53 protein-coding genes and 1 pseudogene (1 of these 54 cut by a window edge) are annotated in these 56,473 nt (G+C 73.5%); 37 read left to right on the top strand and 17 right to left on the bottom strand.

Annotated features, from left to right (window positions below; translation table 11 throughout):
• The 3 genes in view from FH609_RS16255 to FH609_RS16245 are tightly spaced (at most 27 nt apart) and all read left to right on the top strand, a layout consistent with a single transcriptional unit that may run on beyond the window.
• Positions 1-89: the final stretch of an ABC transporter permease gene (locus FH609_RS16255; RefSeq protein ID WP_139668193.1), read on the top strand. It extends 901 nt beyond the left edge of the window; 89 of the gene's 990 nt are visible here — the last part of the coding sequence; the start codon falls outside the window, past its left edge; it ends in the stop codon at positions 87-89.
• 27 nt (positions 90-116) lie between these two features.
• Positions 117-1,139, top strand: a complete 1,023-nt coding sequence (locus tag FH609_RS16250) for an ABC transporter ATP-binding protein (protein WP_139668530.1) — start codon at positions 117-119, stop codon at positions 1,137-1,139.
• Entirely contained in the window at positions 1,132-2,163 is a 1,032-nt protein-coding gene (locus FH609_RS16245; RefSeq protein WP_139668191.1) for an ABC transporter ATP-binding protein, read from the top strand. Before FH609_RS16250 ends, FH609_RS16245 begins: the two co-directional genes overlap by 8 nt.
• A 24-nt stretch (positions 2,164-2,187) precedes the next feature.
• Here FH609_RS16245 and FH609_RS16240 read toward each other — a convergent pair whose 3' ends face one another.
• Positions 2,188-3,393: a WD40/YVTN/BNR-like repeat-containing protein gene (locus FH609_RS16240; protein WP_139668188.1), complete on the bottom strand. Its 1,206-nt coding sequence runs from the start codon at positions 3,391-3,393 to the stop codon at positions 2,188-2,190.
• A 240-nt stretch (positions 3,394-3,633) separates the two neighbouring features.
• On the opposite strand from FH609_RS16240, the gene FH609_RS16235 reads away from it, so the two are divergent.
• The 14 genes from FH609_RS16235 (at position 3,634) to FH609_RS16170 (ending at position 19,601) form a co-directional block, all read left to right on the top strand.
• The gene (locus FH609_RS16235) at positions 3,634-5,274 is read left to right on the top strand and encodes a peptide ABC transporter substrate-binding protein (RefSeq protein WP_139668186.1); all 1,641 of its coding nucleotides are present in this window, start codon (positions 3,634-3,636) and stop codon (positions 5,272-5,274) included.
• A gap of 42 nt (positions 5,275-5,316) precedes the next feature.
• The gene (locus FH609_RS16230; protein ID WP_122184609.1) at positions 5,317-6,240 is read left to right on the top strand and encodes an ABC transporter permease; all 924 of its coding nucleotides are present in this window, start codon (positions 5,317-5,319) and stop codon (positions 6,238-6,240) included.
• Positions 6,233-7,186, top strand: a complete 954-nt coding sequence (locus FH609_RS16225) for an ABC transporter permease (protein WP_139668184.1) — start codon at positions 6,233-6,235, stop codon at positions 7,184-7,186. Before FH609_RS16230 ends, FH609_RS16225 begins: the two co-directional genes overlap by 8 nt.
• Positions 7,187-7,208: 22 nt before the next feature.
• Positions 7,209-8,186: an ABC transporter ATP-binding protein gene (locus FH609_RS16220; RefSeq protein WP_139668182.1), complete on the top strand. Its 978-nt coding sequence runs from the start codon at positions 7,209-7,211 to the stop codon at positions 8,184-8,186.
• Positions 8,179-9,219 (top strand): ABC transporter ATP-binding protein, encoded by a 1,041-nt coding sequence (locus tag FH609_RS16215; protein ID WP_139668180.1) that lies wholly within the window; start codon positions 8,179-8,181, stop codon positions 9,217-9,219. The genes FH609_RS16220 and FH609_RS16215 overlap by 8 nt, the downstream gene beginning before the upstream one ends.
• 375 nt (positions 9,220-9,594) lie before the next feature.
• Complete coding sequence (locus FH609_RS16210) at positions 9,595-10,563, top strand: ABC transporter permease (RefSeq protein ID WP_226961715.1); 969 nt, start codon at positions 9,595-9,597, stop codon at positions 10,561-10,563.
• 28 nt (positions 10,564-10,591) lie between these two features.
• Positions 10,592-12,409 carry an ABC transporter substrate-binding protein gene (locus FH609_RS16205; protein WP_139668177.1) on the top strand — a complete coding sequence of 606 codons (1,818 nt, stop codon included), beginning with the start codon at positions 10,592-10,594 and terminating at the stop codon, positions 12,407-12,409.
• A 91-nt stretch (positions 12,410-12,500) separates the two neighbouring features.
• A complete protein-coding gene (locus FH609_RS16200; RefSeq protein WP_139668175.1) occupies positions 12,501-13,478 on the top strand; it encodes an ABC transporter permease in 978 nt (325 codons plus the stop codon).
• Between the two features lie 15 nt (positions 13,479-13,493).
• Positions 13,494-14,519, top strand: coding sequence for an ABC transporter ATP-binding protein (locus FH609_RS16195; protein ID WP_139668174.1), 1,026 nt, complete (start codon positions 13,494-13,496; stop codon positions 14,517-14,519).
• Between the two features lie 169 nt (positions 14,520-14,688).
• Positions 14,689-15,783, top strand: a complete 1,095-nt coding sequence (locus FH609_RS16190; RefSeq protein ID WP_226961752.1) for an ABC transporter ATP-binding protein — start codon at positions 14,689-14,691, stop codon at positions 15,781-15,783.
• Between the two features lie 158 nt (positions 15,784-15,941).
• The gene (locus FH609_RS16185) at positions 15,942-16,136 is read left to right on the top strand and encodes a hypothetical protein (protein WP_139668526.1); all 195 of its coding nucleotides are present in this window, start codon (positions 15,942-15,944) and stop codon (positions 16,134-16,136) included.
• 47 nt (positions 16,137-16,183) lie between these two features.
• Positions 16,184-17,071 (top strand): N-acetyl-1-D-myo-inositol-2-amino-2-deoxy-alpha-D-glucopyranoside deacetylase, encoded by an 888-nt coding sequence (mshB, locus tag FH609_RS16180; protein ID WP_139668169.1) that lies wholly within the window; start codon positions 16,184-16,186, stop codon positions 17,069-17,071.
• On the top strand, positions 17,068-17,430 hold the full coding sequence (locus tag FH609_RS16175) for a DUF6113 family protein (protein WP_139668165.1): 363 nt from the start codon (positions 17,068-17,070) through the stop codon (positions 17,428-17,430). The genes mshB and FH609_RS16175 overlap by 4 nt, the downstream gene beginning before the upstream one ends.
• A 278-nt stretch (positions 17,431-17,708) precedes the next feature.
• A complete protein-coding gene (locus FH609_RS16170) occupies positions 17,709-19,601 on the top strand; it encodes a hypothetical protein (protein WP_139668162.1) in 1,893 nt (630 codons plus the stop codon).
• A 48-nt stretch (positions 19,602-19,649) separates the two neighbouring features.
• Here the strand turns inward: FH609_RS16170 and FH609_RS16165 are convergent, their stop codons facing one another.
• Positions 19,650-20,642: a GNAT family N-acetyltransferase gene (locus FH609_RS16165; RefSeq protein WP_139668160.1), complete on the bottom strand. Its 993-nt coding sequence runs from the start codon at positions 20,640-20,642 to the stop codon at positions 19,650-19,652.
• Between the two features lie 127 nt (positions 20,643-20,769).
• Here FH609_RS16165 and fdxA point away from each other — a divergent pair, with 127 nt between their 5' ends.
• Both fdxA and dapC read left to right on the top strand, forming a co-directional pair.
• Positions 20,770-21,096, top strand: a complete 327-nt coding sequence (gene fdxA / locus FH609_RS16160) for a ferredoxin (RefSeq protein ID WP_122399184.1) — start codon at positions 20,770-20,772, stop codon at positions 21,094-21,096.
• Between the two features lie 196 nt (positions 21,097-21,292).
• Positions 21,293-22,393, top strand: a complete 1,101-nt coding sequence (gene dapC / locus FH609_RS16155) for a succinyldiaminopimelate transaminase (RefSeq protein ID WP_139668158.1) — start codon at positions 21,293-21,295, stop codon at positions 22,391-22,393.
• A 34-nt stretch (positions 22,394-22,427) separates the two neighbouring features.
• Here the strand turns inward: dapC and FH609_RS16150 are convergent, their stop codons facing one another.
• Positions 22,428-22,703 carry a hypothetical protein gene (locus FH609_RS16150; RefSeq protein WP_139668156.1) on the bottom strand — a complete coding sequence of 92 codons (276 nt, stop codon included), beginning with the start codon at positions 22,701-22,703 and terminating at the stop codon, positions 22,428-22,430.
• A 304-nt stretch (positions 22,704-23,007) separates the two neighbouring features.
• Positions 23,008-23,967 carry a heavy metal transporter gene (locus FH609_RS16145; RefSeq protein WP_139668154.1) on the bottom strand — a complete coding sequence of 320 codons (960 nt, stop codon included), beginning with the start codon at positions 23,965-23,967 and terminating at the stop codon, positions 23,008-23,010.
• Between the two features lie 56 nt (positions 23,968-24,023).
• Between FH609_RS16145 and dapE the strand changes: the two genes are divergently transcribed.
• Together dapE and FH609_RS16135 are read left to right on the top strand one after the other, a co-directional pair.
• On the top strand, positions 24,024-25,130 hold the full coding sequence (dapE, locus tag FH609_RS16140; protein WP_139668152.1) for a succinyl-diaminopimelate desuccinylase: 1,107 nt from the start codon (positions 24,024-24,026) through the stop codon (positions 25,128-25,130).
• A gap of 129 nt (positions 25,131-25,259) precedes the next feature.
• Positions 25,260-26,039 (top strand): TIGR00730 family Rossman fold protein, encoded by a 780-nt coding sequence (locus FH609_RS16135; protein ID WP_139668150.1) that lies wholly within the window; start codon positions 25,260-25,262, stop codon positions 26,037-26,039.
• Between the two features lie 47 nt (positions 26,040-26,086).
• Here FH609_RS16135 and folP read toward each other — a convergent pair whose 3' ends face one another.
• Complete coding sequence (folP, locus tag FH609_RS16130; RefSeq protein WP_139668148.1) at positions 26,087-26,947, bottom strand: dihydropteroate synthase; 861 nt, start codon at positions 26,945-26,947, stop codon at positions 26,087-26,089.
• Between the two features lie 153 nt (positions 26,948-27,100).
• On the opposite strand from folP, the gene FH609_RS16125 reads away from it, so the two are divergent.
• Together FH609_RS16125 and FH609_RS16120 are read left to right on the top strand one after the other, a co-directional pair.
• Positions 27,101-27,448: a DivIVA domain-containing protein gene (locus FH609_RS16125; RefSeq protein ID WP_139668146.1), complete on the top strand. Its 348-nt coding sequence runs from the start codon at positions 27,101-27,103 to the stop codon at positions 27,446-27,448.
• A 356-nt stretch (positions 27,449-27,804) separates the two neighbouring features.
• The gene (locus FH609_RS16120) at positions 27,805-27,972 is read left to right on the top strand and encodes a DUF3117 domain-containing protein (RefSeq protein WP_019434894.1); all 168 of its coding nucleotides are present in this window, start codon (positions 27,805-27,807) and stop codon (positions 27,970-27,972) included.
• A gap of 106 nt (positions 27,973-28,078) precedes the next feature.
• Here the strand turns inward: FH609_RS16120 and FH609_RS16115 are convergent, their stop codons facing one another.
• Positions 28,079-28,873, bottom strand: a complete 795-nt coding sequence (locus FH609_RS16115; RefSeq protein WP_139668144.1) for an O-methyltransferase — start codon at positions 28,871-28,873, stop codon at positions 28,079-28,081.
• A 45-nt stretch (positions 28,874-28,918) separates the two neighbouring features.
• On the opposite strand from FH609_RS16115, the gene sigE reads away from it, so the two are divergent.
• From sigE to FH609_RS16090, 5 genes are all read left to right on the top strand, one after another.
• Entirely contained in the window at positions 28,919-29,758 is an 840-nt protein-coding gene (gene sigE, locus FH609_RS16110) for an RNA polymerase sigma factor SigE (RefSeq protein ID WP_139668142.1), read from the top strand.
• Entirely contained in the window at positions 29,755-30,636 is an 882-nt protein-coding gene (locus FH609_RS32150; RefSeq protein ID WP_139668140.1) for an anti-sigma factor family protein, read from the top strand. The genes sigE and FH609_RS32150 overlap by 4 nt, the downstream gene beginning before the upstream one ends.
• Before the next feature lie 68 nt (positions 30,637-30,704).
• Positions 30,705-32,249: a S1C family serine protease gene (locus FH609_RS16100; RefSeq protein WP_226961714.1), complete on the top strand. Its 1,545-nt coding sequence runs from the start codon at positions 30,705-30,707 to the stop codon at positions 32,247-32,249.
• Between the two features lie 158 nt (positions 32,250-32,407).
• Positions 32,408-32,977: a sec-independent translocase gene (locus tag FH609_RS16095; RefSeq protein WP_139668137.1), complete on the top strand. Its 570-nt coding sequence runs from the start codon at positions 32,408-32,410 to the stop codon at positions 32,975-32,977.
• A 131-nt stretch (positions 32,978-33,108) separates the two neighbouring features.
• Positions 33,109-33,789 (top strand): hypothetical protein, encoded by a 681-nt coding sequence (locus FH609_RS16090; protein ID WP_139668135.1) that lies wholly within the window; start codon positions 33,109-33,111, stop codon positions 33,787-33,789.
• Positions 33,790-33,832: 43 nt separating this feature from the next.
• Here the strand turns inward: FH609_RS16090 and FH609_RS16085 are convergent, their stop codons facing one another.
• The gene (locus tag FH609_RS16085) at positions 33,833-35,008 is read right to left on the bottom strand and encodes an Mrp/NBP35 family ATP-binding protein (protein ID WP_139668133.1); all 1,176 of its coding nucleotides are present in this window, start codon (positions 35,006-35,008) and stop codon (positions 33,833-33,835) included.
• 114 nt (positions 35,009-35,122) lie between these two features.
• On the opposite strand from FH609_RS16085, the gene FH609_RS16080 reads away from it, so the two are divergent.
• Positions 35,123-35,884 (top strand): hypothetical protein, encoded by a 762-nt coding sequence (locus FH609_RS16080; RefSeq protein ID WP_226961713.1) that lies wholly within the window; start codon positions 35,123-35,125, stop codon positions 35,882-35,884.
• A 28-nt stretch (positions 35,885-35,912) separates the two neighbouring features.
• Here FH609_RS16080 and FH609_RS16075 read toward each other — a convergent pair whose 3' ends face one another.
• Together FH609_RS16075 and FH609_RS16070 are read right to left on the bottom strand one after the other, a co-directional pair.
• Positions 35,913-36,464, bottom strand: a complete 552-nt coding sequence (locus tag FH609_RS16075) for a hypothetical protein (protein ID WP_139668131.1) — start codon at positions 36,462-36,464, stop codon at positions 35,913-35,915.
• 732 nt (positions 36,465-37,196) lie between these two features.
• Entirely contained in the window at positions 37,197-37,955 is a 759-nt protein-coding gene (locus tag FH609_RS16070; RefSeq protein ID WP_139668129.1) for a ferritin-like fold-containing protein, read from the bottom strand.
• Between the two features lie 313 nt (positions 37,956-38,268).
• Here FH609_RS16070 and FH609_RS16065 point away from each other — a divergent pair.
• Positions 38,269-40,006 (top strand): annotated as a pseudogene (locus FH609_RS16065) (DEAD/DEAH box helicase).
• A gap of 42 nt (positions 40,007-40,048) precedes the next feature.
• Here the strand turns inward: FH609_RS16065 and FH609_RS16060 are convergent.
• Positions 40,049-41,863 carry a bifunctional metallophosphatase/5'-nucleotidase gene (locus FH609_RS16060; protein WP_139668521.1) on the bottom strand — a complete coding sequence of 605 codons (1,815 nt, stop codon included), beginning with the start codon at positions 41,861-41,863 and terminating at the stop codon, positions 40,049-40,051.
• Positions 41,864-42,078: 215 nt separating this feature from the next.
• On the opposite strand from FH609_RS16060, the gene FH609_RS16055 reads away from it, so the two are divergent.
• On the top strand, positions 42,079-42,924 hold the full coding sequence (locus FH609_RS16055; RefSeq protein WP_139668124.1) for an alpha/beta fold hydrolase: 846 nt from the start codon (positions 42,079-42,081) through the stop codon (positions 42,922-42,924).
• Between the two features lie 1,086 nt (positions 42,925-44,010).
• Here the strand turns inward: FH609_RS16055 and FH609_RS16050 are convergent.
• The 7 genes from FH609_RS16050 to FH609_RS16020 all read right to left on the bottom strand — a co-directional run bounded on the left by FH609_RS16050 (position 44,011) and on the right by FH609_RS16020 (position 48,640).
• Positions 44,011-44,853 carry a PHP domain-containing protein gene (locus FH609_RS16050; protein ID WP_139668122.1) on the bottom strand — a complete coding sequence of 281 codons (843 nt, stop codon included), beginning with the start codon at positions 44,851-44,853 and terminating at the stop codon, positions 44,011-44,013.
• 58 nt (positions 44,854-44,911) lie between these two features.
• Entirely contained in the window at positions 44,912-45,550 is a 639-nt protein-coding gene (locus FH609_RS16045) for a DUF6758 family protein (RefSeq protein WP_139668120.1), read from the bottom strand.
• 43 nt (positions 45,551-45,593) lie between these two features.
• Positions 45,594-46,202 (bottom strand): suppressor of fused domain protein, encoded by a 609-nt coding sequence (locus FH609_RS16040; protein WP_139668118.1) that lies wholly within the window; start codon positions 46,200-46,202, stop codon positions 45,594-45,596.
• Positions 46,203-46,210: 8 nt separating this feature from the next.
• Entirely contained in the window at positions 46,211-47,179 is a 969-nt protein-coding gene (locus tag FH609_RS16035) for a DMT family transporter (protein ID WP_139668116.1), read from the bottom strand.
• Positions 47,180-47,266: 87 nt separating this feature from the next.
• Positions 47,267-47,494, bottom strand: coding sequence for a DUF3107 domain-containing protein (locus FH609_RS16030; RefSeq protein ID WP_139668114.1), 228 nt, complete (start codon positions 47,492-47,494; stop codon positions 47,267-47,269).
• Between the two features lie 139 nt (positions 47,495-47,633).
• The gene (locus FH609_RS16025; RefSeq protein ID WP_122399308.1) at positions 47,634-48,260 is read right to left on the bottom strand and encodes a TetR/AcrR family transcriptional regulator; all 627 of its coding nucleotides are present in this window, start codon (positions 48,258-48,260) and stop codon (positions 47,634-47,636) included.
• A 131-nt stretch (positions 48,261-48,391) separates the two neighbouring features.
• Complete coding sequence (locus FH609_RS16020; protein ID WP_139668112.1) at positions 48,392-48,640, bottom strand: hypothetical protein; 249 nt, start codon at positions 48,638-48,640, stop codon at positions 48,392-48,394.
• 204 nt (positions 48,641-48,844) lie between these two features.
• Between FH609_RS16020 and FH609_RS16015 the strand changes: the two genes are divergently transcribed.
• From FH609_RS16015 to moeZ, 6 genes are all read left to right on the top strand, one after another.
• Positions 48,845-49,804, top strand: coding sequence for an alpha/beta fold hydrolase (locus FH609_RS16015; protein ID WP_139668111.1), 960 nt, complete (start codon positions 48,845-48,847; stop codon positions 49,802-49,804).
• 9 nt (positions 49,805-49,813) lie between these two features.
• Positions 49,814-50,938 carry a DUF3152 domain-containing protein gene (locus tag FH609_RS16010; protein ID WP_139668108.1) on the top strand — a complete coding sequence of 375 codons (1,125 nt, stop codon included), beginning with the start codon at positions 49,814-49,816 and terminating at the stop codon, positions 50,936-50,938.
• Positions 50,939-51,114: 176 nt separating this feature from the next.
• Positions 51,115-52,704, top strand: a complete 1,590-nt coding sequence (locus FH609_RS16005) for a DUF3492 domain-containing protein (RefSeq protein WP_139668106.1) — start codon at positions 51,115-51,117, stop codon at positions 52,702-52,704.
• Complete coding sequence (locus FH609_RS16000) at positions 52,701-53,921, top strand: hypothetical protein (protein ID WP_139668104.1); 1,221 nt, start codon at positions 52,701-52,703, stop codon at positions 53,919-53,921. The genes FH609_RS16005 and FH609_RS16000 overlap by 4 nt, the downstream gene beginning before the upstream one ends.
• A gap of 64 nt (positions 53,922-53,985) precedes the next feature.
• Positions 53,986-54,936 carry an NAD-dependent epimerase/dehydratase family protein gene (locus FH609_RS15995; protein WP_139668102.1) on the top strand — a complete coding sequence of 317 codons (951 nt, stop codon included), beginning with the start codon at positions 53,986-53,988 and terminating at the stop codon, positions 54,934-54,936.
• A gap of 188 nt (positions 54,937-55,124) precedes the next feature.
• Entirely contained in the window at positions 55,125-56,303 is a 1,179-nt protein-coding gene (gene moeZ, locus FH609_RS15990) for an adenylyltransferase/sulfurtransferase MoeZ (protein WP_139668100.1), read from the top strand.
• Positions 56,304-56,473 lie beyond the last annotated feature (170 nt).

The following is a 56,473-nucleotide window of genomic DNA, read 5'->3' as shown; positions in this document are numbered from 1 at the left end:
ACCCGTCGATCCTGTTGAGCATCACCATCCTGTCCTTCCTGATGCTGGGTGACGCCGTGCGTGACGCCCTGGACCCCAAGCTGCGCTGAGTTGGAGATACGCGCGTGTCGATAGAGATGACCAAGGCGGAGGTCCCCGGCGTTCCGCTGCTCGAAGTCCGGGACCTGCACGTGGAGTTCCGCACCAGGGACGGCGCGGCCAAGGCGGTCAACGGCGTCAGCTACACCGTGGACGCCGGCGAGACCCTGGCGGTGCTGGGCGAGTCCGGCTCCGGCAAGTCGGTGACCGCGCAGACCATCATGGGCATCCTGGACATGCCCCCCGGCCGGATCACCGGCGGCGAGATCCTGTTCCGTGGCGAGGACATGCTCAAGATGTCCGAGGACCAGCGGCAGCGGATCAGGGGCGACAAGATCGCGATGATCTTCCAGGACGCGCTCTCGGCGTTGAACCCGGTGCTGAGCGTCGGCTTCCAGCTGGGTGAGATGTTCCGGGTGCACCGGGGGCTCAGCCGCAAGGAGGCGAAGGCCAGGGCGATCGACCTGATGGACCGGGTGCGCATCCCGGCGGCGAAGGAGCGGGTCAACGACTATCCGCACCAGTTCTCCGGCGGTATGCGGCAGCGGATCATGATCGCGATGGCGCTCGCCCTGGAGCCGGACGTGATCATCGCGGACGAGCCGACGACGGCGCTGGACGTGACCGTTCAGGCCCAGGTGATGGACCTGCTCGCCGAGTTGCAGCGGGACTTCCAGATGGGACTGATCCTGATCACCCACGACCTGGGCGTGGTCGCGGACGTCGCCGACAAGATCGCGGTGATGTACGCGGGCCGGATCGTGGAGAACGCGCCGGTGCACGAGCTGTACAAGCGGCCCGCGCACCCGTACACCAAGGGCCTGTTGGAGTCGATCCCGCGCCTGGACCACAAGGGCAAGGACCTCTACGCGATCCAGGGGATGCCGCCCAGCCTCACCGCCATCCCGAAGGGCTGCGCGTTCAACCCCCGCTGCCCGATGGCGCAGGACGTGTGCCGCACCGACATCCCGCCGCTGGCCGAGGTGCTGGAGAACGACGGCGGCCCGATCGGCGGCCGGAGCAGCGCCTGCCACTTCTGGAAGGAGACGATCCATGGCTGACCGGGAGCCCATTCTGGAGGTGTCCCACCTGGTCAAGCACTTCCCGCTGACCCAGGGCATCCTCTTCAAGCGGCAGATCGGCGCGGTCAAGGCCGTGGACGACGTCTCGTTCGAGCTGTACCAGGGCGAGACGCTGGGCATCGTGGGGGAGTCGGGCTGTGGCAAGTCGACGGTGGCCAAGCTGCTGATGAACCTGGAACGGCCCACCTCGGGCACGATCCGGTACAAGGGTGAGGACATCTCGCGGCTGTCGGGGCGGGCGTTGAAGGCGGTGCGGCGGAACATCCAGATGGTGTTCCAGGACCCGTACACCTCGCTCAACCCGAGGATGACGGTGGGCGACATCATCGGGGAGCCGTTCGAGATCCACCCGGAGGTGGCGCCGAAGGGTGACCGGCGGAAGAAGGTCCAGGAGCTGCTGGACGTGGTCGGGCTCAACCCCGAGTACATCAACCGCTATCCGCACCAGTTCTCCGGCGGCCAGCGCCAACGCATCGGCATCGCGCGGGGCTTGGCGCTCAACCCCGAGATCATCATCTGCGACGAGCCGGTCTCGGCGCTGGACGTTTCGGTGCAGGCCCAGGTCATCAACCTGATGGAGCGGTTGCAGAACGAGTTCGACCTCTCCTATGTGTTCATCGCCCACGACCTGTCGATCGTGCGTCATATCTCCGACCGGGTCGGCGTGATGTACCTGGGCAAGCTGGCCGAGGTCGGCACCGACAGCCAGATCTACGACCACCCGACCCACCCGTACACCCAGGCGCTGCTGTCGGCCGTGCCGCAGCCCGACCCCGAGGTGCGGGAGAGCCGGGAGCGGATCATCCTCTCCGGCGACGTGCCCTCGCCGGCCAACCCGCCGTCGGGCTGCCGCTTCCGCACCCGCTGCTGGAAGGCGCAGGACCGGTGCGCCCAGGAGGTGCCGCTGCTGGCGGTGCCCGAGCGGTTCGCCAAGGCGGAGACCGGGGTGGCGCACCCCTCGGCCTGCCACTTCGCCGAGGAGCGGGACGTCGTCCACGTGTGACGGGCGCGCCGGGCTGCCCCGGACCTATGTCGGGTCCGTCTCGTAGGGGCGGCCCAGCACGATGGTGCGCCAGGTGAAGCCGTCGGCCGAGATCCGGTAGTGGCCCGGCTGGCTCAGGTCGGTCAGCAGATAGCCGGCCGGGGTCAGCTCGGGCAGCTCCGGCGGTGCGCCCGGGCGGGTCACCTCGAAGGTCTCGCCCCGGTCGGCGCTGGTGTAGATCGCGTCGAAGGAGTAGACGGTGAGGCTGCCGTCGGCGGCCGCGATCGGCGTGCCCACCAGCGAGTGCGGCCCTGGCCCCGAGGACGGTGACCAGACGCGCTCCCAGCGCGCGCCCTCGTCGGCGCTGCGGTAGACGGCGAGCAGCGTGGTGGCCAGCGCCGAACTCCCGGGCTCCAGCGCGGCGTTGCCGCTGGCCAGCACATACCAGTCAGCGGGGCCGGCCGCGAGGACCAGCGAGTTGACCGCGTCCCGGTCGGCCGGCGCGGCCTGGTCCAGCAGCCGCAGCCGCCGCCACTCACGGCCGGCGTCCAGGGTGACCGCCACATCGGGTCTGCCGGTCTCGGGGTCGAGCCCCGCCACCCACCAGCCGCCCTCGGGCAGCCGGCCGGGGCGGCCCAGTTCGGTCAGCTCCGGCTGCGCGGCCAGCCGGCGCGGCCCGGCGTCCTGCGGGGAGACCACCTCAAGGCCCCGCTCGTCGGCGTCCTGGCCGGCCGGCCTGGGCACGGCGCCCTCGGGGATGACCTCGGCCGCCTCCCCCTCGGGGCCGGCGCTCTCGGCGCTGTCGGTCCAGCGGAGGCCGCCGTCGGTGGAGACCCAGTCCTCCTCGCCGGTGGAGACCCGCACCCCGCGTTCGCCCACGGCCTCCACCGTGAACAGGCTGTTGGCTGCGGTGGTGGTGGGCAGCGGGGTGTCGCGGGTCTGCCAGCGATCGCCGTCCAGCACGGCCACCCGGTAGGCGCAGTTGCCCTGCTGGCGGGTGGCGCCGTGCCGACACTCGACGAGCAGCGCGGCCGCGTGCTCGGGGCCGGCGAAGCTCAACTGGACGACCTGGCCGGAGAGTTGCGGTTCGGAGGGGATCGGCGGGGGGTCGGCCGACGGCGCGGGCGCCGGGGTGGCGCTCGGCGGTGGGGAGGCGGCCGGGTCGTCGGCGGCCTGGTCGGTCGCGGTGCAGCTCAGCAGTGTCAGGGCGGTGAGGAGGAGGACCTGCGGGAGGAGGGACCTGCGAGGCATAACAAAACCATAACGCAGGCGTTCGGCGCGGCGTATGGCCCTCTTCGGCCGAAGTTGCCGCCGGGCCGCCGGGGCCGGAACGGGGGCCATCTGGGGGTTTTCGGGCAACACCCCGGGGCGACAAGCGTCCGATTTCCAGTAAATAGGGATACAAGGGTCGGGTAGCTCCTTTCACCGCCAGTGGTCCCCTCCTCTGGCGCCAGCCCCGCTCGTTCCGCTCCCGCTTTTCAGGAGGCGCCCATGCCCGCCGGCACCCGTCTGTGCTCGACCCTGGTCGGGATCACCGCCATGGCGCTGCTCGCCTCGGGCTGCGGCGGGGGCGACTCGGGAGGCGACGGCGGTGGGGGCTCCGGGATGATCCGGGCCTCCTGGGGCGACCCGCAGCACCCGCTGGAGCCGGCCAACACCAACGAGGTGCAGGGCGGCAAGGTGCTCGACATGATCTTCCGGGGCCTGAAGCGCTACAACCCGGAGACCGGCCAGGCCGAGGACATGATGGCCGAGTCGATCGAGACCGACGACCAGCAGAACTTCACGGTGAAGATCAAGGAGGGCTGGACCTTCCAGGACGGCACCGAGGTCACCGCCGACTCCTACGTCGATGCCTGGAACTACGGCGCGCACCTGGACAACGCCCAGATCGCCAGCTACTTCTTCCAGTTCATCGAGGGCTACGACGAGGTGCACCCGGAGGAGGAGAACGCGCAGGCCACCGCCGACACCCTCAGCGGCCTTGAGGTCACCGACACGTACACCTTCACCGTCCGGCTGACCGAGCCGTTCGCGCTCTGGCCCGAGACCCTCGGCTACGCCGCCTACGCGCCGCTGCCCCAGGCGTTCTTCGACGACCACGACGCCTGGCTGGAGAAGCCCGTCGGCAACGGCCCGTACCAGATCGACACCTACCGCCGCAGCCAGTCCATGCGGCTGGTGCGCTACGAGGACTACTCCGGACCCGACGCGGCCAAGAACGACGGCGTCGACCTGCGCGTCTACACCGACAACAACACCGCCTACACCGACCTCCAGGCCGGCAACCTCGACCTGATCGACGACGTGCCCGCCTCCCAGCTGAAGAACGCCGAGGCCGACCTCGGCGACCGCTACCTCAACGAGCCGGCCGGCATCATCCAGACCGTCACCTTCCCGCTCTACGACGACGCCTGGTCCGGCGAGGACGGGATCAGACTCCGTCAGGGCCTGTCGATGGCGATCAACCGGGAGGAGATCACCGACCGGATCTTCTCCGGCACCCGCACCCCGGCCAGCGACTTCACCTCGCCGGTGCTGGGCGAGGCCGGCGGCTTCCAGGAGGGGCTCTGCGGGGAGGTCTGCACCTACGACCCGGACCGCGCACGGGAGTTGATCGAGGAGGCCGGCGGGCTGCCCGGCGGCCGGGTCACCCTCTCCTCCAACGTGGACACCGGCTCCCACCGCCAGTGGCTCGACGCCGTCTGCAACAGCGTCAACAACGCGCTGGAGGACGAGAACGCCTGCACCGTCAACCCGGTGCCGACCTTCGCCGACTTCCGCAACCAGATCACCAACCGCGAGATGTCCGGCATGTTCCGGACCGGCTGGCAGATGGACTACCCGCTGATCCAGAACTTCCTCCAGCCGCTCTACTACACCGACGCCTCCTCCAACGACGGCGACTACAGCAGCGAGGAGTTCGACGACCTCGTCGACCAGGCCAACTCCGCCGACAACGAGGAGGACTCCGTGCGGCTCTTCAAGGAGGCCGAGCAGGTGCTCGTCGACGACATGCCGGCGATCCCGCTCTGGTACCAGAACGGCACCGCCGGCTTCTCCGAGCGGTTGAACGACGTGAAGCTCAACCCGTTCTCCGTCCCGGTCTTCACCGACATCACCGTCTCCTGACCCCGGCCGACCTCCGCCCGCGCCGCTCCCCCCGGAGGACCCATGGGACGCTACGTCATCCGGCGCCTGCTCCAGATGATCCCGGTCTTCGTCGGCGCCACCTTCCTGATCTTCCTGATGGTCTACGCCCTGGGCGACCCGGTCACCGCGCTCTTCGGCGACCGGGGGCCCGACCCGGCGACGGCGGCGGCGCTGCGCGCCGAGTTCAACCTCGACAAGCCGGTGTGGCAGCAGTACCTGCTCTACATGGGCAAGATCTTCACCGGCGACTTCGGGACCGCGTTCAACGGGGAGCCGGTGACCGACCTGATGGGGCGGGCCTTCCCGATCAGCGCCCGGCTGATGCTGGTGGCGATCGTCTTCGAGATCCTGCTGGGCATCACCCTCGGCGTCATCACCGGGCTGCGGCGCGGCCGTTCGCTGGACACCTCGGTGCTGGTGCTGACCCTGGTGGTGATCGCCATCCCGACGTTCGTCCTGGGCACCACGCTCCAGTACTTCCTGGGCGTCGAGTTCGGCTGGATCGACCCGGCCGTCAGTCCCGAGGGGCGGTTCCGCGAGCTGATCGTGCCCGGGCTGATCCTCTCGCTGGTCTCGCTCGCCTACGTCACGCGGCTGACGCGGACCTCCGTGGCCGAGAACGTCCGCGCCGACTACGTCCGCACCGCCGTCGCCAAGGGCCTGCCCCGGCGGCGGGTGACCGTGCGGCACCTGCTGCGCAACTCGCTGATCCCGGTGGTCACCTACCTCGGCGCCGACATCGGCAACCTGATGGCCGGCGCCATCGTGACCGAGCGGATCTTCAACATCCAGGGCGTGGGCTACCAGCTCTTCCAGGGCATCCTGCGGCAGAACTCGCCCACGGTGGTCGGCTTCGTGGTGGTGCTCGTGCTGATCTTCCTCCTCGCCAACCTGCTGGTTGACCTGCTCTACGCCGTGCTCGACCCGAGGATTCGCTATGCCTGACCGCAACTCGGAGCCCCTGGGGGCACAGGAGGAAGCGAGCGCCAAGGCCCTCACCGTGGGCACCGCCACGGCCGCCGCCACCGAGGCGGAGGGCGCGCCGCGCAGCCTGTGGTCGGACGCCTGGCACGATCTGCGTCGCAACCCGATCTTCGTGCTGTCGGCGCTGCTCATCCTCTTTCTGGTGCTGATCTCGCTGTGGCCGTCGCTGATCGCCTCGCGCAGCCCGGTCCACTGCGAGCTGGGCCGTTCCCTCGAAGGGCCCAGCGCCGGGCACTGGTTCGGCTTCGACACCCAGGGCTGCGACGTCTACACCCGCACCGTCTACGGGGCCCGCGCCTCGATCGCGGTCGGCGTCTGCGCGACGCTGGGCGTGGCGCTGCTGGGCGCGCTGGTCGGCAGCCTCGCCGGGTTCTTCGGCGGGTTCTGGGACACCCTGCTCTCCCGGGCCACCGACGTCTTCTTCGGTATCCCGATGGTGTTGGGCGCCATCGTCTTCCTGAGCATGATCACGCTGCGCGGCATCTGGCCCGTGGTGCTGGTGATCGCGGCGCTCGGCTGGCCGCCGATCGCCAGGATCGCGCGCGGCGCGGTGATCACCGCCAAGCAGAACGACTATGTGCAGGCCGCCCGGGCGCTGGGCGCGAGCAACACCCGGCTGCTGCTGCGGCACATCATGCCCAACGCGATCGCCCCGGTGATCGTGATGGCCACCATCGTGCTGGGCACCTTCATCGCGCTGGAGGCGACGCTCAGCTATCTGGGCGTGGGGCTGCGGCCGCCCACCGTCTCCTGGGGCGTGGACATCTCGGCGGCCTCGGACGGGATGCAGTTCCGCAACGCGCCGCACATCCTGCTCTATCCGGCCGCCGCGCTGAGCATCACCGTGCTGGCCTTCATCATGCTGGGCGACGCGGTCCGCGATGCCCTCGATCCCAGGTTGCGCTGAGGGGCGAAGGGAAGGAGACGCGATGCTGCTCGAAGTGCGCGATCTGCGCGTGGAGTTCCAGACCCGGGACGGGCTGGTCCAGGCGGTCAACGGGGTCAGCTACACGGTGGAGGCCGGCGAGACGCTCGCGGTGCTGGGCGAGTCGGGCTCGGGCAAGTCGGTGACCGCGCAGGCCGTGATGGGCATCATCGACTCCCCGCCCGGGCGGATCGCCGGCGGCGAGGTCCGCTTCCAGGGGCGGGACCTGCTGACCATGCGGGCCGAGGAGCGCCGCCGGGTGCGGGGCGACAAGATCGCGATGATCTTCCAGGACGCGCTCTCGGCGCTGAACCCGGTGCTGACCGTGGGCTTCCAGCTGGGCGAGATGTTCCGGGTGCACCGGGGCGCGAGCCGGGCGGAGGCGAAGGCGAAGGCGATCGACCTGATGGAGCGGGTGCGCATCCCGGCGGCGAAGGAGCGGGTCAACGACTACCCGCACCAGTTCTCGGGCGGGATGCGGCAGCGGATCATGATCGCGATGGCGCTCGCCCTGGAGCCGGAGTTGATCATCGCGGACGAGCCGACGACGGCGCTGGACGTGACCGTTCAGGCCCAGGTGATGGACCTGCTCGACGAGTTGCAGCGCGAGTATCGGATGGGACTGATCCTGATCACCCACGACCTGGGCGTGGTCGCCGGGGTCGCGGACCAGATCGCGGTGATGTACGCGGGCCGGATCGTCGAGACGGCGCCGGTGCACGAGCTGTACAAGCGGCCCGCGCACCCGTACACCAAGGGCCTGTTGGAGTCGATCCCGCGCCTGGACCACAAGGGCGGCGAGCTGCGCGCGATCCGGGGCCTGCCGCCCAACCTGGCGCGGATTCCGGCCGGTTGCCCCTACCATCCGCGCTGCCCGCTGGCCAGGGACGTGTGCCGCGAGGACCCCAGGCCGCCGCTGTACGAGGTCGGCCCCGGGCGGGCCAGCGCCTGTCACTTCTGGAAGGAGACGATGGGTGAGTGACCAGCGGGGTGAGCCGATCCTCGAAGTGGTCGACCTGGTCAAGCACTTCCCGTTGACCCAGGGCATCATCTTCCGGCGGCAGATCGGCGCCGTGAAGGCCGTGGACGGGGTCTCGCTGCGCCTCTATCCAGGCGAGACGCTGGGCATCGTGGGGGAGTCGGGCTGTGGCAAGTCGACGGTGGCCAAGCTGCTGATGAACCTGGAACGGCCCACCTCGGGCACGATCCGGTACAAGGGTGAGGACATCTCGCGGCTGTCGGGGCGGGCGTTGAAGGCGGTGCGGCGGAACATCCAGATGGTGTTCCAGGACCCGTACACCTCGCTCAACCCGAGGATGACGGTGGGCGACATCATCGGGGAGCCGTATCTGATCCACCCGGAGGTGGCGCCGAAGGGCGACCGGCGGAAGAAGGTCCGCGAACTGCTGGACGTGGTCGGGCTCAACCCCGAGTACATCAACCGCTATCCGCACCAGTTCTCCGGCGGCCAGCGCCAACGCATCGGCATCGCCAGAGGTCTGGCCCTCAACCCCGAGATCATCGTGGCCGACGAGCCCGTCTCGGCGCTGGACGTCTCGGTGCAGGCCCAGGTCATCAACCTGATGGAACGACTCCAGGCGGAGTTCGGGCTGTCGTATATGTTTATCGCGCACGATCTCTCGATTGTCCGCCATATTTCCGACCGGGTCGGCGTGATGTATCTGGGGCGGATTGTGGAGATCGGGAGCGATCAGGAGATCTACCAGTATCCGACCCACCCCTACACCCAGGCGCTGCTGTCGGCCGTTCCGGTGCCGGACCCGGTGGCCAGTGGGCGTCGGGAACGCATCATTCTGGCCGGAGATGTGCCATCACCGGCCAATCCGCCCTCCGGATGCCATTTTCGGACCCGCTGTTGGAAGGCGCAGCCGCTGTGCGCCGAGGTCGATCCCCCGCTGACCGTGCCGGGTCATCTGAAGGACGCCGGGCCGCCGGTCGCGCACCCGTCCGCCTGTCACTTCGCGGGCGAGAAACCCGAGGTCACGGCCGACTAGCGGGGCCCAACCGCCGTCCGTGGCCGCCGAGTCGGGGTACCGGGGCGGTGCGGTCCCATGGCCGCTCCGCCCCGGTTCTACGGCACCCGCACGGCCGTACCGCCTCAGTCTGGGGTGCCCGGATATCCGTGTAGGGTCGAGGGCGTTGCCGCCTTGTTAACAGGGTCCATCCCCCGCGCTTCCCCCCTTGTCGGTACATTTCTGATCGCCCGTGATCGGGTCAAGCGCGAAGCGGTGTCAGTTCACCAAATCTTCGCTTACTAATCGCCTTTCAAAGGTGTGTACCTCTGTTAAGCCTTGACGGGAAACTCCCCGCCTTGCGAAAGTCGCGATCTACACGCATCGAACGCGACAGCGCCACCGGGGGGCCATCCGATGTCCAGCGATACCCAGGTCGCCGCCGAACTGGTGGGCCGTTCCCCCGGGCAGCTGATGTGGCGTCGTTTCCGCCGTGACCGGGTGGGCGTGATATCCGCGTTTGTCGTGCTGTTCTTCTTCGCGGTGGGACTGCTCGCGCCGGTCATCTCCTGGCTGTACGGAAAGGACCCGTACACCAGCTACGGCCTGAACGAGCCGGGGCTGCTCAACGAGTTCGGCTACCCGGTCAAGCCCAACGGCGGGATCGACGGCGAGTTCTGGTTCGGCCTCGAACCGTTCATGGGCCGCGACGTGCTCACCCAACTCGTCTACGGCATCCGCACCTCGCTGCTCATCGCGCTGGCCGTGACCGTGCTGGCCACCCTGACCGCGATCCTGCTGGGCATCACCGCCGGCTACCTCGGCGGCAAGGCGGACTTCCTGATCAGCCGGTTCATCGACCTGCTGATGGCCTTCCCCAACCAGCTGTTCCTCGTGGCGTTCCTGCCCATCGTGGCCACCCTCTTCGTCGACCCACGGCAGGAGACCCCGACCACGGTCCGGGTGGTCTCCGTGGTGGTGGTGCTCTGGATGCTCGGCTGGATGACCCTGGGCCGCATCCTGCGCGGCGCGACCCTGGCCCTGCGCGAACGGGAGTTCGTGGAGGCGGCCAAGGTGAGCGGCGCCTCGCCCTGGCGGATCATCCGCAAGGAGCTGCTGCCCAACGTGGTCTCGCCGATCCTGGTGCAGGCCACCTACATGTTGCCCAACTTCGTGACCACGGCCGCCGCGCTGTCCTTCCTGGGCGTCGGCCTGGTGGAACCGACCCCCGACTGGGGCCGGATGTTCGCGATCGGCGCCGATGTCTACCGCGCCGACCTGACCTACATGTTCTTCCCCGGCGTGGCGTTGGTGATCTTCGTGGTCGCCTTCAACCTGCTCGGGGACTCGGTGCGCGACGCGTTCGACCCGAAGACCAACCGCTGACACAACGAACGGGCAGGTGCCTACAACCATGAGCAAGAGGACAACGCGAAGGGCGCGCCTGGCGGGCGCGGCCGTCGCGCTCACCGGCGCGCTGCTGCTGAGCGCGTGTAGCAGCGGCGGCGGAGGAGGCGGCGAGGAGAACGGCTCCGGCGGGGGAGGGACCGAGGCGGAGACCCTGGAGGCCATATCCTTCGCCGACGCCGAGGCGTCCACCGGGCCGGCCGAGGAGGTCCCCGGCGCCACCCCCGGCGGCACCGTCCGCGTGCTCCAGGAGGTCTCGCCCGCGCACCTGGACCCCGGCCAGGTCTATGTCTCGGCCGAGTCGAACATAGCCAAGCTGATGCACCGCGGCCTGACCGCCGTGCGGATGGACAACGAGGGCAACTACTCGATCGTCGGCGACCTGGCGACCGACTCCGGCACCGTCTCCGAGGACGGCCGCAGCTGGACCTACACCCTCAAGGACGACATCTACTTCAGCGACGGCACCCCGATCACCTCGGCGGACGTCCGGCACACCATCGAGCGCACCTTCGCGCCGTTCATCACCAACGGCCCGACGTTCGTCCAGCAGTGGCTGGCCAACACCGGCGGCGCCGACTACCGCGAGCTGCTGCCCGACGGCCCCTACGAAGGCGACCACCTGCCGGACTCGATCCTGGAGACCCCGGACGACAGGACCGTGGTCTTCCACTTCGAGGAGCCGCAGACCGACCTGCCCTACGCGCTGGCGATGGTCGGCTACGCGATGGTCTCCGAGGAGGGCGACACCCGGGAGGCGTACGACCAGGAGCCCCTGGCCACCGGCCCCTACGTGATCGAGAGCTTCCGCCCGGACCGCTCGATGACGCTGGTCCGCAACGAGCACTGGGACCCGGCCACCGACCCGGCGCGCAACGCCTACCCGGACCGGTTCGAGATCACCTTCGGGCACACCACCGACGACTCCACCCAGCGGCTGATGGCCGACAACGGGGACGACCGCTACGCCATCACGTTCAACAACGGCGTGGACCCGGGCAACGCGCCCGAGGTGGCCTCCAACCCGGACTACCAGGAGCGCCTCGTCCAGGGCTACCAGCCCTATGTCGCCACCCTGGCGATCAACGCCGAACGGGTCACCGACCTCAGGGTGCGTCAGGCCATCGCCTACGCGCTCCCGCTCAACGGCGTGCTCAACGCCTACGGCGGTGCGTTCGGCGGCGAGTACGCCGGCGGCCTCATCAGCCCGCTGCTGCCGGGCTACGAGGAGGGCTACGACCCCTACGGCAAGCTGGCCAACCCGCAGGGCGACCCGGAGCGGGCGCGGGAGCTGCTGGAGGAGGCCGACGCGGTCGGCTACGAGCTGAACTACGTGCACCACACCGGGACCGAGGACGCCAGGGCCGCCGTGACCGTCGAGGACGCGCTGGAGGAGGCCGGATTCGTCGTCAACCGCAGCGACGTGCCGCAGACCACCTACTACGACACCATCGGCGTGGTCGACAACGGCTACGACCTCTACCGCAGCAACTGGGGCCACGACTGGCTCTCCAGCGCCACGGTGATCCCGCCGCAGTTCGACGGGCGGCAGATCCAGGACGGGGCCAACAACTACAGCCACGTCAACGACGAGCGGATCAACTCGGAGATCGACCGCATCCGGCAGATCACCGACCCGGCCGAGGCGGCCACCGAGTGGTTCGAGCTGAACAAGTACATCGTCGAGGACGTGCTCACCCAGGTCCCGCTCTACTACTACAAGATGAACATCCTGCATGGCTCGTTGATCGGCGGCGCCGAGTTCAACGACGACATCGGCAGCGTCGACATGCATCGGATCTACGTCATCCAGGACGAGGGCTGACGGTCGCTTCCGACGAGGGGCGCCCGCCGATCGCGGCGGGCGCCCGGCGTCGAGGGCCCGGCCGTCCGCTCTTTCAGAAGGCTGCTATCCGATGTTCCGATTCCTGCTGCGGCGATCGCTCGGCGCCGTCGCCATCCTGCTGATCATCAGCGCCGTCACGTTCTTCCTGTTCTACGCGATTCCGCGCAACCCGGCCCTGCTGGCCTGCGGCAAGACCTGCACGCCCGACCAACTGGCCATCGTGGAGCGGAACCTGGGCATCGACAAGCCGGTGCCCGTGCAGTACTGGGAGTACATGGTCGGCATCTTCTTCGGCCGCGACTACCCCGTGGGCCACTGCCCGGCGCCGTGCCTCGGGTACTCGTTCACCGACAACCGCCCGGTGCTGGAGACCATCCTGGACCGGCTGCCCACCACCTTCTCGCTGGCCGTCGGCGGCGCCGTGGTCTTCCTGGTGGTCGGGCTGAGCATGGGGATGCTGGCCGCCTGGAAGCGCGGCACGCTGCTGGACAAGTCGCTCAGCTCCGCCTCGCTGGTGCTGGGCTCGATGCAGATCTACTTCCTGGGCCCGCTCGCCCTGGCGCTCCTGGTGCACAACACCCAGATCCTCACCCAACCCGAGTACGTCCCGCTCACCCAGGACCCGTTGGGCTGGTTCAACGGGCTGCTGCTGCCCTGGCTGGTGCTCTCCACCATCTTCACCGCCAACTACACCAGGATGGCCAGGGCCACCCTGATCGAGCAGCTGCGCGAGGACCATGTGCGCACCGCGAGAGCCAAGGGGATGTCGCGGTCCACGGTCTTCTTCCGGTACGCCTGGCGCGGCTCGTTGATCCCGATCGTCACCATCTTCGGCATCGACCTGGGCTCGCTCTTCGGCGGCGCGATGATCACCGAGTTCACCTTCAACCTGCCCGGCCTGGGCCGGCTCGCCGTCGACTCGGTCACCAAGTCCAACCTGCCCATGCTCATGGGCGTGATGCTCTTCGCCGCGCTGATCATCGTGCTGTTCAACATCCTCGTTGACGCCTGCTACGCGCTGATCGACCCGCGTGTGCGGCTGGCCTAGGAGCGCTGACAGAAGATGACCACCACCAGCCCCTTTCTGACCGTTGACGATCTGCGGGTGCACTTCGCCACCGAGGACGGCGTGGTCAAGGCCGTCGACGGCCTCTCCTTCGCGGTGGAGCGCGGCCGCACCCTGGGCATCGTCGGGGAGTCGGGCTCGGGCAAGTCCGTCGCCACCCAGACCATCCTGGGCCTGCACAGCCGGGAGACGGCCACCGTCTCGGGCCACATCACCCTGGAGGGGCAGGAGTTGACGACCGCCCCCGAGCGCGCCCTGGAGCGGCTGCGCGGCAACACCGCGGCGATGATCTTCCAGGACCCGCTGACCGCGCTCTCCCCCTACTACACTGTCGGCCGCCAGATAGCCGAGCCCTACCGCAGGCACCGGGGCGCCTCCCGCCGCGAGGCCAGGGAACGCGCCATCGAGATGCTCGGCAAGGTCGGCATCCCGCAGCCCGCCCAGCGGGTGGACGACTACCCGCACCAGTTCTCCGGCGGGATGCGGCAGCGGGTGATGATCGCCATGGCCCTGGTCTGCGACCCGGACCTGCTGATCGCGGACGAGCCGACCACCGCGCTGGACGTCACCGTCCAGGCCCAGATCCTCGACCTGCTGATGGAACTCCAGGACGAGTTCGGCTCCGCCATCATCATGATCACCCACGACCTCGGCGTGATCGCCAGCGTCGCCGACGACGTGCTGGTGATGTACGCGGGCCGCGCCGTGGAGCGCGGCACCGTGCACGAGGTGCTGGCCGCGCCCCAACACCCTTACACCTGGGGGCTGTTGACCTCGATGCCCCGGCTGACCGCCGATGTGGACAAGGAGTTGGTGCCCATCGCCGGCTCCCCGCCCAGCCTGCTCTCCCCGCCGCCCGGCTGCCCGTTCGAGCCGCGCTGCACGTTCGTCGAGGAGGTGGGCCGGGGGCGGTGCGTCGGCGAACGCCCCGCGCTGCCCGAGGGGCGCGGCGCCGCCTGCCACCTCACCGACGACCAGCGGCGGACGTTCTACGGCGAGCGGATCAGGCCCCGGCTGGCCTGACCGCCCGGGCCGGGGCGCCGACCCCGCCCGGCGGCAACCCCGAGAGCAACGCAGCACCGTTCGGCACGTGAGGTAAAGGAACCCGATGAGCATCGCCAACACAGAGAACGACGGGCCGACCGCCCCCGAGGAGCCGACGGCACCCGAGGGCCGGACCCCGGGGGCCCTGATGACCGTCGAGGGCCTGACCAAGCACTTCCCGATCAAGGGCGGCTTCCCGATCAAGCGGACCGTAGGCGCGGTGAAGGCGGTGGACGGGCTCGACCTCACCATCAGGGAGGGCGAGAGCTTCGGCCTGGTCGGCGAGTCCGGCTGCGGCAAGTCCACCACCGGGCGGCTGCTGGCCCGCCTCCTGGAGCCGACCGCCGGGCGCATCACCTACCGCGACCGGGACATCACCCGCGCCAGCCGCCGCGAGCTGGCGCCCGTGCGGTCCGAGATCCAGATGATCTTCCAGGACCCCTACTCCTCGCTCAACCCCCGGCAGACCGTGGGCACCATCGTCGGCTCCCCCCTGGAGATCAACAACGTCGACCCGCCCGGCGGGCGCGAGGCCAGGGTGCGCGAGCTGCTGGACACCGTCGGCCTCAACCCGGAGCACTACAACCGGTTCCCACACGAGTTCTCCGGCGGCCAGCGGCAGCGCATCGGCGTCGCCCGCGCGCTGGCCCTCGAACCGCGCCTGATCATCGCCGACGAGCCCGTCTCGGCGCTCGACGTCTCCATCCAGGCCCAGGTCATCAACCTGCTCCGCCGGGTGCAGCGGGAGCGCGGCATCGCGTTCCTCTTCATCGCCCACGACCTGGCCGTGGTGCGGCACTTCTCCCAGCGGATCGCGGTCATGTACCTCGGCAAGATCGTCGAGGTCGGCGACCGCACCGCCATCTACGAGCGCCCCCGCCACCCCTACACCCACGCGCTGCTCTCCGCCGTCCCCGAGGCCGAGCTCGAGCTGGCCGCCAGCCGCGCCCCCGCCGGGGAGGGCGACGGCGCCCTCGCCAAGCCGTCCGCCGAGCCGTCCGCCAAGCCGTCCGCCGAGGCATCCCCGAAGGAACGACCCCCGCGCCGCGAGCGCATCCGCCTTGAGGGGGACGTTCCCTCGCCGAGCAACCCGCCCTCCGGCTGCCGGTTCCGCACCCGCTGCTGGAAGGCCCAGGACCGCTGCGCCACCGAGGAGCCCCCGCTGGTCCGCGTCGAGGGCAACGCCGAGGGCCACCTGACCGCCTGTCATTTTCCGGAGGCAGGTACCGTTCTGGTCGAGTGAGCGGGGGGCGTGCGCCCCTGATCTGCTCCTGTGCACCGCGCCGTGCGGGGGCCACGGAACGTTATGATCCGTGACGCATGGCGGGAAGGCGCGTCCAACGTGGGGTGGGTCGTCTCACCGTGCCCTTGAACAGGCGCGAGTCCATGGAGGTGATCCGGGTGGGCCTCACCATCTCAGCTTCACTGCTGCTGCTGGTCATTGTCATCCTGCTGGTCAGGAAGGCAGGGCTGAAGGTGTTGCACGCCATCGTCTGCGTGCTGCTCGGCTTCTATCTGGCCGGCTCCAACATGGCCCCCACGATCGACAACTTCAGCAGCAGCCTCGGCGAGATGATCAACTCCCTGAGCTTCTGACCGAGCTGCGAGAGCCCGTCCGGGCCGGGGATCAGTAGGCTGCCTCCATGAGTTCCGGCCCGTCCGGCGTGCTGCTGGTGCACGCGCATCCCGACGACGAATCGATCAACAACGGCGTGACCATGGCCGCCTGCGCCGCCGCCGGCACCAGGGTCACGCTGGTCACCTGCACGCTGGGCGAGGAGGGCGAGGTCATCCCCGACTCGCTCACCCACCTCGCCGCCGACCGCGAGGACGCCCTGGGGCCCTACCGCGCCGACGAGTTGGCCACCGCGATGGCCGCGCTCGGCGTCACCGACCACCGGCTGCTCGGCGGCCCCGGACGCTACCGCGACTCCGGAATGCTGGGCCTGCCCAGCAACGACCACCCCGACGCCTTCTGCCGCGCCGACCTCGACGAGGCCGCCGGGCTGCTCGCCGAGATCGTCGTCGAGACCCGCCCCCGCGTCGTGATCACCTACGACCCCGACGGCGGCTACGGCCACCCCGACCACATCAAGGCGCACCGGGTCGCGATGCGCGCCGTCGAACTGGCCGCCGCCCGGCACCGGGTGGACCGGGTGCTGTGGAACTGCCTCCCGCTGAGCGAGGTGGAGCGCCACCTCACCCGGCTCCGGCAGGACGGGCCCGGCCGGTTCCCCGACGTGGTCACGGTCGGTGACCTGCCCGGGGTGGTGCCGGACGCGGAGGTGGCGCTCGCGGTGACCGGCACCGCCGAGGCATATGCCGCCAAGCAGGCCGCGTTGGGCGCCCACGTCACCCAGATCGAGGTCGCCGGCGAGACCTTCGCGCTCTCCAACGGGCTGGCCCAACCCCTGTGGCGCACCGAGTACTTCCGGCTCGGCCTCGGCGAGCCGGTCCCGCCCGGCTCGACCGACGACGTGTCCGGGATCTTCGCCGGGCTGGCCGCGCCGGGCGCCGGGGAGGAGCGATGAGGATCGCCGGCCATCTCGGCCTCGGCGTGCTGGGCTTCGTCGCCGGGGTCGCCGGCTCCCTGGTCCAGGGCGGCTGGTTCCCGCTGGGCGTGCTGCTGGCGCTCGGCGGCTGCGCCGGCCTCTTCTGGGGCGGCGCGCTGCTCACCCGCACCCGGGTCGGCGCCGCCGCGCCGGCCGGCGGCTGGCTGCTGTCCGTGCTGGCGCTCACCGTGACCAGGCCACAGGGCGACTTCGTCTACGCGGCGGGCGCCGGGAGTTACGTCTATCTCCTGGGCGGGATGACGGTGGCCGTGGTGTGCGCCACGTTGGCGCCGACCGAACGCCCGCTGTTCGCCCTGGACCAGCGGACCGCACGGTAACGCCCCTGCTGAGAGCGGGTGTCGGGGTGGGGCACTGATGTGCTGATCCTGTGCTGAGGGCGTGGCGGCTCGCGGACCCCAGTATCGTGGGGCCAGCCGCCGCCCCCGGACAGCGTTCCGGGCCGGCCGGTGAAGCCCAACCGGGAGATCCAGCCTTGAGTCGTGAAACTGACAATTCGCCCAACCCCCGGGGGTGGGGTGACCCCCAGCGCAACGAGGGGGAAGCAGCGGCCCGTCCGGGTCCTCCGCCGGCGGAGGAGAAGAAGACCGAGACCACGATGACGACCCGCGCGCGGATCAACATCCCCGGGTCCCGGCCCATTCCACCGATCGTCGTCCGGGAGACCGTGGACGAGGAGGCCGCGCGCTCCGCCGCCCCGCCGCCGCTGCCCACCCGGAACAAGCCGGCGCCCGGCGCCAGGCCCGACGGCCGGGGCACCGCGGGCCGGCCGGCCGACGGCGCGAGCGGCGGCGCGGACTCCGGCAAGAAGACCAGCTCCTGGTTCGAGCCCAAGAAGCCGCCGCAGACCGGCGCCGTGCCGCAGGCACACCCCGACGGGCCGGTGCCGGGCGAGCCGCCGCACGAGCCGGCCGGGCCCGAGACCCCGCCCGGCGGCCACCCCCAGCTGTCCGACACCCCGGCCGGCGGCGTGCCGGGGCTGGGCGGCGAACGCCAGGGCGCGCCCGCCTGGTTCCCCGCGCCCCACGAGACCCCGGCGGCCGGCACCCCGGCCGTCCCCCCGCAGGGGCCCCTGCCGCCCCGGCCGGTCGGCCCCACCACGGGGCCGGGCTCGGGATCGATGACCGTTCCCCCGGTCGCGCCGACGCCGATGGGCGGCGAACACCCGCCCGGCATCCCGCCGCAGGCCCAGGCCCCGACGCCGCAGGGCCCGCTCGCCGCCTCGGCCGCCCACCAGGACCGGCCAGGCGGTCCGGCCCCCCGGCCCGGCGGCCCCGCGCCGCGCCCCGGCGGGCTGCCGCCCGACGAGGACCCGGCCGGCACCACCATGGACCTGGGCGGCCCCTTCCCGCCCGCGCCGCCGCCCGGCGTGCGCGACGGCGACCCGGCAGCGACCGGCCAACTGCCGCGCCCCCTCGCCCCCGAGGACACCGGCGCCGGCCCCACCGTTCCGCCGCCCGGGCCACGCCCGCCGGCGGGCGACGAGCCCCCGCCCGCCGGGAGCGCCGCGCCCAAGCCGGCGCCGCGCGGCCGCTCCAAGGTCAAGCTGCTGGTGATCGCGCTGGTCGGCGTCGGCGTCGTCGCCTACGGCGCCGGCCTCTTCCTCAACCCCGAGGACGTGCCCAAGGGCACCGAGGTGCTGGGCATCGACATCGGCGGCATGTCCACCGAGGACGCGCACGGCCTCCTCGACACCCGCCTGGACGCGGCCAACAACGAGCCGCTGATCCTGGTGATCGACGGGCAGGAGGTCGAACTCAAGCCCACCGTCGCCGGGTTGGCCGTCGACACCGAGGCCACCGCCAGGGGCGCCTCCGGCACCGACTACAGCCCGGTCTCCGTGATCGGCTCGCTCTTCGGTTCGAGCCGGGAGGCCGAGGCCGTCTTCTCCGTGGACCGGGAGAAGCTGACCGTCGCCCTGGAGGACCTCACCTCGGGCGCCGGCGGCACCGGACCCGTCGACGGCACCGTGGTGTTCGAGAACGGCCAGGCCATCGGCCGGGCCGGGCAGGCCGGTTCGGCCATCGACCCGGCGGCGGCCGCCGACTCGGTCGAGGCCGCGTTCCGGGAGCGGGCCGCCGGCGGCCCCAACCAGCCGGTCGAACTCCCGGTCACCACGCGGGAGCCGCTGGTCGGCGAGGAGCAGGTGCAGCAGGCGCTGGAGGAGTTCGGCGAGCCGGCCATGTCCGGCTGGGTGTGGCTCTCCGCCGCCGGCATCGAACTCCCCATCAGCCAGCAGACGTTGAGCGGGGTGCTCAGCATGGAGCCCAGCGACCAGGGGAACCTCCAGCCGGTGATCGACCCCGACGGGCTGGCCGAGCTGTACGGCAGCACCTTCGACGGGGTGATGATCGACGCCGGCAGCGGCCTCGTCGAGATGACCCCCGAGCACGCCGCCGCCGCGCTGATCCCGGTGCTGCGCGAGCCGGCCGTCGCCAACGAGGGCCCCGACCGCAGGATCGCCGAGGTCGAGGGCGCCACCCTGGGCTGAGCCCGCCCGAGCCCCGCGCACCGAATCGCCGCCAGGACGGCGCCCGCCTCAACCGGCGGGCGCCGTCCGGTAGTGGTAGTGGTGGTGCTCCGCGAAGCCCAGCCGGTCGTAGAGCGCGCCGGCCGCCGCGTTCTCCCGCGTCACCTGGAGCCAGGCCGCCGAGGCGCCCTCCGCCAGCGCCGCCCGCGCCAACTCCGCCATCAGCGCGGTCGCCAGGCCGCGCCGCCGGTGCGCCCGGTCGACCTCGATCGAGCTGAAGCCCGCCCACCGGCCGTCCACCACGCACCGCCCCACGGCGGCCGGCGGCTCGCCGGCACCGGCCGGCACCTCCCCGAACAGCACCAGCGGGCCGCCCGTCAACACCCGCCGCGCGGTGGCCGGATCGCGCAGCGCCGACCGGTTGGCCGCCAGCCAGCCCTCGGTCAGCTCCCGGCCGACCACCACCCGCCCGTCGGGCTCCCGGTCGGCCAGCGGCGCCAACGCCCCGACGCGCGTGGCGGTGAACCCGTCGGCGGCCCAGCCCAGCGCGTCCAGCGCGGCCACCAGCCGCTCGTCCGCGCCCTCGGCGCCCGTCGTCAGCTGGAACCTCGCCGGCAGCCCACGCGCCGCGTACCAGGCCACCACCCGCTCGCGCTCCGGCCCGCCCGGGCCGAGCCTGACCGCCGAGTTGGCCCGCCGCGACCAGCCGGCGCCGGCCCGCAGCAGCCAGCCGCCGAGCCGTTCCGCCTCGGGCGCCGGCCAGCTCCGCGCCGCCACGGCCGCCAACTCCGCGACCGAGGCCGCCGGTACGCCCCGCCGCCGCGCCGGGGCGGCCGGCACCACCTTCCCCGCGACCAGCGCGGACTCGGCCAGCCGCACCGTCTCCCCGGTCCGCCGGGTCACCGACAGCACCCCGTCCGTCCACGAGCTGAGAATTCCCAGGGTGTCGGTGAACGTCGTCGCCCCGTCCCCGGCCCCGGTCAGGGACCGGACCGAGACCCGTTTGCCCACGTCAGCGGCGGTGATCCGGACTTCGAGCCGGGCCTTCACACGAAATTGCATACCCCTAGCAAACCCCCCTCAGGTGTGCGCAACGCTGTACAGCGGCGATACTAGGGTCCGAGCATCAGCGATGCCGCGCCCACGTGCGCCAGGCGGACCGGCCGCCATGACGAGGAGGACTGACAGCGTGACCTACGTGATCGCCGAGCCCTGTGTTGATCTCAAGGACAAGGCATGTATCGAGGAGTGCCCCGTCGACTGCATCTACGAGGGGCAGCGCGCTCTCTACATCCACCCCGACGAGTGCGTGGACTGCGGTGCCTGTGAGCCGGTCTGCCCGGTCGAGGCGATCTTCTACGAGGACGACACCCCGGACGAGTGGAAGGACTACTACAAGGCCAACGTCGAGTTCTTCGAGGAGCTTGGTTCCCCCGGCGGGGCCAGCAAGTTGGGCCTGATCGAGCGCGACCACCCGCTGATCGCCGCCCTGCCCCCGCAGAGCCACGACGAGTGAGGGAACGGCCTCGGGGGACCGGGGCCGTTCCGCTCTTCCGGTCCTCGACCCGACGAACGACCGTGCCCTCCGAGGTCCGCACCGACGTTCCCCCGAGGTCCGCACCGGGGTCCCACCGAGGCCCTGACCCAGGTTCCGACGTGAGTCCCCGCGTGCCCCGTGCCGCCGAGGACTCCCGAGCGAGGAGTGCCACCCCGTGCCGTCCGCCGTCTCCGCCCGCCTACCGGTCTTCCCCTGGGACCGTCTTGAGCCCCACAAGGCCACCGCCTCGGCGCACCCGGACGGCATCGTGGACCTGTCCGTCGGCACGCCCGTCGACCCGGTGCCCGACCTCGTCCAACGGGCCCTCGCCGACGCCGCCAACAGCCCCGGCTACCCGACGGTCTGGGGCACCCCCGCGCTGCGGGACGCGATCGTCGACTGGTGCGCCCGCCGCACCGGCGCGGTCGGCCTCGATCACCGGGGCGTCCTCCCCGTGATCGGCTCCAAGGAACTGGTCGCCTCGCTGCCCTCCCAGCTGGGCCTCGGCCCCGGCGACCGCGTCGCCTACCCCGAGCCGGCCTACCCGACCTACGAGGTCGGCGCCCTCATCGCCCGCGCCGAGCCGGTGCCCTACACCGGCTCGCCCACCGAACTCGACCCCGAGGGCCTGCGGCTGCTCTGGCTCAACTCCCCGTCCAACCCGACCGGTCGGGTCCTCGACGTCGCCGAGCTGCGCGCCGTCGTCGCCTGGGCGCGGGAGCACGGCGTGCTGGTCGTCAGCGACGAGTGCTATCTGGAACTGGGCTGGGAGGCCGAGCCGGTCTCGGTGCTCCACCCCGAGGTCTGCGGCGACGACCACCGGGGCCTGGTCGCGGTGCACTCGCTCTCCAAGCGCTCCAACCTCGCCGGCTACCGGGCCGCGTTCCTCGCCGGCGACCGCGAGGTGCTGGGCGAGCTGCTGGGCGTGCGCAAGCACGCCGGGATGATGCTGCCGGCCCCGGTGCAGGCGGCGATGGCCGTCGCCCTGGGCGACGACGAGCACGTGGCCGAGCAGCGCGCCCGCTATGCCGCGCGCCGTGCGGCGCTGCGTGCGGCGCTGACCGTGCGGGGCTTCACCGTCGAGCACAGCGAGGCGTCGCTCTACCTGTGGGCCACCCGGAACGAGCCCTGCTGGGACACGGTCGCCGAGCTGAGCGAGCTCGGCATCCTGGTGGCGCCCGGCGCGTTCTACGGCGCGGCGGGCGAGCGGTTCGTCCGGGTCGCGTTCACCGCGACCGACGAACGCGTCGCCAGCGCGGTGGCGCGCCTCTCCTGAAGGCCCTCCGGGGGAGGCGCGCCCACGGTTCCGCTCAGCGGGCGGTCATGCCCGTCAGCAGCGTGCCGCCCACCCGGGCCCCCTCGCGGAGCTTCGGGGCGACGTCGGCGCCGGCCTCGTTGACCACGCCGACGGCCGACCGGCCCAGGCCGTTGACGGTCTCGCCGACCACGTCCGCCTCGCCGGCGTCGGGCGTGGTGGCCGCCGGGCCCGCCGCCTGGGCGACGGTCGCGGTGCCCAACAGGCCGGCGGCGCCGGCCACTCCACAGAGCGCCGCCCGAACCAGGGTGCGCCGTACGGGACGTGACATGAGCTTCTCTCCTCGTGAGGGGGAACGGACGCGGGGGTGGCGTCCGCCGTGCCTATCGACCGCCGGCGGCGCGGGGTTGCGGCCGGCGCGGGTAAAGAATCGGTAATCCGCCGGCCGGTCGTTTGATAGTCCGTCAGCTATCCGGAGCCGGTCGGTGGGAAATCCCGGAGCGCCTCGGAAAACCCTCGTGCGGCACCGCACCGAACGACGCCGAACCGCGCGTACAAAAACCCGGGGAACGAACGGAGTTGGGCCGCGCCGGCGCCGTTCGGTACCGCGTTAACGCTCGACCGTATTCATTCGGTCACTCAGTGCTGGTGACCAGCGAAAGGCGGACCGCCCCGCGCGAATTCCCCCCGGAATTACCGGATTCCCCGGAATCGTCGGTGGCGTCGTCGGCGTCCTCGGTGCCGGCGGAGTCCTCTCGCCAGCCGTCGTCCGAGCGTTCCGACTCCCAGCGCACCCCGTCCCAGCTGACCTCCGACACCCCCAACTGCCCGGCCCGCGCGACCAGCCAGTGCGCCAGCTCCCAGCCCGGGTCCGACGTCGCCTCGCCGCCCGCCTCGGCCAGCGTCACCGTCAACATCCCCGAGTCCGCGCCCGAGCCCTCGACCGTCGCCCGCCCCGCGAAATCCGCCGCCAACTCCCGTTCCAGCTCCGCCGGATCGCCCGCCCGTGGGTCGTTGCCCGTCACACAGCTCAGCGCCCCCGGCACCCGGCCGGTCAACGCGCCCGACAGCAGCGTGGCGTTGGCCTCGTGCTTCGCGTACTCGTCGGGGAAGGCGCTGCGTTGCACCTCCTGGGCCGCCTCGGTCAGCGGCAGCTCCTCGTACGCCGGGATCTCGACCAGCTTGTCGTAGAACGCCCCCGCCGCGTACACCGGGTCGGTGACCTGCTCCTCGCTGCCCCACCCCATCGAGGGCCGCTGCTGGAAGAGGCCCAGCGAGTCGCGGTCGCCGTAGTCCAGGTTGCGCAGGCTGGACTCCTGCATCGCGGTCGCGATGGCTATCGTCACCGCCCGTTCGGGCAGCCCGCGCGAGGTGCCCACGGCCGCGATGACGGCCGCGTTCGCGGCCTGCGCCGGGCTCAGCCGGTGCGGCTCGGACTCCGGGTCGGCGCCGCGCACCGCGCAGTGCGGCTCGCTCCGGCTGCCCGACTCGTAGTGCACCAGGGCATAGACGCCCACGCCCAGCAGCACCAGGGTGGCGGAGGCACCGCGCACCAGGCGGCGTCGACGTCGCGAGGTGGTCGTCCGTTCGGGCACGCGACGAGGGTAACCGCTGGGCCCGGCCGCCCTTCCGGCGCGGGTACCGTGACCCCATGGAACGACCGGCGACGCAGACCACGGCCCCCGCACCGCGACTCGACCTCGACCTCGACGCGGCGGCGCTGACCGCCAGGTTGGTGGACATCCCGTCCGTCAGCGGCACCGAGGAGCCGCTGGCCGACGCGGTGGCCGAGGCGCTCGCCGCGCTGCCCTGGCTGCGGGTCGACCGCTTCGGCAACAACGTGGTCGCGCGCACCCAACTCGGCCTGGACCAGCGGGTGGTGCTCGCCGGCCACCTCGACACCGTGCCGGTCGCCGACAACCTGCCGTCCCGGCTGGACGACGAGGGCGTGCTCTGGGGCCTGGGCAGCTGCGACATGAAGGCGGGCGTCGCGGTGCAGCTGCGGATCGCCGCCACCGTTCCCCGGCCCAACCGCGACCTGACGTTCGTCTTCTACGACAACGAGGAGGTCGAGGCCGACCGCAACGGGCTCGGCCGGCTGGCCGCCGCCCACCCCGACTGGCTGGCCGCCGACTTCGCGGTGCTGCTCGAACCCTCCAACGGCCAGGTGGAGGGCGGCTGTCAGGGCACCCTGCGCGTCCACCTGCGGCTGCCGGGCCAGCGCGCCCACTCGGCGCGGAGCTGGATGGGGGTCAACGCGATCCACGCCGCGTCGCCGGTGCTGGCCAGGCTCGCCGCCTACCGGCCGCGTCGGGTCGAGATCGACGGCCTGGAGTACCGCGAGGGCCTCAACGCCGTCCGCGTCGAGGGCGGCGTCGCCGGCAACGTGATCCCCGACTCCTGCACGGTCACCGTCAACTACCGCTACGCGCCCGACCTGGACGAGGAGCGGGCGCTGGCCCATGTCCACGAGGTCTTCGCCGACTGCGGCGTCGCCGAGTTCGTGGTCGACGACCACTCGCCCGGCGCGCTGCCCGGCCTCTCGCACCCGGCGGCGCGGGCGTTCCTGGACGCGGTCGGCGGCGTTCCTTACCCCAAGTTTGGCTGGACGGACGTCTCCCGGTTCAGCGCCCTTGGAGTGCCGGCGGTCAACTACGGCCCGGGCGACCCGAGTCTGGCCCACCGGCAGGACGAGCGGGTCGCCACCGAGGCCGTGCTGGCCTGCGAGGCCCGGCTGCGCGCCTGGCTGGGCGGCTGAACGTCCCCGCCGCCCCTTCGAGGGGGCGGCGGGACCGGGGGACCCGGCGGGCGCCGCCCGGCCGGGAGCACGGCGAAGCGATCACAGATCCCAGAGCACACATCACAGAGCACAGGTGAGGAGCGCGCGATGAGCGGGAGCGCACACGCCCCCGGCGATGAGCCGTACGCCGAGCGGCCGGTGGAGGCCGGCCAGCCCCGCGAGCAGCGGCTCGGACCGGTCGTCCGGCGCCGGCAGCAGGTGACCACCGGCACCGCCGACCAGCGGCTGTTGGACTCCAGGGGCCCGTCCGACTGGGTCCACCAGGACCCGTGGCGGGTGCTGCGCATCCAGTCGGAGTTCGTCGAGGGCTTCGGCGCGCTGGCCGAACTCGGGCCCGCCGTCTGCGTCTTCGGCTCGGCCCGCACCGCCCCCGGCAGCGTCGAGTACGAGCTGGCGCGGCGGATCGGGCAGGGCCTGGCCGAGTCGGGCTTCGCCGTGATCACCGGCGGCGGCCCGGGCGCCATGGAGGCGGCCAACCTGGGCGCCAGCGAGACCGGCGGGGTCTCCGTAGGGCTGGGCATCGAGCTGCCCTTCGAGCAGGGCCTCAACCCCTATGTCGACGTCGGGATCAACTTCCGCTACTTCTTCGTCCGCAAGACCATGTTCGTCAAGTACGCCCAGGGCTTCCTGGTGCTGCCCGGCGGCCTGGGCACCATGGACGAGCTGTTCGAGGCGCTGACCCTGGTGCAGACCCAGAAGGTGACGCGCTTCCCCATCGTGCTGGTTGGCTCCGCCTACTGGGGCGGGCTGGCCGACTGGCTGCGGAACACCGTGATCGCGCAGGGCAAGGCGTCGGCGCGCGACGAGGAGCTGTTCCAGATCACCGACGACGTGGACGAGGCCATCCGGCTGGTCACCAAGCCCTGAACGGACCACCGTTCCCGAAGGCCCGCTCGTCGTCGGCCGCCGGCGGTTCAGGCCAGGCCGCGCCTGGCCACCGCCGGCTCGCGGTGGCCGGCGATGGCGGCCACCATCGCCAGCACCTCCCGCGTCTCGGCCACCTCGTGCACCCGGTAGACCTGGGCGCCCAGCCAGGCGGAGACCGCCGTGGTGGCCAACGTCCCCAGCAGCCGCTCCTTCACCGGGCGGTCCAGGGTCTCGCCGACGAAGTCCTTGTTGGAGAGCGAGACCAGCACCGGCCAGCCGGTCGCCGTCATCTCGTCCAGCCGCCGCGTCGCCTCCAGCGAGTGCCGCGTCGACTTGCCGAAGTCGTGCCCCGGGTCGATCAGCACGCCCTCCCTCGGCACGCCGAGCGCCACCGCCCGCTCGGCCAGCCCCACGGTCACCCGCAGGATGTCGGCCATCACGTCGTCGTAGCGCACCCGGTGCGGGCGGGTGCGCGGCCTGGCGCCGCCGGCGTGGGTGCAGACCAGCCCGACGCCGTGCCGGGCGGCGACCTCGGCCAGGCGCGGATCGACGCCGCCCCAGGCGTCGTTGAGCAGGTCGGCGCCGGCCGCGCAGGCCGCCTCGCCCACCTCGTGCCGCCAGGTGTCCACGCTGATCACCACGTCCGGGTGGCGCCGGCGTACCTCGGCGACGAAGCCGGCGGTGCGGCGGATCTCCTCCGCCGCGTCCACCTCAGCGCCGGGGCCGGCCTTGACCCCGCCGATGTCGATGATGTCCGCGCCCTCGTCGACGGCCCGCGCCACCCGCTCCAGGGCGGCCCGTTCGGCGAAGGTGGCGCCCCGGTCGTAGAACGAGTCCGGGGTCCGGTTGACGATCGCCATGATCACCGGCTGGTGGGTGGCGAACTCCCGTGTGCCCAGGCGCAACATCCGGCTCAGCTCTCTCTCGGGTTGTTCTCGCGGTTCGTTCCGGGCCTCCCGGGTCCTCCCCGGGCTCCCCCGGCCCGACCTTCGAACCTACCTGTCCCGCCCGGTCATTCCCCGTGCGAGACTCCGGGGCAGGACTCACAGGGGAGAGCAGCCGTGTTCTGGTTCTTGATGGTCGCGATGGTGGTGGTGATCGCCGCGGTCACGCTCGCGGTGCTGAGCAGCGGGGACGGCACGGGCGCACCGGCCACGGGCGGGCTGCGCGACGTCCAGCCCGACCGGCCGGCCGATCCGCTGCCGCTGGACCGGCCGCTGGCGCCCGCCGACCTGATCCGGGTCCGGCTGCCGGTCGCCCCGCGCGGCTACCGGATGGCGGAGGTGGACGACGTGCTGGACCGGGTCGCCGCCGAACTCGCCGAGCGGGACGCCCGGATCGCCGACCTGAGGCACCTGTTGGAACAGGCGAGGAACGAGGCCGCGCAGCGCGGGGGCGACCGGGACTGAGGCCGCCGGCTTCGAATCCGGTCGCCCGATCGGAATGCCCGCCGAATCGCCCTTCGCGCCCGGCGGATTCCCGGCCGACGCCCGCCTGACGGCCGGCCACCGAGGCGGCGGCGCACCCGGGGAGTCGGACCAACCTGCCGAGTCCCTGAGGGCCCCGAGAACGCCCCCGAAGAACCGTGGTATCGCGGGCGATCCCCGAATTGAGTGGTTTTGCGTGTGTGCGTTGCCGAAGGGAGACCGCCCAATGTTGGTCACGGGACCCATTCATGCGGGATAATGAAGGCAAGCAATGTGTTCGACGCCGAGGGCGCTCGCGTCATCGGCTGCGACGAGCTGGTTCAGGAAGGGGAACGAGCATGGCGGCCATGAAGCCGCGGACGGGCGATGGTCCGCTTGAGGTGACCAAGGAGGGGCGGGGCATCATCATGCGCGTTCCGCTCGAAGGCGGTGGCCGACTCGTTGTCGAGCTGACCCCGGACGAGGCGGTCGCACTCGACGAGGAGCTGAAGAAGGTGACCGGCTGACGCCGCCGCGTTCCGCGTTGACCCTGTGGCGCCGCCCCGGAACATGTTTCCGGGGCGGCGCCACGCGGCTTTCGGGGCCGATCCCTGGCCTCGTCCGGGTGCGGGCTCAGACCCGGGCGGCGCAGAGCAGCCCGTCGCCCACCGGCAGCAGCGCCGGCGTCAGCTGCGGGCTCTCCCGCACCGCGCGCAGCAGCTCCCGCAGCCGGCGCACCTCGGTGGGCGCGGCGGCCGAGTCCACCGTCCGGCCGCCGGCGAAGACCCCGGCGAAGCAGACCATCCCGCCGGGACGCAGCAGCCGCAACGATTCTGCGAGGCACTCCAGGTACTCCAGCCGGTCGCCGTCGCAGAAGACCAGGTCGTAGCCGCCGTCGGTGAGCCGGGGCAGCACGTCCAGCGCGTGGCCCGGGATGATCCGGGTGCGGTTGGCGGCGAAGCCCGCCAGCCGGAACGCCTGCCGGGCGAACTGCTGCCGCTCCGGCTCGGTGTCCACCGTGGTCAACACCGCCTCCGGGCGCATCCCGGTCAGCAGGTGGATGCTGGAGACCCCGGTCCCGGTGCCGATCTCCACCACGGCCCGCGCCCCCGAGACGGCGGCCAGCAGCCGCAGCGCGTCCCCGGTGCCGGGGGAGACGGCGCGCACCCCGGCCTCGCGCGCCCGCTCGCGGGCCCAGCGCAGCGCCGTCCCCTCGGCGCTCTCGGCGTCCGGTGCGCCATACGCCTCGGCGAACGCCCAGCTCGTCAGCCGGTTGCCGGTAATGGCCCTCTCCTGTCCCCGTCTGTCACGCGCCTCGACTGTATCGACTTCGGACGGGAACCGGACGCCCGGCTCTGACGTTGGTCGTAAGACGACGGTGCTGCCGAGGCGTGGAGTCGGGACCACTCGACGACGGGTCGAAGGCATTGCCGGCCAACAAATGCTTATCCGGAGCTAACGGGCGAGGTGGCTATGGTAGGGGCTCCACTGGACACCACCAGAGCCGACAGGGGAGGTGCGGCCGCGTCCACCGGCCGGGGGGTGCTCACGCGCATCCGGCGGTCCTTCGGCGGGCCGAATTCCGTGACAGACAACGCTGACAGCGACCGAGCGCAGGCCACCACCGAGTCAGCCGACGGCACCACCAACGCCGTGGCCACCTTCAGCGCGGGCGCCGACAGCCAGGGCTGGGCCCCTCCCACCTGGGAGGAGATCGTCAGCACCCACAGCGCGCGGGTCTACCGTCTGGCGTACCGCCTCACGGGCAACCAGCACGACGCGGAGGACCTCACCCAGGAGGTCTTCGTGCGGGTCTTCCGTTCCCTGTCGACCTACACCCCCGGCACCTTCGAGGGGTGGCTGCACCGGATCACGACCAACCTCTTCCTCGACTCGGTCCGCCGCAAGCAGCGGATCAGATTCGACGCCCTCGGGGAGGACGCCGCCGACCGGCTGCCCAGCCGCGAGCCCACCCCGCAACAGCACTTCAACGACACCCACTTCGACGCCGACGTCCAGCAGGCGCTGGACACCCTGGCCCCCGACTTCCGCGCGGCCGTGGTCCTCTGCGACATCGAGGGCCTGAGCTACGAGGAGATCGCCACCACCCTTGGCGTGAAGCTGGGCACCGTGCGCAGCCGCATCCACCGGGGCCGTTCGCACCTGCGGAAGGCGCTGCGCCACCGCTCGCCGGAGGAGCGCGGCTCCCGCGCGGCCCAGCCCGCCGAGCCCGAGGCGTCGCTCCCGTCCGCCGAGCCGGCCCTGGCCGTGGCGCCCGGAGCCCCGGGATCAGTGGAAGGCGCGATGGAGTGACCTCGACCGCCGAAACGGACCCGGCCGACCGGCATCTGGGAGAGAGCCTCGCCGCCCTGGTGGACGGCGAGCTGTCGCACGACAGCAGGGACCGCGTGCTGGCCCACCTGGCCACCTGCGCCCACTGCAAGGCGGAGGTGGAGGCCCAGCGCGCCCTGAAGAGCGCCTTCGCCGCCAGCCCGCCGCCCGCGCTCTCCGCCGGCCTGCTCGCCCGCCTCCAGAACGTCCCGGCCGACAGCGGCCTGGACACCCGACCTCCGGGCCCCGGGCCCACCCCGCCGGGAGACGCCGGCCCGCCGGCCGCCGGCACCCCTCCCAAACGCTCCGGTGGTCTCCGCCTCGACCTGCTGCCCGGCGGCCGGGGGCGTTCCTCGCTGCTGGCCCCCGCCGCCCCCGCACTGGGCGGCTCCGGCGGCTCCGCCGGCTTCCGCATACACGAGCCGGTGGCTGCCCGGCTCCCTCGCGGCCATCGCATCGCCTTCGCCGCCGCCGGAGCGGTCTCGTTGGCGGCCTTCGCCATCGGGGGCGCCGTCTCCGGCGTCGCCAGCCCGACCGGCAGCTCCGCCGCGTCCAGCGCGGTGGCCGCCGGCAGCGGCACCTCGGCCGGTTCGGCGCCCCGCCCGATGGGCGCCAGGGCGGAGGAGGACGTGCAGCGGCAGCAGGGCGTGGCCCAGGTGCTGCCGGTCGCCGACGTGGGCGAGACCACGCCGCCGACGGGCCGGCAGTTCACCTTGCTCGGCAGCAGCCTCCCGGCGGCGCACGGCGCCTCGCCGGTGCCCCGGGCGACGCCGCCGGCGACCACGGCCGAGCCGGTCATAGGCCCGCTCCGCCCCGAACACACCAGCTCCAGCGCGCTGGGCGCCGTGAGTCCGCGCTGAGTTCCGCCGCCTCTGATTGAATGCGACCCCGTAGGCAGGATGGCGCGGACACGATGGGGACGGCTGCCATGGACAAGGGCAACGGCGTCGAGCGGCGGAGCACGGCCCCCGACGGCCTGACCTCCCCGGAGGACCCGGCCGAGGGCGGCGCCGGGTTTCGCGCGGCCGAGTCGGCGCCTCGGCCGGCCGGGGCCGCGGAGCCCGTCTCCGCCAGCGAGGACCCGTACAGCACGCCGCCCTACGGCCAGCCGGGGCCCTGGGCCCCGGCGCCCCCGGTGCAGCGCCCCGACCCCACGCCACCGGCGGGCACCCACGTGCCCCCGGCCGACGGCGGCAGCCTCGGCGGCGCGGGCGTCCCGCTGGCGCCGGCCCAGCCGCAACCGCAGCCGGAGCCGGAGCCGGCGATCGCCCCGCACCGCTACAACCCCTGGGCCACGCCGCACGCCTCGCCCCCGGCGCCGGCGGCGGTGGCCTACCCGTCGTCCCCCTCCCCGGTCTCGCCCCTGCCCTCGCCCTCTGCGCCGCGGCCCGCCCCGCGCCGGGGCGCCAGGCTGGTGGCCGGCGCGGCGCTGATCGCCCTGCTGGCCGGCGTGATCGGCGGCATGGTCGGCGTGTGGCTGGAGCGCGAGGGCGCGTTCAGCGAGGTGCGGCTGCCCCAGACCTCCGCCGGCTCCTCGGCCGCCTCCAGCGGCAGCATCGCCGGCATCGCCAGCGCGCTGCTGCCCGGCGTCGTCACGCTGCACGCGGGCGGCGGCCAGTCCGGCACCGGCTTCGTCCTCGACGAGCGCGGCCACATCCTCACCAACGCCCATGTGGTCAGCGGCCCGGGCGCGGGCGCCGTCGAGGTCACGTTCAGTACCGGCGACACGGTGCGCGGCGAGGTGGTCGGCCAGCACGCCGGCTACGACCTCGCCGTGGTGCGGGTCTCCGGCGTCGCCGGGCTGACCCCGCTGGAGCTGGGCGACTCCGACGCGGTGCGGGTCGGGGACCCGGTGGTCGCCATCGGCTCCCCGTTCGGCCTGGCCGGCACGGTCACCTCCGGCATCATCAGCGCCACCGAGCGCCCGATCACCGCCGGCGGCGAGCAGGCCGACGGCTCCGACATCAGCTATGTGAACGCGCTCCAGACCGACGCCCCGATCAACCCGGGGAACTCCGGCGGCCCGCTGGCCGACGCCCAGGGCCGGGTGATCGGCGTCAACAGCGTGATCCGCTCCGTGGACAACGGCGGCGCCGAGGCGGGCAGCGTGGGGCTCGGCTTCGCGATCCCGATCAACCAGGCCAAGGACGTCGCCGAGCAGCTGATCAATACGGGCCGCGCCACCCACCCGGTGATAGGGGTCAGCCTGGACACCCGGTTCACCGGGGACGGCGCCCGGGTCGGCAGCTCCACCGACGAGCCGGCGGTGGTGCCCGGCGGCCCGGCGGACGAGGCCGGGGTGCGGGACGGCGACGTGATCACCGGCGTCGACGGCGAACGGGTCGCCGACTCCGACGAGTTGATCATCAGAATCCGCAGCCACCGGCCCGGCGACGAGCTGGCGCTGACGATCGAGCGGGACGGCCGGGAGCTGTCCCTCGACGTGGTGCTCGGCGAGGCCGCGGCCGAATGACCCCGCCGACGGCCCGGATGACCCCGCCGACGGCCCGGGCGGCGGGCGAGCCGGCCCGTCACCCGCGTTTTACCCGTTGCTGGCCTCGGTGGTCTCCCGTCCCCCGGGGAGGCCGGGGTACCGTGGCCGTCTACTCGTTTGCGTGAGGGAGCTGCCAGGTGTTCTTCGATATAGGGTCCCTAGAGTTCATCACGCTGATCGTCCTGGCCATCATGGTCTTCGGGCCGGAGAAGCTCCCCAGGATGATCCGCGAGGTGGCGCAGTTCATCCGCAAGGTCAGGGAGTTCTCCGACAACGCCAAGCAGGACATCCGCTCGGAGCTGGGACCCGACTTCAAGGACTTCGAGTTCGAGGACCTCAACCCGAAGAACTTCGCCAGGAAGCACCTGCTCGACAACGAGGACCTCGGCCTGCGCGAGCTGGCCAAGGACCTCGACGTGCGCAAGGAGCTGACCGAGGTCACCGACGCGGTCAACGGCCGGACGAGTACGAACAGGCCCGCGCGGAACAAGCCGGGCGGCGCCGCCAGGACCAGCCTCGCCAAGCAGCGCACCGGCTTCACGGAGCCGGCGGCCGCCGGCTCCGTGAAGCTCGGCAAGGACGGCGACGCCGGCTCCGTCACGCTGGCGAAGGACGGCGAGACCGCCTCCTCGGCGCCGGCGGGCGAGCGTTCCGCCCCGGCCACATCGGCCGCCGAGGCGACGCCGTTCGACGCCGACGCCACCTGAGTGGATTCGGCCCCTTCGGGGCATATGCCGACCTTTGGTTCCCGGGGGCGCCCGACACGGCGGAGCCGGGTGGCTATCCTCCTCATGTCCGGGGTGTGCCCAGGACGAGGGCAATGAGGAGGCGTCGGCACATGGAGACGACGAGTCGAGCGGAGCCGCACGACGCGACAGGCGACGATCCCGGCAGGGGGGAGGTCCGGGGCGTCCCGGGCGCCCGGCCGGTGATCGAGGGGTATCTCGCGGCTGACTTCCCCTGGTACGGGCTGGACGACGCGTTCACCGGCCCGCGCTGGCTGACCCAGGTGGGCACCGGGGCGGACGGCTCCGTCGAGCACGGCGCCACCGGCCACGGCCAGGAGCCCACGCTCCGCGCCGAACTCGGCCACGAGGACCAGCGGTTCACCACGGTGGTCACCGTCGCCGAGCGGCCGGTGCGGCGCAGCCCCGACGGCACCGGCCTGCTGGAGGCCACCTCGCCGGCCTCCGCCGCCTGGCTGGCCGGCTCGGGGCTGCTGGCGTGCACCTGGCCCGCCCAGATGGAACGGGCGCTGCGCCAGGACTGGCTGGAGCAACAGACCAACATCGCCTGGGAGTTGGCGGACGACCTCGGCGGCAGCGGCTGGAGCGCGCTCTCGCTGCCGGTGGACGGGGTGCCCACCCCGTTCCACTACCGGGAGTCGGAGTACGGCTGGGTCCTCGCCGGGGCGGCGCCCCACGGGGTCCACATCGGGGCCTACGGGCGCGGCATGAGCGCCTACGGCCTCGGGTTCGCCGTCATCAAGGACATCGAGAGCTACTCGGTGCGCGGCTGAGCGCCGCGCACCCCAACAGCCGCCGCAGCGCCCCGCGAGGCCGTCAGAACTTGCCGCGCGGGGTGATCCCCAGGGACATCCCGGCCAGCCCGCGCTGCCGGGACCCCAGTGAGGCGGCGATCGACCGCAGCGCCGACCCGGCGGGCGAGGCCGGATCGGAGAGCACCACCGGCCGCCCGTCGTCGCCGCCCTCGCGGAGCCGCACGTCGATCGGGATGCTGCCGAGCACCGGCACCTTGGCGCCCGTCGTCCTGGTCAGCCCCTCGGCGACCCGCTCGCCGCCGCCGGTGCCGAAGACGTCCACCAGCTCGCCGCAGTGCGGGCAGGGCAGGCCCGCCATGTTCTCCACCACGCCGACGATCTTCTGGTGGGTCTGCACCGCGATGGAGCCGGCCCGCTCCGCGACCTCGGCCGCCGCCTGCTGCGGCGTGGTGACCACCAGGATCTCGGCGCCCGGCACCAGCTGGGCCACCGAGATGGCGATGTCGCCGGTGCCGGGCGGCAGGTCGAGCAGCAGCACGTCCAGGTCGCCCCAGTAGACGTCGGCGAGGAACTGCTGGAGCGCCCGGTGCAGCATCGGGCCGCGCCAGACCACGGGCGCGTTGCCCGGCGTGAACATCCCGATGGAGATCACCTTCACGCCCTGCGCGGTGGGCGGCATGATCATGTTCTCCACCTGGGTGGGCTTGGCGTCGGTCCCCAGCATCCTGGGCACCGAGTGGCCGTAGATGTCCGCGTCCACCACGCCGACCTTGAGCCCGTCGGCCGCCATCGCCGCCGCCAGGTTCACCGTGACCGAGGACTTCCCCACGCCGCCCTTGCCGGAGGCGACCGCGTAGACCCGGGTCAACGAGCCGGGCTGGGCGAACGGCACCTCGCGCTCGGCCTGGCCGCCGCGCAGCGTGGTGGCCAGCTCCTTGCGCTGCTCGTCGCTCATCACGTCCAGCTCGACGGCCACCTCGCGCACCCCGGGCACGGCGCCGACCGCGTTCCGCACGTCCGAGGTGATGTTCTCCCGCATCGGACAGCCCTGGATCGTCAGATAGATCCCGACGGTGACCCGTCCGTCCGCCTCGACGGCGATCGACTTGACCATGCCGAGGTCGGTGATCGGGCGGTGGATCTCCGGGTCGTTCACCCGCCGCAGCGCGGCCCGCACGTCGTCCTCGGTGGGCAGGGTGCCGGTGGCGCCGGTCGCTGGGGGAATGTCGGTAGCCATGACCCCGATGGTACGGCGCGAGCGCTCCGCATCGGGACTGCCCCTTTCCCGGCCTCGTCGGCTTGCCGGTACGCTGCCGCCAGCCAGCGGCCCACCGGGAGAGAGGCACTCACCGTGACAGCTCGTGTCCCCGCTCCGCACACCGGCTGGCGCCGGCGCGCGGCGGTCGTGGTCTCCGGTCTGACGCTGTGGTTCGGCACGGTCGCCTGCGGCTCGGACGAGCCGGCCGTCGAGACCAACGGGGTCGAGGAGCTGGCGCCCGAGGACATGGAGGAACGCGCCCGCACCGCCGCCGCCGAAGCCGCCACCGTCCGGCTGTCGGGCACCGTGGTGGCGGAGGGCAGCTCCTACCGGCTGGACATGCGGATCGGTCCCGACGGCGGGGTCGGCGAGGTCTCGGCCGAGGGCACCACCTTCGAACTGCTGCGGGTCGGTGAGCAGATGTATGTGAAGGCCGACGCCGCGTTCTGGGAGACCGAGGGCATCCCCGAGGAGCTGGAGAGTGACCCCACGCAGAAGCTCGACGGCAAGTACGTGCTGGTCGCGCCCGACGACCCGGCCTACGCGGAGCTGAGCGGCTTCACCGAGAAGAACGCGCTGCTGGAGGCGCTGCTGGTGCTGGAGGGGGAGCGCAGCACGGGCGAGCGGAGCGAGGTCGACGGGGTGGCGACCATCCAGCTCGACGCGGCGGAGGGCGCCGGCGGCACCATGGACATCTCGCTGGAGGGCACGCCCTACCCGCTGCGGCTGCACCGGGGCGGCGACGCGGGTGACCTCCGACTGACCGACTGGGACCAGGACTTCAGCCTGCACGCGCCGCCCGATGAGGAGATCGTCGACTACGGCGACGCGATGCTGCCCGACGAGTCGGAGTGACGAGCCGGGTGCGCGTGCGGTCGGCCGTTCAGCGGCGGCGGCCCGTGCGGCCTCGGCGGCGCCGGGTGGGCAGCCCGCTGGGCGTGGCCACCCGGGTGCTGGCCGGGGTGGGCAGCGGGGCGGCCGCGCCGTCCCCGTCGGGCATGGCGCCGGGCCGCTGAAGCGGCTCGCCCACCGGGCTCAGCCGCAGCACCCGGCACTCGGCGGCCCACCGCTCGGCGAGGCGCGCGGTGTCGGGCGCGTTCAGCCGCTTGCCGGCCAACTCGGCGACGGCCGGGCCCCAGGCCGGGTCCTCGCGGTCGGGCTCGGCGACCTCGGCCGCCCAGACAACGAGGCGCCCGCCCTTGTCCTTGCTGCGGCAGCTCACGGTGGCCCGCGCGCCGGGCGTCAACCCCAGCCCGTCGAGGGGCTGTTCGCCGGGTCCGCCGACCAGCCAGACGGCGCCCTCGTGCCAGACGTGCCACAGCGCGCGGGGCGGCCCCTCGGGGCCACGCACCCAGACCAGCGCGGACTTCCGCGCCGCCTCCTCGACCAGGGCCCGGTCGAACCCGTCCCGCCCCACCGCCGTCGCACTCGCCATGCCGGCGAGCCTAGCGGCGCGGCCGGGCGCGCTGCCAGGCCGCGGCGCCCTGCCCGGGCCGGGGCGCCGGAGGTGGGGCCGGCCCGGCTCCGCCGGCGGGAACGTGGCCCGGCCGAGGCCCGGGCAGCCGGGCGCGGGGGGCGGGCGCGGCTTCAGGGAACCTGCCGGCCGGGCGTGCGGGATTGGTCCTTCGACCCTGCACCGTGGCGGGCCCCAAGGGCCTGGTTGTCGCGGAACGGACTGTCGCGGAGCGGGCGGAGCGACTGAACCGGCTCGGCCCAGCCTCATGTGAACGGGTTGGCCGGGCCTGGCCCGGCCAATTCGGCTGGCCGAGGCCGCGACCGCTGCGGTTGGCCCGACGACACCGGCGCCCCTCACGCGGCCGGCTCCCAGCCGAGCACGCCCCGGACCGCCTGCGCGCGGCTGCGCGAGCCCGCCCGCGCGGTGGGCTCAGCTGCCGGCTCGGGCACGGCCGCACGCGTTGTCGGCCTCGGGCCCGTTGTTCGGGCCCGGCCGCTGTCGCGCTTGGCGGGCCCGGTGCGGTGGCCTTCGGCCGCAGTCGCCCATGCGGCAGCGCCGAGCCCAGCCCGGGCCTCACCCGCCGGCTCAGGGATGACCGACGCCCCGGGCGTTCACCGTTGGCATGGCGCCACCGGCTCCGTACCGGGGTGCAGCTGCCCGCCGCGCGCAGCGCGGCGGCTTTCCGCTCCCCGCGCGGCCAGCGCCCCGCGCTCAGGCCGACAGGCCCAGCGCGGCCATCCGCTTCGTGTGGGCCTCCGTGATGCGCGAGAACATGCGGCCGATCTCGGCCAGGTCGAAGCCGTCGGCGACGCCGCCGACCAGCATCGTGGAGAGCGCGTCGCGGTCGGCGACGACCCGTTGGGCCTGGGAGAGCGCCTCGCCCATCAGGCGGCGGGCCCACAGCGCGAGCCGGCCGCCGACCCGGGGCTCGGCCTCGATCGCGGCGCGGACCTTCTCCACGGCGAAGGTCGCGTGCCCGGTGTCGTCGAGCACCCGCAGCACCAGGCCCCGGGTGTCGGAGTCGAGGCGGGAGGCCACCTCGCGGTAGAAGTCGGCCGCGATGGCGTCGCCCACATACGCCTTGACCAGGCCCTCCAGCCAGTCGGACGGCGCGGTCAGCCGGTGGAACTCGTCGAGCGGTGCCGCGAACGGCGCCATCGCGTCCGTCGGGTCCTCGTCGATCTGCCGCAGCCGCTCGGTGAGTTGCTCGAAGTGGTGGAACTCGGCCGACGCCATCCGGGCCAGCGCCGCCTTGTCGGGAATGCCGGGCGCCAGCTTGGCGTCCTCGGCCAGCCGCTCGAAGGCCGCCAGCTCCCCGTAGGCCAGCGCGCCCAGCAGGTCCACCACGGCGGCGCGGTAGCGCGGGTCACGCGACGCCTCGGCCCAGTCGCTCGCGGCGACCCCGGTGAGCGCCGCCTCGGCGGTCGGTTCGGCGGCGGCTTCCTCGGCTGGGTTCTGCGGCGTCTCCATGGACAGGCAGGATAGTCCCAGGGCAGGCCGCCCACGCTCCCTCGGCCGCGACCGGCCTCCCCGGCCTGGCAGCCGGAACGCGCCCTGACACTTGTGCGGCGTTCCGGGGTACAGTGCTAAGGAGACTCGCCCGGGTGTGGCGGGTCCTGATTCCCAAGCTGGAGTCTCCTGGGCCCGGGAAAGCCGGCGCCCCAGGGGCCCTGCGGATGTCCGGTCGGAGCCCCGATCGGCTCCGAACGTGACCAGCCCTCACCCGGTTCGTGCTCCCCGCACGGGCCGCGATCCGAGGGACCCGCTCGCGCGGTGCGTGCGCTTGAGCGAGACGACCGGGTCCCGCGCCGGCCGGCCGGCCCCGCAAGGGCCGCCAGGAGGCGGCGCGGTCCACAGACCCGCCTCGCCGCCGTGTGCCGCGTCACACAGAAGAGGCAACCACCCTGTCCGCTACCACCACATTCCGAGATCTCGGGATTCTGCCCGAGACCGCCGAGGCCCTGGAGGCCGTCGGCATCACCACCCCGTTCCCCATCCAGGAGATGACGCTCCCCGTCGCGCTCGCCGGAGCCGACGTCATCGGGCAGGCGAAGACCGGCACGGGCAAGACCCTCGGCTTCGGGCTGCCGCTGCTGGAGGCCGTCACCGTCCCGGCCGACGTCGAGGCGGGCCGGGCCACCCCGGAGCAGCTGACCGACGCGCCCCAGGCGCTGGTCGTCGTCCCCACCCGTGAGCTGTGCCAGCAGGTGACCAACGACCTGCTGACCGCCGGCAAGGCGCGCAACGTCCGGGTGCTGTCCATCTACGGCGGCCGCGCCTACGAGCCGCAGGTCGAGGCGTTGACCAAGGGCGTCGACGTCGTCGTCGGCACCCCGGGCCGGCTGCTGGACCTGGCCGGCCAGCGGAAGCTGCGCCTGACCGAGATCCGCTGCCTGGTGCTGGACGAGGCCGACGAGATGCTCGACCTCGGCTTCCTGCCGGACGTCGAGAAGATCATCGAGCGGCTGCCGGCCAAGCGGCAGACCATGCTCTTCTCCGCCACCATGCCCGGGCAGGTCATCGGGCTGGCCCGGCGCTACATGAACCAGCCCACGCACATCCGTGCCACCGCCCCCGACGACGAGGGCGCCACGGTCGCGAACACCGCCCAGCACGTCTACCGGGCCCACTCGATGGACAAGCCGGAGATGGTGGCGCGCATCCTCCAGGCGGAGGGCCGTGGCCTGGTCATGGTCTTCTGCCGTACCAAGCGCACCGCAGCGGACGTGGCCGAGCAGCTGACCCGCCGGGGCTTCGCCGCCGCCGCCGTCCACGGCGACCTGGGCCAGGGCGCCCGCGAGCAGGCGTTGCGCGCGTTCCGCAACGGCAAGGTCGACGTGCTGGTCTGCACCGACGTGGCCGCCCGTGGCATCGACGTGGACGGCGTCACGCACGTGATCAACTACCAGACGCCCGAGGACGAGAAGACCTATCTGCACCGGATCGGCCGCACCGGCCGGGCGGGCGCGGCGGGCATCGCCGTCACGCTGGTGGACTGGGACGACATCCCGCGCTGGCAGCTGATCAACAAGGCGCTGGGGCTGGCGTTCCCCGACCCCCCGGAGACCTACTCGACCTCGCCGCACCTCTTCGCCGAGATGCGCATCCCCGAGGGCACCAGGGGCACCCTGCCGCGCGCCGAGCGCACCAGGGCCGGCCTGGACGCGGAGGAGGTCGAGGACCTCGGCGGGCCGCAGGCCCGGCGGGGTGGGCGGCGCGGCGGGCCAGCGAAGCCCGCCGCCGAGGAGCCGAAGCGCGCCCCCCGGCCCAAGCGGCAGCGCCGCAGGACCAGGGCCGGCGAGCCGCTCGCCGGGGAGGCGGCGCCGGAGACGGCGCAGGCCGCGCCGGAGAAGGCCACCGCCGAGGGCGCGAAGGCCCCGGCCGAGGGCGCGAACGCCGGCGAGGGCGCCGCGCCGCGCACCCCGCGCCGGCGCAGGCGCCGCACCCGGGGCGGCAGCGCCGCCACCGGCTCGTCCCAGGCTCCCGAGACCCCTCAGGCGTCTGCGGAGCCCCGGGAGTAACGTTCACCGCCGCCGTCAGGGCGCGCCCGTGCCGCTGGACCTTCAGAAGACGGGCTCGCCCTCGCGGGTCAACCGCCAGTCCGGGGAGGCGAAGACCGAAGGGTCGATCTCCCCGCTGGCCCGGACCCAGGCGATGAGGGTGTTGCGGATCTCCTCCGAGTCCGCCCACAGCTGCTCGGCCTCCGGCACGCCGGGGAAGTTCCCGCCGCCCGAGGCCCGGTAGTTGTTCACCGCCAGCACCAGCTCGGCGTCGTCGGCCAACGGCTCCCCGCCCAGGCGCAGTTCGGCGATCCGGGAGCCGGCGGGCGCCGCAATGTCGATGTCGTAGGTCACCCCGCTGACGACGTCGTAGTTGTAGTCGGGGATGCCGTCCGCGTTGGTCAACGCCGCCGGGTCGACGGGCTCCCCCGGCGCCGTGCGGACGAAGTACCGCGCCGAGAACTCCAGGTACTCCCGCAGCTGGGCGCCCGTGACCAGCCGCGCCTCCAGGGTGTTCTCGAAGACGTAGAGGCCCGCCACGTCCCTGATGGTGACCTCGCCCGCCGGGATGGCCGCCGTCCGCGAGAAGCACGCGGCCTGCGAGAGCACCGGCAGCTCCGCGTACTCCGTGCCGGCCAGCGCCGCGCGCACCGTCTCGGCCTGCACATGGTTGACGAAGTCGATGACCGGGGTGTCCCGCCACGGCGACTCGGCCGCGCTCATGGCCTCGGTCGCGGTGCCGATCACCTGGTTCACATAGGCGACGACCCGCTCGTGCTGCTCGGCCAACAGCCCGGTGATCTCCGGGTCCTCGGGGACCGTGTTGCTGTTGAGCACCCGCGAGGACACCTCCTCGACCCGCCAGTGCCCGCGCCGGCGGGTGAGCGCGATGTCGAAGACCGTCAGCCGCTGGCCCCACTTCAGCGGCTCGGCCAGCACCACCTCGCGGCCGGTCGCCTCGTTGACCACCCGGCGTTCGGCGATCTCCTCGTGCGCGTGGCCCACCAGGATCGCGTCGATGCCGGGCACCCGCTCGGCGACCAGCGTGGCCGCGTTCTCCACGTGCGGCAGCTGCTCGCCGTAGGAGGACTCGCCGCTGGTGCCCGAGTGCGCGGAGACGATCACCACGTCGGCGCCCATCGACCGCAGCCTCGGCACCCAGCGCTCGGCCTGCTCGACCAGGCCGGGGAAGACCATCCTGCCCTCGACGTGGGCCCGGTCCCAGATCGCGATCCCCGGGTTGGTCAGGCCCAGCACGGCCACCTTCACGTCCGGCCCGTGCGGCACGCGGACCCGCGTCATCCAGTACGGGCGGAACGCGGGCCGCTCGGTGGCGGCGTCCAGCGCGTTGGCCGCCAGCAGCGGGAAGTCGCACTGCCGCTCGAAGGCGCGCAGCAGCGGAATGCCGTAGTTGAACTCGTGGTTGCCGAGCGCCGCCGCGTCGTAGCCGATGGCGTTCATGGCCAGCGCCATGGGGTGAACGGGGCCCCGCGCACCGGTGATCGGGTCGATCCTGGCGTAGTAGTAGGCGAGTTGGGTGCCCTGGATGGTGTCGCCGGCGTCGAGCAGCAGCGTGCGCTCCGGGCCGCGCTCGGCGCGCAGCCGTTTGACCAGGGTGGAGATCTTGGCGAGCCCGACGTCGTTGCCGTCCGCGTCGGTGTACTCGGCGTCGGTGAAGTAGTCCCAGTTGTGCACGTGGCCGTGCAGGTCGGTGGTGCCCAGCACGGTGAGGTCGAAGCGGCGGCCGCCGGCGGTGTCGCCCTCGGGGGCGTGCGGCGTGGCGGAGGCGGTCGCCGCCGGGGCCAGCCCGCCGGCGAGGGCGAGCCCGGCCCCGGTGGCGGCGGTGCGGCCCACGAAGGTTCTGCGGTCAAGGGACATCGGGGACATCGGGCTGGCTCCTCGGTTCACGTTCGCGTGCGGGTTCACTTGTCCGTTCACATCCGCGTTCACATCCGTAACGCGCGTAGATTCTGGCGTGGTTGGCCGACGGGCGACAGCCCCTCGGCGTTACCCGTGGGTGACGGTCGGATCTCCTCGGCCGCGCCCGGGCCCGTCCCGCGCGGGCGCGGGAGGGCGGCGGATAGTGTGCCCGGATGAGCAGACCGCCGTTTCTGGTGCCGCCCGCCGGGGTGCGGGCCCACCTGCTGGCCACCCGACGGGGCGAGTTCGCGGTGCTGGACAGCGCGCCGGCCGGGCCGCCGGCCGGAACCGTGCTGCTGGTGCCCGGGTTCACCGGCAGCAAGGAGGACTTCATCGCGCTGCTGGAGCCGCTGGCCGCCGCCGGGTACCGCGCGGTGGCGGTGGACGGGCGCGGCCAACACGAGACGCCAGGCGAACGGGCGCGCGGCGGGTACACGTTGGGGGCCCTGGCCGAGGACGTGTTGGCGTTGGCCGAAGCGCTCCGGGCCGGCCCCGTGCACCTGTTGGGGCACTCGCTGGGCGGGCTGATCGGCAGGGGCGCGGTGCTGCGGGCCGCCGCCGAAGGGCGGACGCCGTTCCGCTCGTTGACCCTGCTGGCCTCCGGCCCGGGACGCGTCGCGCGCGGGCAACGCTGGCGGGCGCGGGCGCTGGTGGCCGGGCTGCCGACGCTGGGGCAGCGCCGGCTGTGGTGGGTGCTCCAGCCGAAGGCCGAGACCACCGAACTGTGGAACTTCCTGCGCGGCCGCTGGCTCGCCAACGCCCCGCAGCAACTCCGCGCCACCGGGCGGGTGTTGTGCTACGAACCGGACCGGGTCGACGCGCTCGCCGCGACCGGGGTGCCCGTCCACGTCATCTCGGGCGAACACGACGCGGCCTGGCCGGTGCCCGAACTCGACGCGATGGCCGAACGGTTGAACGCCCACCGCACGGTGATCAAGGGCGCGGACCACAGCCCCAACGCGGAACGCCCGACCGAGACGGCGGAGGCGCTGGTCGCGTTCTGGAACGCGCCGCGCTGAGCGCTGCCGCACGGCTTTCGGGGACATGGTCCCGCCGGTGGTGGGTGCCCGCCTGCCGGCGGGGGCTTGGCCCTGGGCGGCGCTTGGCGCTCCGGCCGGGGTGCTTGCCTGCGGTGGTGCTTCGCCTTTGGCGGGGTTGGTGTGTGGCGGGGGGTTTGTCTGCTGGTGGGGGCTTGCCTTGGGCGGTGGTTGGCCTTTCGGGGGGCTTGCCTCCGGCGGTGGTTGGCGACGGTGGGTCCGCCTTCGGCGGTGCTTGGGCCTCCGGTGGAGTTCGTGTGCGGCGGTGGTTGGCCTGCTGGCGGGGGTTCGCCTGCCGGCGGGGGCACTTGCCCGCGATGGGGCTTGCCCCTGGGCGGTACTTGGAGCCTCCGGCGGGGACCGCCTGCGGCGGGTTTGCCTGCCGGCGCCGGTGAATCGGCCCTGGGCGGGGGTGCTTGGCCCCTGCGGGGTTCGCCTGCCGGCGCGGGTGCTTGGCTTTTCGGGGGGTTTTCTCCGGCGGTGGTTGGCGACGGTGGGTCCGCCTTCGGTGGCGCTTGGGCCTCCGGCGGGGTTCGTGTGCGGCGCTGCTTGAACTCCCGGCGCTGCTTGATCTCCCGGTAGGGGTGCTGGCTGCTGTGGTGCTTCGTTGGTCGCGGTCGGGCGGTGCGGGGGCTTGGGGGTTGCCGGGCCGGGCTTTGCCTCCGGCGGGTTGGGCGCGGGGTGGCGGTTTCCCGCAGGTCCGGTTCTCGGTGGGCTCGGTCCTTGCCCAAGATCCCGAACTCCCCGGCACGTATCAACAGCGTGCGGGATAGCCCGACGCGCAGGCCGGCGAAGCCGGTGCGCGCCTCGTGCGCACCCACCGGCCGGTCGGCCCCCGACAACGCCGCCGTCTCCGCCCATCGGAGGGCTTGGACCGCTGCCCCCGATCTCGTTCGGCGAGGAACCCAACCGTCCGGAAGACCATCGCCTCAACCACACCGTAGGGTCCCGTCGTTCACCCACGACCGGTCGGGCCGACGCCCGCCGCCCACCGGGGCGCACCCGAAGGCCCCCGCGCTCGGGGCCCGCAGGGCCCCGGCGCCCCGCCGGCCCCAGCCGAGGCCCCGCTCAGCCGCGCAGCACCTCGGCCCCCGTCGCCCGCCCCACCAGCTCCGCGAACGCGTCCGGCGTCGTCGTGTTGAGCCCGAGCGGACACGGCTTGCGCGTCCCGTGGTAGTCGCTGGAGCCGGTGGTCAGCATCCCCAGGTCGGCGGCCAGGCCACGCAGCCGGTCCCGGGTTGCCGGGTCGTGGTCGTAGTGGTCGACCTCCACGCCGTCGAGCCCCGCCTCGGCCAGCCGGACGATCGCGCTCTCCGGCACGCACCGCCCCCGCTTGACGGCCAGCGGGTGCGCGAACACCGCGACCCCGCCCGCCCGGTGGATCAGCCGCACCGCCTCGAACGCGTCCAGCTCGTGCTTGCCGACGTGCGCCCGCCCGCCGTCGCCGATCCACTCGGCGGTGAACGCGGCGGACACGTCGTCGATCACGCCCGCCTCCACCATCGCGGCCGCGATGTGCGGCCGGCCCACCGAGCCGGCGGCCAGCTCGCGGACGCGTTCCCAGGTGACGGGCACGCCCAGCTCGTTGAGGCGGCGCACGATGCCCTGCGCGCGCGGTACGCGGTCGTCGCGCAACAGCTCGCGTTCCCGGGCCAGTTCGGGCTCGTCGGAGTCGAAGAGATAGCCGAGCATGTGCAGGCTGATCCCGTCCAGCCGGCAGGACAGCTCGGCGCCCGGCACCAGCGTGAGCCCGGCGGGCAGCGCGGCGGCGGCCTCGGCGTGGCCGGCGACCGTGTCGTGGTCGGTCAACGCCACGACGTCGAGCCCGGCGTCGGCGGCGTTCCGCACCAGCTCGGCGGGGGAGTCCGTGCCGTCGGACGCGGTGGAGTGGGCGTGCAGGTCGATGCGCACGCCGCCCAGCGTACCCGCGCGCCGGCTCACTCCAGCAGGCGCGGCGCCAGCGCCCCGCTCACTCCAGCAGGCGCGGGGAGAGCGCCCCGCACGGCACCAGGGCCAGTTCGGAGTCGGCCTCCCGGAGGTCCGCCAGGACCAGCTCCTCGTAGAGCATCAGCCCGGAGCGTTCGGGCCAGACCACCGCCCAGAGCCAGATGCCGAGCGCCTCGCCGGCGAAGACCGCGCGGTCGGCGGGCGCGCCGCCCACCAGCCAGAGCGGCGTCGGCCGCCCGGCGGCGACGACCTTCACCTCGGGGGTCCTGTCGACCCGCAGCCTCGGGCCCGGGTCGGGCCCGGTCAGGCCGGCGTACCGCGCGCCGAGGCCGACGCCCAACTCCTCGGCCACGAACAGCATTTCGCCGGGACCGCCGAGCGGTCCAGGACCCGAGCACGCCAGCACCGTGGCCCGCCCGCCGCTGGCCTCGTCGCCCGCGCTGGTCACCCCGGTGAACAGCCAGCCGACCGGCAGCGGCCAGGGCATCCAGACCGGGACCCGGGTGCGGTTGACCACGGCGGTCAGCGCGCTGGCGCTCGGCGGCACCACGGGTTGCAGCGGGTGGACCGCGCCATGCGTCGAGCACTGCCAGGAGTCGGCGAAGAGACCGGGTGCCCGCACCTGGCCGCCGCACCTCGGGCAACTCGGTTCACCCCTCATGGGCACCTACAGTCGCGCCGCCTTGAGCCGGCGTCAAGCTTGTTCACCCGTCGAGGGAAACCGCCGAACGGGTGGGGTCGTTGAGGTCGGTGCCTCGGGCCGCCCACCGTTCCCTGAGCACCGCCGCGCCGCGCGCCCGCTTCCAGGCGGCCTCGGCCGGCGTCATCGGCAGCAGCGGCAGGAACCGCACCGGCGACAGCGGCTCGGGCAGCGCCAGGTCGGGCACCGGTGCGCCGCCCTCGCCGACCAGCACCGAACGGAACGGCGCCCCGGGCCACAGCGGCTCGCCCAGCTCCAGCGAGCCGCCGGGCGCCACGACCACGCCCTCGACCTGGGGCGTGGCCGCGAACGTCGCCAGCGCCCGCAGCGCCTGGTCCGTCGGCGCCGCGCCGGCGCGCAGGGTCAGCAACAGCTCGGCGCGCGGCCCCCGTTCGGGGTCGGCCAGGGCCGCCGTCGGGTCCGCCATCGGCGCCGCCGCCATGCCGAGCGTGGCGTAGCGCACCAGCCCCGCCTCGGGCGCGAGGAAGCGCAGCACCTCGATCCGCTCGGTGCCGAGGAACGTGACGGCGGCCCGCGCGTCGGGCTCGCCAAGGGTCGCCGTCAGCCGCTCGGCCACCAGGTCGAGCACGGGAACGGAACGGGCAGCGTGCATGGCGGTGTTCACTCCACGGCAGGCGAAGGGGGCGGCGGGGTCGGGGTACGTTCGGCGCGGATGACCAGGGCCAGGCCGGCGAGGATCACCAGCAGCGCCGGGTAGGCGGCGGCCGGCGGCAGCTGGCCGAGCCAGACGGCGGCGATCAGTGCCGCGCCCGGCGTCTCCAGCAGGATCGCGGTCGAGGTGACCGAGGGGCCCAGGCCCCGCACCACCCGGTTCAGCAGCGAGTGGCCCAACAGCTGGGAGACCAGCGTCAACAGCAGCAGCTTCAGCCAGGTCCCGCCGGCGTAGCCGCCCAGCGCCGCGCCGCCCAGCAGCGCGGCGGGCAGCAGCAGCAGCGCGGCCGAGGCGTAGCAGAGGAACGTGTAGCCGGTGGTGCTGGTGGTGCGCCGGACCTCGGCGCCGATCAGCACATAGACCGCGCCGGCCAGGCCGCCGCCCAGCGCCAGCGCGTCCCCGGCCAGCGCGCGCGGCGAGACCGCCAGGTCGACGCCGGTCAGCAGCAGCACCCCGGCGAACGACAGCAGCGTGCCCCACCACACCAGCGCGGGCGGCCGGCGGCCCAGCAGCCGCAGCAGCACCGTGGTCCACACGGGCGTGGTCGTGACCAGCGCGACCGAGGAGGCCACGGAGGTGAGGCCCAGGCTGGGCAGCCAGAGCCCGAAGTGCGCGGCGAGCGCGGCGCCGGCGGCCAGCGACAGCAGCAGCGTGCGGCGGTGCAGCCCGGCCAGCTCCCGGCGCAGCGGGGCGCGCAGCAGCACGGCCGGCAGCAGCGAGACGACGGCGAGGGCGTTCCGCCAGAACGCGACGGCCAGCGCGGGCGCGGCGACCGTCGCGACCAGCGGCCCGGAGAGCGAGATCCCGGCGACGGCCACCGCCAGCAGCAGCCCGTCCAGGGTGTGCGGCGAGCGCGCGGCCAACGACGCCGGCCGCGCCGGCGACGCGACCCGCCGCGCGGCGTTGAGCTGCGTCATTCCTCCAGGGTAGGCGGCCGGAGAAACGACAGCGGCGGCGGCCGGGACCCTTCAGGTCCGGCCGCCGCCGTGAGCTGTCCTCGGCCGTCAGGCGGGGGTGAAGCCGACCCGTCGCGGGGTCTGCCGGCCGATCTCCACATAGGCCAGCCGGTCACCCGGAATGACGACCTTGCGGCCCTGAATGTCGACCAGGGTGAGCAGCTTGCCGTTGCCGGAGAGCGCGTCCGCGATGGCGGTCTCCACCTCCTCGGCAGACTGTCCGCTGTCAAGAACGATCTCGCGCGGCGTGTGCTGTACGCCGATCTTGATCTCCACGGCTTGTCCCTCCGCTGGTCATCCACGTGCGCGATGGTCCGCGCCGCTCTGCACGCACAGGTTAACCGCGCCGGCATCGGGCCCGTCGCCGATCGGCCACGCCCTCAGCGAACAGGCCTGGGTGCCCGGCCCGGGACGGTCAGTGCTGGATCGGGAAGCCGGCGATGCCGCGCCAGGCCAGCGAGGCGATCAGGCCGTGCGCGACCTCGCGCGGCACCTTCTGCCCGGTGCTCAGCCAGTGCCGCGCGGTGACCTGCGCCATCCCGCACAGGCTGACCGCCAGCAGCATCGACTGCTCGGGCGGCAGGTCGGTGTCCTCGGCGATCACGGCGCTGACCAACTCGGCGCAGTCGTAGGAGACCTGGTCCACGCGCTCCCGCACGGTGGGCTCGTTGGTCAGGTCCGACTCGAAGACCAGCCGGAACGCGCCGCCCTCGTGCTCGACGAACGCGAAGTAGGCGTCCATGGTGGCGGCGACCCGCAGCTTGTTGTCGCTGGTCGAGGCGAGCGCCTGGCGCACGGCGGCTAGCAGGGCCTCGCAGTGCTGGTCGAGCAGGGCCAGATACAGCTCCAGCTTGCCGGGGAAGTGCTGGTAGAGCACCGGCTTGCTCACGCCGGCGCGCTCCGCGATGTCGTCCATGGCCGCCGCGTGGTAGCCCTGGGCGACGAAGACCTCCTGGGCCGCGCCCAGCAGCTGGTTCCGCCGCGCCCGGCGCGGCAGGCGGGTGCCGCGAGGCCGGGCCTCGGTCTGCTCAGTGGCTGTCACGCCGCCTCCCGGACTGCTTTCGGTGCGCGCTGGGCGCCGTTCGTGTGGTTCTCCGTGCTGTCATCGTACGGTCGAGTCGTCGCTGAGCGTGCATCGTGTGGGCAGGATTTCACTCTGTGGACAAGCCCGGCTCAGCGGTACTCCTCGTCCCCCGGGTCCACCACACGGGCCTGTTCGGCGGCGTCCGCCGGGTCGATCTCGACCCCGCGCTCGGTCAGCGGGGAGTCCCGCAGCCGCAGCAGTTCGAGACGCTGCTCGGCCGCGTCCTCGCGGGGCGTCTCCTCCGACAGCTCCTCCGCGAAGGCGTCCTCGTCCTGCGTCTCCTCCAGGAACTCGGACAGGGACTCGGGTTCGACGCGCGGATCGGTGGGCTCTGTCATCGTCTGTCACCTCCGGAACGGCCGACGGGTGAACCGCCAGCCTAGGCGCGGCGCGGCCGAGGGGCGAACGGGACGGCGGGCGGACGCCCCTCCGGCGCCCGGCCGGCGGCCCGGCGAGGGCCCGCCGACCGCTCAACGGGCGGCTCAACAACCGCTCAACACCGGGGGGCGTCAGGGGGTTCGCGGGCTCGTACTATGGCCCCCATGCCATCCACCGAAGAGCGACGCGTCGAGGCCGCTCTCGCCGCAGCCGAGGGCTGGCCCGGGGTGCGCGAGGGGGAGACCATCAGGACGGTGACGCGTCCCGGGCTGACGCTCGCCGTGCGCCGCCGCGCCGCCACCGCCGACGACCTCGAACCGGCGCTCTTCGTGCACGGCCTGGGCGGCTCCTCGCGCAACTGGTCGTCCCTGATGGAGCTGTTGGCCGGCGACGTCGAGTGCGAGGCGCTCGACCTGCCGGGCTTCGGCGCCTCCCCGCCGCCCGCCAGCGGCGACTACTCGATCCCCGGCCATGCCCGCGCCGTGCTGCGCGAGCTGGAGGCGTCCGGCCGCGGCCCCGTCCACCTCTTCGGCAACTCGCTGGGCGGCGCTGTGGTCACCCGGGTCGCGGCGCTGCGGCCCGACCTGGTGCGCAGCCTCACCCTGGTCTCGCCGGCGCTGCCCGAGCTGCCGCCGCAGCGCACGGCGCTGCCCACCGCGCTGCTCGGCGGGCCCGGCATGAGCCGGCTGTTGCGCCGGCTGACGCGCGCCTCGTCGCCGGAGCAGCGCGCGCGTGATGTGCTGTCGCTGTGCTACGGAGACCCATCCCGGATCACCCCGGAGGAGTTCTCGGCCGCGAAGGCCGAGTTGGAACGTCGGCAGTCGCTCCCGTACTTCTGGGACTCGCTCACCCGTTCCGCCAGGGGCCTGGTCAACGCCTACACGCTCGGCGGCCAGCAGTCGCTGTGGCGGCAGGCCGAACGGGTCATGGTGCCCACGCTGTTGGTGTACGGCGTGCGGGACCGGCTGGTCTCCTACCGGGTGGCGCGGCGGGCCTGCCGGGCGTTCGGCGCCTCGCGCCTGGTGGTGCTGCCCGACGCGGGGCACGTGGCGATGATGGAGTACCCGGACCTGGTGGCCGACGCGTTCCGCGAGTTCCGCGCCGGCGCCGCCTGGGAGGGCTGAGGGCACCGGATGGAACGCCGTGACGCCCCCGCCGTGGCGCCCGACCGGCCACGCGGCCGGCCCGCGCCGGGCGGGCAGCAGGTCCCGCACGGGCCCCGCCAGGAGTATCTGGACGCCTTCGACCGCGCCGAGCCGCTGGGCACGCCGGCCGGGGGCGCCCGTTCCGCCGAGGGCCCTTCCGGGGCGAGCACCCGCGCGGCCCGTCGCCGGGCCGGGTCGGTGAGCGCGCCGGAGCCGGGGGAGGGCGGCGGCGGTCGCGCGGAGCGCCGGGAGCGGCAGCGCAGGGAGGGGCGCGAGAGCTGGGGGCGTTCGCTGGTGGGGGTGACGGCGCTGGCGCTGGTCACCGTCCTGGTGGTGCTGGTCGCCGGGCAGCTGGCCCGTCCCGACCGCGACGCCGACGCGACGACGACGGCGGACGAGGGCGAACGGTTCGCCCTCGACCCCGACCAGGGCAGCGACGCCAGGCCGGCGCCCTCCGACGAGGCGGAGGACGGGGCCGAGCCCGAGCCGGAGCCCGAACCCGAGCCCTCCTACGACGAGTTGCTGGCCACCACCTTCCCGCTGGACCCCGACCTCACCGGCTCGGGCGAGCTGGTGCCGGTGCCCGGCACCGAGCCGGCCGCCGACCCGGACGCCACCATGGTGCTGCGCTACCGGGTGGACGTGGAGGAGGGCCTCGGCATCGACCCCGCGTTCTTCGCCGAGGCGGTGCACCGCACGCTCAGCGACGAACGCAGCTGGGGCAACGCGGGGGAGCGCGGCTTCGCCCGGGTCTCCGACGGCGACTACGACTTCGTGGTGACCCTGGCCAGCCCCGGCACCACCGCCGACTGGTGCGCCCGCTCGGGCCTCGACACCACGGAGGACAACGTCTCCTGCAACTCCTCCAGCACCGACCGGGTGATGATCAACGCCTGGCGGTTCGCGCAGGGTTCGGAGACCTACGGCGACGACATCGCCGACTACCGCAGGATGCTGGTCAACCACGAGGTGGGGCACCGGCTCGGCTACGGGCACGCGGTCTGCCCCGGCGAGGGCGCGCTGGCGCCCGTGATGATGCAGCAGACCAAGTTCCTGACCATCGACGGCGTCACCTGCCGCGCCAACCCCTGGCCGCACCCGGACAACGGCTGACCCGCCGGCGCCGTGCCCGCCGCAGGCGAACGACCGGGCGGCGGCGAGGTCACGATTATTCACCCCTTCCGGTGGCGTGGCGGACAACCGTCCGGCGAGCCTTGCCCTCGCGGACATAGCGTCTCCTCGCTGAGTCCACACGGCCCGTCCCGACGACGGAGTGAGGGGGTGCACCGGTGCGCGTCGCACTGCTCACCGAGGGTGGTTATCCGTATGCCCAGGGCGAGTTGGTCGCCTGGTGCGAGCGCCTGGTGCGCGCGTTGCCCTGGCACGACTTCGAGGTGCGGGCGCTCTCCCGGGGCCGGGCGCAGGCCAGGGGCCCGCGCCGCCCGCTGCCCCCGCAGGTCCGGCTGGTGCGCACGGCGCCGCTGTGGGGGCCGCCGCCCGGCGGGCGCCCCTCGCGGCCAGCGGCGCGCGGCTTTGCCGAGGCGTTCGAGGAGTTAACGGCCGGGCTCAGCGGCGAAGCGGGGGCCGCCGGCGGCGTGGCGGACCGTTTCGCCAGGGGCCTCTACGCGCTCGCCGACCTCGCCGCAGGGCACGGCGGGCTCGCCCGCTGGCTCGCCTCCGACGCGTCCATCGCGGTGCTGGAGGCGGCCTGCCGCCGCCCCGGGGCGCCGCGCGCCGCCGTCGGCGCGAGCGTCGCCGACCTGCTGACCGTGGCCGAGCGCCTGGAACGCGCGCTGCGCCCGCTCTCCCTCGACTGGTACGCCGAGCGGCCGGCCGACCCGGGCCTCGGCACCGTCGACGTCTGCCACGCCGTCGGCGGCGGCCCGGCCGCGCTGCCCGGGCTGCTGGCCCGGCACTTCCACGGCACGCCGCTGCTGGTCACCGAGTTCCGGGTGCGGCTGCGCGAGCACCACCTCGCGGCGCTGGCCGGCGCCGTCGGCCACGCGGTGCCGCCCTCGGCGGCCAGGGCGCCGGTGCGGGCGCTGCTCGCCGCGTTCCAACTCGGCCTGGCCCGCGCCGTCTACGCCGCCGCCGCGCTGATCACCCCGGGCGACGCGCGGGCCGGCCGCTGGCAGCGGCGCTGCGGCGCCGACCCGGCGCGGCAGCGGCCGGTCTGGCCGGGCGTGCCGGCGGGCGAGCTGGCGGCGGTGGCGGAACGCACCGCGCCCTCGCCCCACCCGCTGCTGGTCACCGCAGGGCCGGTGGACGAACGGGCCGACGCCGACGGGCGGTTGCGGGCCATGGCGCGGGTCCGCGCCGCCGAGCCGGCGGCCCGGCTGCTGGTGCTCGGCGGGCCGCCGCCCGAGCCGGGCGCGGTGCCCGGCGTCCGCTGGTGCCCGCCGGGCGCGGTGGCGCACCGGGCGGCGCCCGACGCGGCCGCGCGCGCCGCCGGCTGGGCCGCCGGCACGCTCGCGGTGCTGGCCGACGCATCGGACGGCTTTCCCACCGCGCTGGTCGAGGCGATGTGCTGCGGCCGGGCGGTGGTCGCGGTCGGCGGCGGCTCGACGGCCGAAGTGCTGGGCGAGGCCGGGGTGTTGGTGGAGCCGGGGGACCCAGCCGCGCTGGCCGACGCCTGCCTGGCGCTGCTGCGCGACCCGGCCCGCAGGGCCAGGCTCGGCGCGGCCGCCCGCGCCAGGGCCACGACCCGCTTCAGCGTCGAGCACGGCATCGCCACCGTGGACGCCTGCTACGCCGAGCTGGCCGGCCCGGCGGCCGCCAGGCCGCTGCCGCGCCGGGCGCGCGGGCGGGCCGGCGCCCGTCCGAGCCAGGCCGCCGGCCGAAGGCCGGACGCGCTGGCGAGCGCGGAGGAGCGGTCGTGAGCCGCCCGGCCGACCCGGTGCGGTCGCTGCTGGCCGAGCACGGGGAGCTGTGCCGGCGGGCGGTCGACCCGCTGGAGATCGCCGCCGGCCTTGAGGCCGGCGGGGTCGACGAGGCGACCGTGGCCCGCTGCCGGCACCGCGACCTGTTCTCGCTCGCCGAGGAGCTGCACGCCAGGGCGCCCCGAACGCCCGCCGATGCGCCGCCCGTTGACCCCGTGCGCGCCGTCGGTTCCACCCGCGGGTCCCGGCTCCGGCCGGCGCTGCCGCTGCTGCCCGGCGCGGTCTGCGCCGGCGGGCTGTGGCTGGCGCACCGGCTGCCGCCGGAGGCGGCGACCGGCCGGGCCGCGCTCGGCGTCGCCTGCGCGGTGTTGACGCTGCTGGCCGTTCTCGTGGTGTTGGCCAGGCGCTCGCCGCCCGGCGCCGCCGGGCTGCTGGCGCTGCCGCCCGTCGGCTTCGCGCTGGTCGGCGACGCCGCGCTGGGCGAGCTGCTGGTCGGCCCGCAGGCCGACACCGGCTCGCCGGCCGGCGCCGCGCTGCTGCTGGCGCTGTCGGTCGCGCCGATCGCCTGGTGCGGGGACGCCTTCACCGGCCGGGCCCTGGCGCTGCTCAGGGCGCCCAGGCTGCGGGAGTTCACCGCCGCCGCCCGCGCGCTGCTGCTGCGGACCTGCCTGCTGCTGACGCTTGGCCTGGCCGCGCCGGCGGCGCTGCTGTGGCTGGCGCGGCCGCCGTGGGCGCCGCTGGGCGGCGAGGGCGCGCTCGCCACGGCGGCGCTCGCCTGGCCGCTTGGCCTGGCCGCGCTGCTGGTCAGGCACGGCCAGCGGGCGTTGGCGGCCGGCGGCCTGGCGCTGGTCGGCGGCGTCGAGCTGACGGCGCTGGCGCTGGCGAGCGCCGGCTGGCTGCCGGGCTGCGGCGCGCTGGCCGAGCCGGTGGCGGCGCTGGTGGCGGCGCGCGGCGTGGCGGCCGTGCCGCTGCTGGCCTGCGCGGCCGGCGGCTGCTGGCTGCTGGTGGGCGCGGCCGTGGCGCTGCCCCGGGCCAGCGCGCACCGCCCCGTTCCGCCCCGCCCGGTCAGTCTCCATGCCCCGCACGACCGTTGGGACCACGGGACCGGCGCCCGTCCGGCACGGTCCCGCGCCCATCCCTCAGCCAACTCTCCAGCGCGGGCCACCGCCCCGGCCGTGGCCGCACCGTTCACATGCGAGGAGCACGACACGCGATGACCGCACCACCCCCCACCGCAGCCACGACCGGAGCCGGTCACCGGGAGCACCGGAGGTCTCGCCGATGAGAGTGCTGTTGCTGGGCGCCAACGGATACCTCGGCCGGTTCGTGGCCGACCGGCTGCTGGCCGACCCCGCCGTGCAGCTGACCGCGCTGGGGCGCGGCGACGACGCCGACGTGCGCTTCGACCTGTCCACCGGCAGCCCGGGCGCGTTGACCCGCTTCCTGGACGCGGTGCACCCGGGCGTGGTGATCAACTGCGCCGGCGCCATCCGGGGCACCGCCAGCGAGCTGGCCCGCCACAACACCGTGGCCACCGCGACGCTCTGCGAGTCGCTGCGGCGCAGCGGCTGCCGGGCGCGGCTGGTGCAGATCGGCTGCGCCGCCGAGTACGGGCCGTCGCAGCACGGCTCGTCCATCGCCGAGGACGCGGTGGCCCGCCCCGGCGGCCCCTACGGGGTGAGCAAGCTGGCGGCGACGGAGCTGGTGCTGGGCTCAGGACTGGACGCGATCGTGCTGCGGGTCTTCTCGCCCACCGGGCCCGGCACCCCGGCCGGCTCCCCGCTGGGGCGGCTGGCGGACTCGCTGCGCCGGGCCATGCAACACGGCGACAGCGAGCTGAAGTTGGGCGGGCTCGGCGTGCAGCGCGACTTCGTCGACGTGCGGGACGTGGCCCGCGCGGTGCACGCGGCGACGCTCTCGGCGGCGCAGGGCGTGGTCAACATCGGCACCGGGCACGCCGTTCGGCTGCGCGAGGCGGCCGCAGCGCTGGCGCGGATCTCCGGGTTCGGCGGCACCCTGCTGGAGCTGGAGGGCCCGCCGCCGCTGCCCCGGCAGGCGACCGGCGGCGAGCTGCCCGGCGGGCCGCCGCAGGCCGCGCCGTATCCGGACGGCTGCGGCGCCTGGCAGCAGGCCGACGTGCGCACCGCGCGGGACCGGCTGGGCTGGCGGGCCAGGATCGGCTTCGAGGAGTCGCTGGCCGACATCTGGATGGAGGCCGCCTGCCGGATGTGACCGCCCGCCCGCGCCCGGCCTCGGTCGCGGGGCCGGGCGCGCGAGGCGAGGGAACGGGCCGGGCGGTGCGAGGGAACGGGCCGGGCGGGACGAGCCGTCTCGCGGGCTGGGACCGGAGTCTTGGAATGAGACCGTTCGTGGCAGTGTTGAAGGCAGCACGACTGTCCCTATCACCCTACGGAGTCCCCGTGTCGCTGCCCCCGCTGGTAGAGCCGGCCGCCGAGCTGTCCGTCGATGAGGTCCGCAGGTACTCCCGCCACCTGATCATCCCGGACGTCGGCATGGCGGGCCAGAAGCGTCTGAAGAACGCCCGGGTGCTCTGTGTGGGCGCCGGCGGTCTCGGTTCCCCCGCGTTGATGTACCTGGCCGCCGCCGGCGTCGGCACGCTGGGGATCGTCGAGTTCGACGAGGTCGACGAGTCGAACCTGCAACGGCAGATCATCCACAGCCAGTCGGACATCGGCCGCTCCAAGGCCGAGTCGGCGCGGGACTCGGTGCTGGGGATCAACCCGTATGTGAAGGTCAACCTGCACCAGGAGCGGCTGGACTCCTCCAACGTGATGGAGATCTTCGCCGAGTACGACCTGATCGTGGACGGCACGGACAACTTCGCCACCCGCTACCTGGTCAACGACGCCTGCGTGCTGCTGAACAAGCCGTATGTCTGGGGCTCGATCTACCGCTTCGACGGGCAGGCGTCCGTCTTCTGGTCCGAGCACGGGCCGTGCTACCGCTGCCTCTACCCGGAGCCGCCGCCGCCCGGCATGGTGCCGTCCTGCGCCGAGGGCGGCGTGCTCGGGGTGCTCTGCGCCTCGATCGGCTCCATCCAGGTCAACGAGGCGATCAAGCTGCTGGCCGGCATCGGCGACCCGCTGGTCGGGCGGCTGATGATCTACGACGCCCTGGAGATGAACTACCGCCAAGTCAAGGTCCGCAAGGACCCGAACTGCGCGGTCTGCGGCGAGAACCCGACCGTCACCGAGCTGATCGACTACGAGGCGTTCTGCGGCGTGGTCTCCGACGAGGCGCAGGCCGCCGCGAAGGACTCCACCATCACGCCGGCGCAGCTCAAGGAGTGGATCGACGCCGACGAGAAGATCGACATCATCGACGTCCGGGAGCCCAACGAGTACGAGATCGTCTCGATCCCCGGCGCCCGGCTGGTCCCCAAGAACGAGTTCCTGATGGGCGACGCGCTCGGCGACCTGCCGCAGGACCGGCGGATCGTGCTGCACTGCAAGACCGGCGTCCGCTCGGCCGAGGTGCTGGCCGTGCTGAAGAACGCCGGCTTCGCCGACGCGGTGCACGTCGGCGGCGGCGTCATCGGCTGGGTCAACCAGATCGAGCCGGAGAAGCCCGTCTACTGACGAGTCGAACCGAGCGCTGACCGTTCGAGGCCCCGGCCGCCCCCTTGGGTTCTAACGGTCCTCGCAACACCCGCGATCTGTGGGAGTTGCGAGGACCGTGGCCGTTGGACGGGATGATCTTGCGGGGTTGAGGGAGCGTTTCCTTGCGCGGCTGGATGCCGTGGGGAACG

Source organism: Streptomyces sp. 3MP-14 (assembly GCF_006334905.2).
Classification (GTDB): Bacteria; Actinomycetota; Actinomycetes; order Streptomycetales; family Streptomycetaceae; genus Streptomyces; species Streptomyces triticirhizae.
This window is presented reverse-complemented; position numbering and strand designations above follow the sequence as displayed.

Bases quoted from the DNA above. Each gene is read 5' to 3' on its own strand.
- FH609_RS16250 (WP_139668530.1), top strand. From the start codon at position 117: ATGACCAAGGCGGAGGTCCCCGGCGTTCCGCTGCTCGAAGTCCGGGAC.
- FH609_RS16245 (WP_139668191.1), top strand. From the start codon at position 1,132: ATGGCTGACCGGGAGCCCATTCTGGAGGTGTCCCACCTGGTCAAGCAC.
- FH609_RS16240 (WP_139668188.1), bottom strand. From the start codon at position 3,393: ATGCCTCGCAGGTCCCTCCTCCCGCAGGTCCTCCTCCTCACCGCCCTG.
- FH609_RS16235 (WP_139668186.1), top strand. From the start codon at position 3,634: ATGCCCGCCGGCACCCGTCTGTGCTCGACCCTGGTCGGGATCACCGCC.
- FH609_RS16230 (WP_122184609.1), top strand. From the start codon at position 5,317: ATGGGACGCTACGTCATCCGGCGCCTGCTCCAGATGATCCCGGTCTTC.
- FH609_RS16225 (WP_139668184.1), top strand. From the start codon at position 6,233: ATGCCTGACCGCAACTCGGAGCCCCTGGGGGCACAGGAGGAAGCGAGC.
- FH609_RS16220 (WP_139668182.1), top strand. From the start codon at position 7,209: ATGCTGCTCGAAGTGCGCGATCTGCGCGTGGAGTTCCAGACCCGGGAC.
- FH609_RS16210 (WP_226961715.1), top strand. From the start codon at position 9,595: ATGTCCAGCGATACCCAGGTCGCCGCCGAACTGGTGGGCCGTTCCCCC.
- FH609_RS16205 (WP_139668177.1), top strand. From the start codon at position 10,592: ATGAGCAAGAGGACAACGCGAAGGGCGCGCCTGGCGGGCGCGGCCGTC.
- FH609_RS16200 (WP_139668175.1), top strand. From the start codon at position 12,501: ATGTTCCGATTCCTGCTGCGGCGATCGCTCGGCGCCGTCGCCATCCTG.
- FH609_RS16195 (WP_139668174.1), top strand. From the start codon at position 13,494: ATGACCACCACCAGCCCCTTTCTGACCGTTGACGATCTGCGGGTGCAC.
- FH609_RS16190 (WP_226961752.1), top strand. From the start codon at position 14,689: ATGACCGTCGAGGGCCTGACCAAGCACTTCCCGATCAAGGGCGGCTTC.
- mshB (WP_139668169.1), top strand. From the start codon at position 16,184: ATGAGTTCCGGCCCGTCCGGCGTGCTGCTGGTGCACGCGCATCCCGAC.
- FH609_RS16175 (WP_139668165.1), top strand. From the start codon at position 17,068: ATGAGGATCGCCGGCCATCTCGGCCTCGGCGTGCTGGGCTTCGTCGCC.
- FH609_RS16170 (WP_139668162.1), top strand. From the start codon at position 17,709: ATGACGACCCGCGCGCGGATCAACATCCCCGGGTCCCGGCCCATTCCA.
- FH609_RS16165 (WP_139668160.1), bottom strand. From the start codon at position 20,642: ATGCAATTTCGTGTGAAGGCCCGGCTCGAAGTCCGGATCACCGCCGCT.
- FH609_RS16150 (WP_139668156.1), bottom strand. From the start codon at position 22,703: ATGTCACGTCCCGTACGGCGCACCCTGGTTCGGGCGGCGCTCTGTGGA.
- dapE (WP_139668152.1), top strand. From the start codon at position 24,024: ATGGAACGACCGGCGACGCAGACCACGGCCCCCGCACCGCGACTCGAC.
- FH609_RS16135 (WP_139668150.1), top strand. From the start codon at position 25,260: ATGAGCGGGAGCGCACACGCCCCCGGCGATGAGCCGTACGCCGAGCGG.
- folP (WP_139668148.1), bottom strand. From the start codon at position 26,947: ATGTTGCGCCTGGGCACACGGGAGTTCGCCACCCACCAGCCGGTGATC.
- FH609_RS16120 (WP_019434894.1), top strand. From the start codon at position 27,805: ATGGCGGCCATGAAGCCGCGGACGGGCGATGGTCCGCTTGAGGTGACC.
- FH609_RS16115 (WP_139668144.1), bottom strand. From the start codon at position 28,873: ATGCCTTCGACCCGTCGTCGAGTGGTCCCGACTCCACGCCTCGGCAGC.
- sigE (WP_139668142.1), top strand. From the start codon at position 28,919: ATGGTAGGGGCTCCACTGGACACCACCAGAGCCGACAGGGGAGGTGCG.
- FH609_RS16100 (WP_226961714.1), top strand. From the start codon at position 30,705: ATGGACAAGGGCAACGGCGTCGAGCGGCGGAGCACGGCCCCCGACGGC.
- FH609_RS16090 (WP_139668135.1), top strand. From the start codon at position 33,109: ATGGAGACGACGAGTCGAGCGGAGCCGCACGACGCGACAGGCGACGAT.
- FH609_RS16085 (WP_139668133.1), bottom strand. From the start codon at position 35,008: ATGGCTACCGACATTCCCCCAGCGACCGGCGCCACCGGCACCCTGCCC.
- FH609_RS16075 (WP_139668131.1), bottom strand. From the start codon at position 36,464: ATGGCGAGTGCGACGGCGGTGGGGCGGGACGGGTTCGACCGGGCCCTG.
- FH609_RS16070 (WP_139668129.1), bottom strand. From the start codon at position 37,955: ATGGAGACGCCGCAGAACCCAGCCGAGGAAGCCGCCGCCGAACCGACC.
- FH609_RS16060 (WP_139668521.1), bottom strand. From the start codon at position 41,863: ATGTCCCTTGACCGCAGAACCTTCGTGGGCCGCACCGCCGCCACCGGG.
- FH609_RS16055 (WP_139668124.1), top strand. From the start codon at position 42,079: ATGAGCAGACCGCCGTTTCTGGTGCCGCCCGCCGGGGTGCGGGCCCAC.
- FH609_RS16045 (WP_139668120.1), bottom strand. From the start codon at position 45,550: ATGAGGGGTGAACCGAGTTGCCCGAGGTGCGGCGGCCAGGTGCGGGCA.
- FH609_RS16040 (WP_139668118.1), bottom strand. From the start codon at position 46,202: ATGCACGCTGCCCGTTCCGTTCCCGTGCTCGACCTGGTGGCCGAGCGG.
- FH609_RS16035 (WP_139668116.1), bottom strand. From the start codon at position 47,179: ATGACGCAGCTCAACGCCGCGCGGCGGGTCGCGTCGCCGGCGCGGCCG.
- FH609_RS16020 (WP_139668112.1), bottom strand. From the start codon at position 48,640: ATGACAGAGCCCACCGATCCGCGCGTCGAACCCGAGTCCCTGTCCGAG.
- FH609_RS16015 (WP_139668111.1), top strand. From the start codon at position 48,845: ATGCCATCCACCGAAGAGCGACGCGTCGAGGCCGCTCTCGCCGCAGCC.
- FH609_RS16010 (WP_139668108.1), top strand. From the start codon at position 49,814: ATGGAACGCCGTGACGCCCCCGCCGTGGCGCCCGACCGGCCACGCGGC.
- FH609_RS15995 (WP_139668102.1), top strand. From the start codon at position 53,986: ATGAGAGTGCTGTTGCTGGGCGCCAACGGATACCTCGGCCGGTTCGTG.